This window comes from Pseudonocardia sp. ICBG162, from assembly GCF_020496225.1.
Lineage (GTDB): Bacteria > Actinomycetota > Actinomycetes > Mycobacteriales > Pseudonocardiaceae > Pseudonocardia > Pseudonocardia alni.
The window spans coordinates 625281-681289 of record NZ_JAHLJD010000031.1 but is presented as its reverse complement, the minus strand read 5'-3'; the positions used below and the strand labels follow the sequence as shown (position 1 = coordinate 681289).

Sequence of the window (56009 nt, the reverse complement as noted above, 5' to 3'; positions counted from 1 at the left end):
ACCGTCCTCGACGACGACGGCGGCGGCATCTTCCACCTGCTCGAACAGGGCGGTCCGGCGCACGCCCACGCCTTCGAGCGCGTCTTCGGCACGCCGACCGGCGTCGATCTCGTCGCCCTGGCCCGGGCTGCGGGCTGGCGGGCGGCCGACTGGGGCGGCGACGTGGGCGAGCTCGCGGCCCGCCCCGGCTCGGGACGGCGGCTGGTCCGGGTCGCGGCGCACCGCGCCGGGCTGCGCGACGCGCACGCCGAGCTCCGCCGGGTGGTCGCCGCGGCGCTGGACTGAGCCGGTCCCGACAGTGTCCGGGGCACGCCGCCGGGTCCGGCCGGACGGGGCACCGGACCGGGCCGGGCCGGGCTCAGCCCTCCAGGGACTCGCGGACCGCGCGCATCTTGGCGGCGGCCTCGCGCACCTCGCCGTCGGGCTCGGAGTCGGCGACGATCCCGCACCCGGCGAACAGCCGCGCCGTGCGTCCCTGCAGCTCGGCGCAGCGCAGCGCGATGCCCATCTCGCCCGCGCCCTCGGCGTCGACCCAGCCGACCGGGCCCGCGTAGCGGCCGCGGTCGAGACCCTCGATCTCGGAGATCAGCGCCGTCGCGTCCGGGGTCGGGGTGCCGCCGACGGCGGCGGTCGGGTGCACCGCGCCGATCAGCGTCAGCAGCGACGCGGGCCGGGCCGGGTCGAGGCGGGCGTGCACGTCGCTGGACAGGTGCGACACGTTCGGCAGGGTCAGCACCGACGGCGCGTCCGGCACGTGCAGCTCGGCCACCAGCGGGCGCAGCGACGCGGCGAGGGAGTCCACGGCGTAGGCGTGCTCGCGGCGGTCCTTCGACGAGCCGATCAGCGCGCCCGCGGTGTCGGCGTCCGGTCCGGAGCCGGGCCACATCGTGCCCGCCAGCACCCGCGACTCCACGGTCCGCCCGCGCAGCCGCAGCAGCAGCTCGGGGGTGGCGCCGACCAGGCCGTCGACGGCGTAGCTCCAGCACGTCGGGTAGCGCCGGGCGAGGCCGCGGAGCAGGAACCGGGGGTCCAGCGGGCGGTCGGCGACGGCGAGCAGGTCGTGCGCGAGCACCACCTTCTCCAGCTCCCCGTCGCGCATCCGCCCGACCGCCGCGGCGACGGCGGCCCGGTACCGGTGCGCGGAGACCTGGCCGTCGGCGTAGCGCAGCCGTCCGCTGGGGCGCACCGGCGACGGGACCGGCAGCCTGCCCGGGGTCTCCGGTGCGTCGGCGGGGGTGATCTCGGTGATCCAGGCGCGGTGCCCGCGCCGCCCGACGATCACCCGCGGCACGACGAGCACCGAGCCCGGGCAGCCGTCGGCGAAGGTGAACGAGGCGAACGCGAGGGCGCCGGTGCCGGGGAGACGGACGTCGTCGTAGCCGGCGCCGGCGTCGAGCCGGTCGACCACGCGGCGCCACCAGCGGTCGGCCTCGGCGAAGCGCTCGGGTCCCGACGCGGTGAACCGCGCGACCTCGCCCCAGCCGACCACGCCCTCGCCGTCGCGCACCCAGGACAGCGCCCCGGCGTCGGCGGGCAGCACGTCCAGCAGCCGCCCGTCGAGCCGCAGCGGGCGTGTCCGGACGCGCAACGCGGTGCTGGCCGGTGCGACGGTCACCCTTCGAGAGTAGGCAACTTCCTCCGCGGGGGCGGGCGCCAGGGTGGGAGGCACCGGACACACCCGGGTGCCGGAGCGCTCCTAGAATCGGGTCCCGTGACCAGTCCGAGCGGCCGTCCCACCGGCGATGTGCTGACCGAGACCTCGGCCGTCGCGGCCCGGCTCATCGGCCGGACGCGGTACCACCTGCCCGAGATCGTCCTGGCCGTCGCGCTGGCGTGGACGCTGGTGGCGCTGGTGGCGCTGGGGGGTGCGTTCCTGGAGGACGCGGCGATCGACGGCAACCGCGGCACCACCGCCGCGACCGTCCTCGACGGCTCGGACTACTGGCGGACCCTGGTCAGCTTCGTCGACGACGAGGGCCGGCTGCAGACCCCGGCGGCGGGCATCTCCTACCCGGTCGGGCTCACCCCGGGCGAGAACATCTACGTCGAGTACGACACCGCCGACCCGACGCACGTGCGCGTCGCGGGCCGCACCGCCGTCGACGGGATCCTCCCGGTCGCCGGGCTGATCGCGGGCGGCTGGGTGCTCCTCGGGCCGCTGTACGTGTGGCTGCGCCGCCGCCGGGCCCGCACCGGCACCGTCTGACCGCCCCCGCACCGGACCGCCCCGCACCGGGCTCAGCCCTGCCAGAGCGCCCCGACCTCGGCGGCGACCTGCGGTGCGGCGACGAGCAGCCCGCCCTCGGGCAGCGGCGTCGACCGGCCGTCGCGGCCCAGCACCAGCGCGCCGGCCTCGGTGGCCAGGCAGAGCGCCCCGGCGACGTCCCACTCGTGGTAGCGGGTCAGCACCGCGGCGACGGCGTTGCCCAGCGCGACCTGGGTGATCGCCAGCGCGGCCGAGCCGAGCACCCGCACGCCGACGTGCGCTGCGCGGGCGCGTTCGACGAACCCGGGGTCGGGGTCCTCGGCGCAGATCAGCGACCCGGCGACCCGGGCGGTGCGCCGCGACGGCACCGGCACGCCGTTGGCCCGGAAGCCGCGTCCGCGGGCGGCGGCGTAGATCTGCCCGCGGCCCGGGTCGGCGACGACGCCCACGGCCGGGCCGTCGCCGTCGACCAGGGCCAGGCTGTAGGCACACCAGGGCAGGCCCGCGACGTAGTTCGCGGTGCCGTCGACCGGGTCGACGACCCAGCGCAGCGGTGCGGTGTCGGCACCGGCGTCGGCGCCGAACTCCTCGCCGACGACCGGGCAGCCGGGGAACTCCGCGGCCAGCACCCGGCGGGTGTGCCGCTCCAGGGTGCGGTCGGTGTCGGTGACCCAGTCGAACGGGTTGGCCTTGGCCGACGCGTCGAGCGATCCGGTGTGGTCGCGACCCAGCGTCGCGGTGATCACCTCGGCGGCGTCGTTGGCCAGCCGGCCCGCGGTCTCGAGCGCGCGGGAGAGCAGTGCCGGGTCCACCGGCCGGGGGGACGGCACCGGGGGCGGCGCCGCGTGTGGCGGGGTGTGGGGCACGGCCGTCATGCGACCCGAGTGTCCGGGCGGGTGATGTCCCGGCGACGACGCGCGGGTGTCCACCTTGTGCCGGACGTGCCAACTCGTGACCCGCCCACCCGATGTTCGCCCAGGGTTGGGTGGTTGATCACGCCAGGGACCCGGCCCGCTGTCCCGCCCCCGTCACCGTTCCGGCCGTGCGCGTCGCAATCGTCTCGGAATGCTTCCTGCCGGTGGTCAACGGCGTCACCAACTCGGTGCTGCGGGTGTGCGAGCACCTGCGGGCAGGGGGTCACGACGTCGTGGTGATCGCGCCGGGCACCGGGGAGCCGGACTCCCACGAGGGGATCCCGGTCGTCCGGATCCCGGCCGTCGAGCTGCCGGTGGTGAACTCGATGCCGGTCGGGGTGCCCAGCAGGCGGATCCTGACCGCACTGCGCCGGTTCCGGCCGGACGTGGTGCACCTGGCGGCGCCGTTCGTCGTCGGGGCGCGGGGGCTGGCGGGGGCGCGGCGCCTCGGCGTGCCGACGGTCGCGATCTACCAGACCGACGTCGCCGGGTTCGCCTCCGCGTACGGGCTCGGGCTGACCGCACGGGCCGCGTGGCGCTGGACCTGCCGGCTGCACGGCATGGCCGACCGGACCCTCGCGCCGTCGAGCTGGGCGACCGGGGCCCTGCGCGAGCGCGGCGTCCCGCGGGTGCACCAGTGGGCGCGCGGCGTCGACACCCGCCGGTTCACCCCGTCCAAGCGCAGCGACGCACTGCGACGACAGCTCGCCCCGAACGGCGAGCGGCTCGTCGGCTTCGTCGGCCGCCTCGCCCCGGAGAAGCAGGTCGAGCGGCTCGCCGTGCTGGGGGAGCTGCCCGGGACGCGGCTGGTCGTCGTCGGCGACGGCCCCAGCGCCGACGGGCTGCGCGAGCGGCTGCCCTCGGCGGCGTTCCTCGGGCACCGCGGCGGCGACGAGCTCGCGCAGATCTACGCCAGCCTCGACGTGTTCGTCCACACCGGGCAGGCCGAGACGTTCTGCCAGGCCGTGCAGGAGGCACTCGCCTCGGGCGTCCCGGTGGTCGCGCCCGACGCGGGCGGCCCGCGCGACCTCGTGCTGCCCGACCGCACCGGCTACCTCGTGGCGCCCCGCCCCGACGGCGGGGAGCCCGGCGACCCGGCCACCGATGCCGCCGACCGCGAGCTGGTCGGGGCGGTCGCCGCGCTGTGCGAGCCGCAGCGCAACCGGGAGTTCGGCCTGGCCGCCCGCCAGTCGGTGCTGCGCCGCACCTGGACCGCGGTCGGCGACGAGCTGCTCGCCCACTACGGCGACGTGCTCCGCGCCGCGGCCCCGGAGCGCGTCGCGGCCTGACCCGAGGCCGGGCGGGCTCCGTAGTCGTGCGGATCCATGACCGCGGCCCGGCGGCGACGGTGGACCCATGAGTCGCACCGTCGTCGTCGCGCCCCGTGGTGAGCTCGCCACGGTCGACACCTCCGCCACCGTCCGCCTGATGTCCCGGCTGCTCGACCCCGCGCCCGCGGTCCGTGCCGCCGCCCGCGCCGAGGTCCTCGACGCCCCGCACCGGCAGATGCCGCCGGTGCTGTTCGCGCTGTCGGAGAACCTCGTCGCCGACGGCGCGATGCCCGAGGCCGCCCGCTGGTTCTACGCGGGCCAGCTGCGGGCCCGCTACGACGCCTGCCGCTGCACCGACACCACCGCCGCCCAGGCGCTGGCCGTGCTGCGCGACCGGTTCGGTGAGCCGGTGAACCGCTGGGCCTTCGCCGACCCGGCCCGGGTCCGCCGGGCCGCGATCCGCGCCGTCGCCTGGGACCGGGCGGCGCCGCACGACTACGACCACCGCTGGATCGCCCTGCACGGCATGGGCGCCTTCACCGGTGACGGCAACGGCGTCAGCACGCCGTCGGCCGAGTGGGCGGGCGTCGCCGCCCGGGTCCGCGCCGACTACCTGAGCGGCCTGCGTGAGGTGCTGCGCGAGCAGTTCGGGCAGCAGTTCGGGCAGCGGTGAGGCGGCGGCCGGGTCGGTAGGCTGTGCCCGTGTCCCGCGCCGAGCTCGACAAGAACCCGACCGACGTCGCCCGCATGTTCGACGGCGTCGCCCGGCGCTACGACCTGACCAACACCGCGCTGTCGGGCGGCCAGGACCGCTACTGGCGGATCCAGACCCGCCGGGCCCTCGGCCTGCGCCCCGGCGAGAAGGTCCTCGACCTCGCCGCGGGCACCGCGGTCTCGACCGTCGAGCTGGCGAAGGACGGCGCCTGGTGCGTCGCCGCGGACTTCTCCCTCGGCATGCTGCGTGCGGGCGCCCGCCGCGACGTCCCGAAGGCCGCCGCCGACGCGCTGCACCTGCCCTTCGCCGACGGCAGCTTCGACGCCGTCACCATCTCCTTCGGCCTGCGCAACGTGAACGACACCGTCGCCGGCCTGCGCGAGATGGCCCGCGTGACCCGCCCCGGCGGCCGCCTGGTCGTCTGCGAGTTCTCGACGCCGACCTGGGCTCCCTTCCGCGTGCTCTACCAGAACGCGGTGCTCGGCCACGCCCTCCCGGCGATCGCCCGGACGGTCTCCTCGAACCCCGAGGCCTACCTGTACCTGGCCGAGTCGATCCGGGACTGGCCCGACCAGCCCGCACTCGCCGGGAAGATCGCCGACGCCGGCTGGGAGCGCCCCGCCTGGCGGAACCTGACCTTCGGCGCCGTCGCGCTGCACCGGGCGTACAAGCCGGCCTGAGCCCCGCCGCCCTGCCCTGCCCGGCCCCGTTCCTCGTGGACGGGCCCTGCGGAGGGGCCTGCGGCACAGGGGGCCGACGTCGTGACGGAGCCGGGCGCGCTGTGCACGGGTGGTCGCGGTGGCGGCCGGGCGGTTGTCCGTGCACCGGCTCGCGCCCCCACAGCGGGCCCACTCCGCTGCAGAACCCTTCACACGGTGAAGGGTCTCCGCGCGGTCAGGGCCCCGGTCGGGCGAATCCGCTTACCGGGTAAGCGAGTTCAGAGCAGGGAGGGCCCGGGATGGCGTCCCCCTGCCACGCGGCGAGGCGCGCGGCGATCAGCGGCGCAGCGGTCGGCCCGGTGCGGCCCCGCCGGCCCGCGGATCGCGCACCGGCCGTCACCACCCACTGACCCCGCGTCGAAGGGCGTTGCGCCGCAAGGAGTCCCGCGCCATCGCCCGATCCGCCCACGCGATCACGGCGGTGTCGTCCTACACTGCTCGCGCAGTTCGTGAACTTTTTCACAAGGGTGGTGGGAGACGCGCGACCCGGAGCGCGCCGACCTGCGCGGATGCGGATCACATGTGACCCGTACCCCGTCACAGGTAAGGCTCGCCTGGGTTCTTGGTCACAGGGGACCGGACATAGGGTCGCCGCGACCGGCTCGTCGATCACCACCAACGACGGTGGCGCCGCGACAACGAAGGTGTAGGAATGCTCGATCCCTATCTCCCGCTCGTCCTGCTGTTCGTGTTGGCGGCGGGCTTCGCGGTGTTCTCGGTCGCCTCCGCGCCGTTGATCGGTCCGCGCCGGTTCAACCGGGCCAAGCTGGACTCCTACGAGTGCGGTATCGAGCCCTCGCCGCAGCCGGTCGTCGGCGGCGGTCGCGTGCCGGTCGCCTACTACCTCACGGCGATGCTGTTCATCCTGTTCGACATCGAGCTGGTGTTCATGTACCCGTACGCCGTCGTCGCCGATGCGGTCGGCGTCTTCGGGTTCGTGGCCATCACGCTCTACATCGCCACGATCGCCTTCGCGTACGCCTATGAATGGCGTCGCGGCGGGCTCGAGTGGAGCTGAGGCCGTCATGGGACTCGAGGAGAACCTGCCCAGCGGCGTCCTGCTGACCAACGTCGAGAAACTGGTCAACTGGACCCGGAAGTCGTCGCTCTGGCCTGCCACGTTCGGCCTGGCCTGCTGCGCCATCGAGATGATGACCACCGGCGCCCCGCGCTACGACCTCGCCCGGTTCGGCATGGAGGTCTTCCGGGCCTCGCCGCGCCAGGCGGACCTGATGATCGTCGCGGGCCGCGTGAGCAACAAGATGGCGCCGGTCCTGCGCCAGATCTACGACCAGATGCCCGAGCCGCGCTGGGTGCTCGCCATGGGCGTGTGCGCCAGCTCCGGCGGCATGTTCAACAACTACGCGATCGTCCAGGGCGTGGACCACGTCGTCCCGGTCGACATGTACCTGCCCGGCTGCCCGCCGCGGCCGGAGATGCTGATCGACGCGATCCTCAAGATCCACGCCAAGATCATGGACGAGCCGCTCGGCCCGAAGCGGGCCGCCGAGCTCGCCGAGTCCGGGTACCGGACGCCGATGGTGCCCTCGTCGGTCAAGTACGCGCCGAAGCACAAGCAGCTCGGGGCGCTGAAGACCACGCACACCCCCGACGTCCCGAACTACCTGGAGCCGGGCTCGCAGCCCAAGCCGGCCCCGAACGCGCTCGCGCCGGGGGAGACCCTGGAGCTGCCGTCGCTGGCCGACGCCGCCCGCGGAGGTGACGCGAAGTGACCGAGCCGACCGGCACCTCCAAGGACGGGGCCGAGCCCACCGGCGGCGCGCACTCGTCGTCGCAGGAGAGCGGCGCCGCGGCCGAGGAGCAGCGGGCGGCGGGCGGCGAGGCCCCCGGCGACCTGGCCGCTCCCGAGGACGCGGCCACCCCCTCCGACGCGCTGGGCGGCGCCCGCCCCGCGCAGAAGATGACCGAGACCCGTACGCGCTCGGGCATGTTCGGCGTCCGCGGCTCCGGCGACACCTCCGGCTACGGCGGCCTGCGCCTGCAGGGCTGGGCCCCGGCCCCGGCCGAGCGGCCCTTCGGCGGCTGGTTCGACGAGTTCGCCGACGAGCTCGGCGCGGCCCTCGACGAGCGCGGCGTCCCGCGCGCTGCGATCGAGCAGGTCACGATCGACCGCGACGAGATGACCCTCTACGTCGAGCCCGCCCGGCTGCACGAGGTCGCCCGCACCCTGCGCGACGACCCGGGCCTGCGCTTCGAGTTCTGCTCCGGCGTGTCCGGTGTGGACTACTCGGCGCCGGACGGCGCTCCGGTCGACCGGCCGCTGCACGTCGTCTACCACCTGCTGTCGATGACCTACCGGCGCCGGGTGCGCCTGGAGGTCGCGCTCGACATCGAGAACCCGCACGTCATGAGCGTCGTCGACGTCTACCCGACGGCCGACTGGCACGAGCGCGAGACCTGGGACATGTACGGCGTCGTCTTCGACGGCCACCCGGCGCTGACCCGGATCCTCATGCCGGACGACTGGGACGGCCACCCCCAGCGCAAGAGCTACCCGCTGGGCGGCATCCCCGTGGAGTACAAGGGCGCGGAGATCCCCCCGCCCGATGAGCGGAGGGCCTACTCGTGACGACTGACGCCGACCCCACCACCGCCGACGCCACCACCGACCCGTACGCCGCGCCCGGCCGGGAGACCACCGAGGGCACGGTCTACACCGTCACCGGCGGCGACTGGGACGACCTGCTCGAGGCCGAGCACGACGACCGCATCGTCATCAACATGGGCCCGCAGCACCCGTCGACGCACGGGGTGCTGCGCCTGGTCCTGGAGCTGGAGGGCGAGACCGTCACCCAGGGCCGCGCGGTCATCGGCTACCTGCACACCGGTATCGAGAAGAACTGCGAGTACCGGACCTGGACCCAGGGTGTCACCTTCGTGACCCGCGCGGACTACCTGTCCCCGCTGTTCAACGAGGGCGCCTACTGCATGGCCGTCGAGAAGCTGCTGGGCGTCGAGGTCCCGCAGCGGGCCGAGCACCTGCGGGTGCTGCTCTGGGAGCTGAACCGGATCGGCTCGCACCTGGTCGCGCTGGCGACCGGCGGCATGGAGCTGGGCGCGCTGACCGGTATGACCTCCGGCTTCCGCGAGCGCGAGGAGGTGCTCCACCTGCTGGAGTTCCTCACCGGCCTGCGGATGAACCACGCGTTCATCCGGCCCGGCGGCCTCGCCCAGGACATGCCCGAGGGCTGGCAGGAGAAGGTCCGCGACTTCCTCAAGGTCATGAACTCCCGGCTGCCGGACTACGACCGGCTGCTCACCGGGCAGCCGATCTGGAAGCAGCGCCTGGAGGGCGTCGGCTACCTGCCCGTCGACGGCTGCCTGGCCCTCGGCGCGTCCGGCCCGATCCTGCGCTCGGCGGGGCTGGCCTGGGACCTGCGCAAGCACATGCCGTACTCGGTCTACGACCAGTACGACTTCGAGGTCCCGACGGCCACCGAGGCCGACTGCTTCGCCCGCTACCGGATGCGCGTCGCCGAGATCCACGAGTCGCTCAAGATCATGGAGCAGGCGGTGACGAAGCTCGACGAGCTCGGCCCGGGCCGCGTCATGGTCGACGACCCGAAGGTCGCCTGGCCGGCGCAGCTGTCGGTCGGCAGCGACGGCATGGGCAACACCCTCGAGCACGTCCGCAAGATCATGGGCCAGTCGATGGAGTCGCTGATCCACCACTTCAAGCTGGTCACCGAGGGCTTCCACGTCCCGCCGGGGCAGGCCTACGCGGCCGTCGAGTCCCCGCGCGGGGAGCTCGCGGTGCACGCCGTGTCCGACGGCGGCACCCGCCCGGTCCGCATCCACGTCCGGGACCCCAGCTTCGTGAACCTGCAGACGATGCCCGCGATGAGCGAGGGCGGCCAGGTCGCCGACGTCATCGCGGCCGTCGCCTCGATCGATCCCGTGATGGGAGGTTGCGACCGATGACGGTCCCCCCGCAGGAGAAGAGCCCCGTCTCGCCGGTGTTCGACGAGCTGACCCGGCAGCGCACGACGGAGATCATCTCCCTCTACCCGGAGTCCCGGTCGGCGCTGCTGCCGCTGCTGCACCTGGTCCAGTCGGTCGAGGGGTACGTCAGCCCCGACGGCATCCGCTACTGCGCGGAGGCGCTGGAGCTGACCACCGCCGAGGTGTCGGCGGTCGCGACGTTCTACACGATGTACAAGCGCACCCCGTGCGGTGAGCACCTCGTCAGCGTGTGCACCAACACGCTCTGCGCGGCGCTGGGCGGCGACGACATCTACGCCCGCCTGCGCACGCAGCTGGGCACCGAGGACCGTCCGCTGGGCCACGAGGAGACGGCGGGGGAGCCCGGCGGCACCGGCTCGGTCACCCTCGAGCACGCCGAGTGCCTCGCGGCCTGCGACCTCGCCCCGGTGCTGCAGGTCAACTACGAGTACTTCGACAACCAGACCGTCGAGTCCGCGGTGGAGCTCGTCGACGCCCTGCGTCGCGGTGAGCGCCCGCAGCCGACCCGCGGGGCGCCGCTGACCGACCTGCGGACCGTCGAGCTGGAGCTGGCCGGGTTCACCGACGACGCCGCGACCGTCGACACGACGGCCCGTGTCGAGGGCCCGTCCGGTGCGATCGAGTCGGTGCGCGGGGCCCGGATGGCCGAGGAGAACGGCTGGACCGCCCCGGCGCTGCCCGACGAGCCGCCGGCGATGCCCGCGCTACCGGAGAAGAAGTGATCGCATGAGCACCACAGAGCCTGTGCGCAAGCCGGACCCGATCACGCCCGTCCTGACCAAGCGCTGGCTGTCGCCGCGGTCCTGGTCGATCGACACCTACGAGCAGCTGGAGGGCTACACCTCCCTGCGTACCGCGTTCGCCGCCCACCCCGACCAGCTCATCCAGCTGGTGAAGGACTCCGGGCTGCGCGGCCGCGGCGGTGCCGGGTTCCCCACCGGCATGAAGTGGGGGTTCATCCCGCAGGACGACGGCAGCGGCACGGGCCCCGGCGCCAAGCCGAAGTACCTGGTCATCAACGCCGACGAGGGCGAGCCGGGTACCTGCAAGGACATCCCGACGATGATGGCCGACCCGCACTCGCTCATCGAGGGCTGCATCGTCACCAGCTACGCGATCCGCGCGAATTTCTGCGCGATCTACGTCCGCGGTGAGGCGCTGCACTGCATCCGCAGGCTGCGCGCCGCCGTCCGCGAGGCGAAGGCGAAGGGCTACCTCGGCCGCGACATCCTCGGCTCCGGGTTCGACCTGGAGATCGTGGTGCACGCCGGTGCGGGCGCCTACATCTGCGGCGAGGAGACGGCGCTGCTCGACTCGCTCGAGGGCCGTCGCGGTCAGCCCCGGCTCAAGCCGCCGTTCCCGGCGACCGCCGGGCTCTACGCCTGCCCGACCGTCGTCAACAACGTCGAGACCATCGCCAGCGTCCCCGCCATCGTCAACGGCGGGGCGGCCTGGTTCCGCTCGATGGGTCGCGAGAAGTCGCCCGGCCCGAAGATCTACTCGGTCTCCGGGCACGTCGAGCGTCCCGGCCAGTACGAGGCCCCGCTGGGCATCACGCTGCGGGAGCTCCTGGAGCTCGCCGGCGGGATGAAGGACGGGATCCCGCTGAAGTTCTGGACCCCGGGCGGCTCGTCGACGCCGCTGTTCACCGCCGAGCACCTCGACGTCCCGCTGGACTTCGAGGGCGCCGCCGAGGCCGGCTCCATGCTGGGGACGACCGCGGTGCAGGTCTTCAACGAGACCGTCTCGGTGCCGTGGGCGGTCATGAAGTGGACCGAGTTCTACAAGCACGAGAGCTGCGGCAAGTGCACCCCGTGCCGCGAGGGCACGTACTGGCTGGTCCAGGTGCTGCAGCGGATGGTGCGCGGCGAGGGCACCTCGACCGACATCGACACCCTGCTCGACGTCTGCGACAACATCCTCGGCCGCTCCTTCTGCGCCCTCGGCGACGGCGCGACGAGCCCCATCACCAGCGCCATCAAGTACTTCCGCCAGGAGTTCCTGGACCTCATCGCGGAGCAGCCCGATGTGGACCGCCCGGAGCAGCTGGCCGCACTGACCGGAGCGAGCGCATGACCCTCACACCGGAGCGGAACGCCACCGAGGAGACACCCGTCCCCGAGGGCCACGTCCGCCTCACCATCGACGGCCAGGTCGTCGACGCCCCCAAGGGCGAGCTGCTGATCCGCACCTGCGAGCGCCTCGGCATCGTGATCCCGCGGTTCTGCGACCACCCGCTCCTCGACCCGGCCGGCGCCTGCCGCCAGTGCCTGGTCGAGGTGGAGATGGGCGGCCGGCCGATGCCGAAGCCGCAGGCCAGCTGCACCATGACCGTCGCCGACGGGATGGTGGTGAAGACCCAGCACACCTCCGAGCGGGCCGACAAGGCGCAGCAGGGTGTGATGGAGCTGCTGCTCATCAACCACCCGCTGGACTGCCCGATCTGCGACAAGGGCGGCGAGTGCCCGCTGCAGAACCAGGCGATGGCGCACGGCCGGTCGGACTCCCGCTTCGTCGAGACCAAGCGGACCTTCCCGAAGCCGCTGCCGATCTCCAGCCAGGTGCTGCTCGACCGCGAGCGCTGCGTCCTCTGCCAGCGCTGCACCCGGTTCTCCGAGGAGATCGCCGGCGACCCGTTCATCGACCTGCTCGAGCGCGGGGCGAAGCAGCAGATCGGCATCGCCGAGGACCAGCCGTTCCAGTCCTACTTCTCCGGCAACACGATCCAGATCTGCCCGGTCGGGGCGCTGACCAGCGCCGCGTACCGGTTCCGGTCGCGCCCGTTCGACCTGCGCTCGACCCCGGGCGTGTGCGAGCACTGCAGCTCCGGCTGCGCCTCGCGCACCGACTCCCGTCGCGGGACCGTGCTGCGCCGGCTGGCGGGCAACGACCCGGAGGTCAACGAGGAGTGGCTCTGCGACAAGGGCCGGTTCGCCTTCCGCTACACCGGTAGCCAGGGCCGCATCACCCGGCCGCTGGTCCGGCGCGCGGACGGCACGCTGGAGGAGGCCTCCTGGACCGAGGCGCTCGCCGTCGCCGCGGAGGGGCTGCTCGCGGCCCGCGCGGCCGGCGGCATCGGCGTCCTGCCCGGGGGACGGCTGACCGTCGAGGACGCCTACGCCTACGCCAAGTTCGCCCGCGTCGTCGCCGGCACCAACGACATCGACTTCCGCGCCCGCCCGCACTCGGGCGAGGAGCTGGAGTTCCTCGCCGCACACGTCGCCGGCGGAACGCCTCAGGACTCGGTGACCTTCACGGCGGTCGAGAACGCCCCCGCGGTGCTCACCGTCGGCACCGACCCCGAGGAGGAGTCGGGCATCGTCTTCCTGCGCCTGCGCAAGGCGTACCGCAAGCGCGGGCTGCGCCATTTCCAGGTCGGCCCGTTCACCAGCTACGGCGCCGAGAAGACCGGCGCCACCGTGCTGCACGCGGTGCCCGGCGCGGAGGCCGCGGTCGTCGCCGACCCGGGCGCCGACGTCGTCGCCGCGCTGGAGCAGCCGGGCGCGGTGATCCTGGTCGGGGACCGGGCCGCGGAGTCGCCGGGCCTGTACTCGGCGGTGTCCGCGCTCGCCGCCCGCACCGGTGCGGCGATCGGCTGGCTGCCGCGCCGGGCCGGGGACCGCGGTGCGGTCGAGGCGGGCGCGCTGCCCACCCTGCTGCCCGGCGGCCGGCTCGTCACCGACGCCGCCGCCCGCGCCGAGCTGGAGCAGGTCTGGGGCGCCCCCGTCCCGTCCGCCCCGGGCCGCGACGGCGACGCGATCCTCGCCGCCGCCGCGTCCGGTGAGCTGGCCGCGCTCGTGGTCGGCGGGGTCGACCCGCAGGACATGGCCGACCCGACGGCCGCGATCACCGCGCTGCGCGAGGTCGGCTTCCTGGTCAGCCTGGAGATCCACACCTCGGCGGTCACCGAGCTCGCCGACGTCGTCCTCCCGGTCGCCCCGGACGCCCAGCGCTCCGGTGCCTACGTCAACTGGGAGGGCCGCCGCCGCGAGTTCGGCGTCGCACTCGACGCGACCGGCGTGCTCCCGGACTGCCGGGTGCTCGACACCCTCGGCGTCGAGATGGACGCGGACCTGTTCACCCAGACCCCGGCCGCCGCGGCCGGGGAGCTGGAGCGGCTCGGCTCGCGCCGCGCCGGCGGCGTCGCACCGGACCACACGGCGGGCCAGGCCCGGCGTCCCGGCTACGGCCAGGCGGTCCTCGCCACCTCGCGCCAGATGATCGACGACGGCAGCCTCCAGATCGACGAGCCCGCGCTCGCCGGCACGGCACGGCGGCCCTACGTCAAGGTCAACGCGGCCACCGCGGAGCGGCTCGCGCTGGTCGAGGGCGCCGAGGCGACGGTCCGCACCGACCGCGGGGCGATCACCCTGCCGGTCGCGCTGACCGACCTGCCCGACGGCGTCGTCTGGCTGCCGACCTGCTCGCCCGGCTCGCACGTCCGCCCCACGCTCGGGGTGGGCCACGGTGACCTCGTGACGGTCGGTCCGGCCGGGAACGGAAGCGCGTCGTGAACCTGTCCCAGGTCCCGCCCACCCCGGTGGACCAGCTGACGCACACCCAGGCGCTGCTCGCCGACGACCCGATCTGGCTGATCCTGATCAAGGTCGTCGGGCTGTTCGCGCTCGGTGTCGTGCTGACCCTGTTCATGATCAACTGGGAGCGCAAGGTCGTCGGCCGGATGCAGCACCGTCCGGGCCCGAACCGGACCGGCCCCGGCGGCTGGCTGCAGAGCCTCGCCGATGGTCTGAAGCTGGCGTTCAAGGAAGACATCATGCCGGCGATGGCCGACAAGAAGGTCTACTTCATCGCCCCGGTCATCTCGACGATCCCGGCGTTCGTCGCCTTCTCCGTCATCCCGTTCGGCGGCGAGGTCACGATCTTCGGCGAGCAGACGGTGCTCCAGCTCGTCGACGTCCCGGTCGGCGTGCTCGTCGTGCTGGCCTGCTCCTCGATCGGCGTCTACGGCATCGTGCTCGGCGGCTGGGCCTCGGGCTCGCCGTACTCGCTGCTCGGTGCGCTGCGCTCGGCCGCCCAGGTCATCTCCTACGAGATCGCGCTGGGCCTGGCCGTCGTCGGCGTCGTCCTCTACTCCGGCTCGCTGTCCACCGCGACGATCGTCGGGGCGCAGGCGTCGGGCTGGTACTTCTGGCTCCTGCTGCCGAGCTTCGTGGTCTTCGTGATCGCGATGGTCGGCGAGACCAACCGGGCCCCGTTCGACCTCCCCGAGGCCGAGTCGGAGCTGGTCGGCGGGTTCCACACCGAGTACTCGTCGCTGAAGTTCGCGCTGTTCTTCCTCGCCGAGTACGTGAACATGGTCACCGTCTCGGCGATGGCGGTGACGCTGTTCCTCGGCGGCGGCATGTGGCCGTGGCCGCTGAGCTTCCTCAACGAGTACGGCTGGATGCAGTTCCTCGCCTTCATCATCAAGGTGCTGCTGTTCCTGTTCGTGTTCATCTGGCTGCGCGGGACGCTGCCGCGGTTCCGCTACGACCAGTTCATGAAGCTGGGCTGGAAGGTCCTGGTCCCGGTCATGCTGGTCTGGATCGTCGCGATCTTCGGCATCCGGGCCTTCGTCAACACCGGCTCGGACAACTACGTGCTGCTGCTGTCGCTGATCGGGTTCGCGCTCGCCGTCGTCCTGGCGGTGGCGTTCCTGCTGCCCGACCGGCAGACCGAGGCGCCACCGGTCGAACCGGCGTCGGACTACCCCGTCCCGCCGCTGGACCTGGTGGTCCCCGACTCACCCCCGAAGCGTCGGAAGGCCGTCACGGCCGGAAAGGACGCGCGCTAGATGTTCGACTTCTTCAAGGGATTCGGCGTCACCTTCTCGACGATGTTCAAGAAGGTCGTCACCGAGGAGTACCCCGAGGACTTCCCGCCCGCCGCGCCGCGCTACCACGGGCGCCACCAGCTCAACCGGCACCCGGACGGGCTGGAGAAGTGCGTCGGCTGCGAGCTGTGCGCCTGGGCCTGCCCGGCCGACGCCATCTACGTCGAGGGCGGGGACAACACCGAGGAGGCGCGGTACTCGCCCGGTGAGCGCTACGGCGCGATCTACCAGATCAACTACCTGCGGTGCATCGGCTGCGGCCTGTGCATCGAGGCCTGCCCGACGCGCTCGCTCACGATGACGAACTTCTACGAGCTGGCCGACGACAACCGGCAGGACCTCATCTACACCAAGGAGCAGCTGATGGCCCCGCTGCTGCCGGGCATGGAGCAGCCGCCGCACCCGATGCGCCTCGGGGAGGACGAGCAGGACTACTACGTCTCCGGCCCGACGCTCGCGAAGGTCAGCGCGCAGGACCAGACCAAGGAGCAGGCGCGATGAGCACCACCGCGGTGCTCGCCCAGGCCGCGGGCGAGGTGAGCACCGGCGAGGCGGTCGCGTTCTGGATCCTCGGACCGGTGGCGCTGGCCGGCGCGCTCGGCCTGGTCTTCGCCCGGCACGCGGTGCACGCCGCGCTGCTGCTGGTCCTGACGATGTTCTCGATCGCGGTGCTGTACATCGTGCAGTCCGCCCCGTTCCTCGGGTTCGTGCAGATCATCGTCTACACCGGCGCCGTGATGATGCTGTTCCTGTTCGTCCTCATGCTGGTCGGACGGGACTCCAAGGACTCGGTGATCGAGGTGCTGCGCGGGCAGCGGGCCGCGGCGCTGGTGTTCGGCGTCGCGCTGGCCGCGCTGCTGGTCGGCGGGCTCGCCCGCGGCCTGACCAGCGTCACCCCCGCGGGGCTGGCGCAGGGCGGGCTCGGGTGGAACGGCAACGTCCCCGGCCTCGGCCGGCTGATCTTCACCGACTACCTGCTCGCGTTCGAGCTGACCGCGGCCCTGCTGATGGTCGCCGCGCTCGGCGCGATGGTGCTGTCCGGTTCGCAGAGCAGCCAGCACACCAAGATCGGCCAGCGCGCGACGGTGCTGAAGCGGCTGCGCGGCGAGCACGCCCGCATCTCCCCGCTGCCCGGCCCCGGCGTCTACGCGACGGCGAACTCGGTCGCGGTCCCGGCGATCCTGCCCGACGGCTCGATCGCCCCGGAGTCGCTGTCGGAGATCATCGAGTCGGTCGCGGTCGACGTGCCGGACACGACGACGCCGGACGCGCACGCGCTGACCGGCCGCCCCGCACCCGACCGGACCGCCGCCTCCGGTGAGGCCGCCGACACCGGGGAGCACCGATGAGGCCCGAGTACTACCTGCTGCTCTCGGCGCTGCTGTTCACCATCGGCGCCGTCGGCGTCCTGGTGCGGCGCAACGCCGTGGTCGTGTTCATGTGCATCGAGCTCATGCTGAACGCGGTGAACCTGACCCTGGTCACGTTCTCGCGCATCAACGGCAACCTCGACGGCCAGGTGATGGCCCTGTTCGTGATGGTCGTCGCGGCCTGCGAGGTCGTCGTCGGGCTCGCGATCATCACGGCCATCTTCCGCACCCGCCAGTCGTCGTCGGTGGACGACGCGAACCTCTTGAAGTACTAGGAGCGCGCTGGTGACCGTCCTTCTCGCACAGGCCGCCCCGCAGGCGACCGGCGCCGCCTCGCTGGCCTGGTTGCTGATCGCGCTCCCCGCGGCCGGTGCACTCGTGCTCTTCCTCGCCGGCCGGCGGGCCGACGCCTGGGGCCACTGGCTCGGCGTCGCGACCGTCGTCGGCGCGTTCGTCGTCGGTGTGACGATATTCCTGCAGACCCTCGGCCTGCCCGCCGACGAGCGGCTGCGCGAGCAGTCGCTGTGGTCCTGGATGTCCTCTGGCGCGCTGGAGGTCGACTTCGGGCTCCGGATCGACACGCTGTCGCTGACGTTCGTCCTGCTGATCACCGGGGTCGGGGCGCTCATCCACCTCTACTCGGTGGGCTACATGAGCCACGACCCGAACCGGCGGCGGTTCTTCGCGCAGCTGAACCTGTTCGTCGCCGCGATGCTGGTGCTGGTCCTCGGCAACAACTTCGTGATGCTCTACCTCGGCTGGGAGGGCGTCGGTCTGGCGTCGTACCTGCTGATCGGCTTCTACCAGGACCGGCCCTCCGCGGCGACGGCGGCGAAGAAGGCGTTCCTGATGAACCGGGTCGGCGACGTCGGCCTGGCGATCGCGATCTTCCTGCTCTGGCTGGAGCTCGGGACCCTGCAGTACACCGAGGTCTTCGCCCGCATCGGCGAGGTCGGCGGCGGCACGGTCCTCGCGATCACGCTGCTGCTCCTGCTCGGTGCCTGCGGCAAGTCCGGCCAGTTCCCGCTGCAGTCCTGGCTCCCGGACGCGATGGAGGGCCCGACCCCGGTCTCGGCCCTGATCCACGCGGCCACGATGGTCACCGCGGGCGTCTACCTCATCGCCCGGGCCTCGCCGATCTACAACCTGTCCGAGACCGGACGGCTGGTCGTCGCGCTCATCGGTGTCATCACGCTGATGATCGGCGCGATCATCGGCTGCGCCTACGACGACATCAAGAAGGTCCTGGCCTACTCGACGGTCAGCCAGATCGGCTACATGATCCTCGCCGTCGGGCTCGGGCCGGCCGGCTACGCGCTGGGCATCCTGCACCTGCTGACGCACGGCTTCTTCAAGGCCGGGCTCTTCCTCGGCGCCGGTTCGGTCATGCACGCCATGAACGACGACGTCGACATGCGCCGCTTCGGCGGCCTGTGGCGGAAGATGCCGGTCACCTTCGTGACCTTCGGCCTCGGCTACCTCGCGCTGATCGGCTTCCCGTTCCTGTCCGGCTACTTCTCCAAGGACGCGATCATCGAGGCCGCGTTCGCCCAGGAGGGCTGGCAGGGCTGGGTGTTCGGCGGGCTCGCGACGCTCGCGGCCGGTCTCACCGCCTTCTACATGACCCGCCTGATGATCATGACGTTCTTCGGCGCGGAGCGCTGGCGCACGGTGCAGTCCACCGACGGCCGCGACTACCACCCGCACGAGTCCCCGGCGACGATGACCGTCCCGATGATCGTGCTGGCGGTCGGCTCCGTCTTCGGCGGCGGCGTGCTCTACGGGATGATCCCGGAGTGGCTCGCCCCGGTCGTGGGGGAGCGCCTCGAGCTCGAGGGCGGCGCCCTGCCGCACGCGGTGATCCCGTGGCTGGTGGTCGGGGTCTCGCTGCTCGGCGTGCTGGCGGGCTACCTGTTCGTCGGCCGCTCCCCGGTGCCGGTGGAGCGCCCGCAGCGGGTGTCGCCGGTCGTCGCCGCGGCCCGTGCCGACCTCGGCGCGAACGCCTTCAACGAGGCGTTCATCGAGCGGCCCGGCATCGTCCTCACGCGGGCGCTCGCCTGGTTCGACGACCGCGGGATCGACGGGGCCGTCAACGGCACCGCGTCGGCGTTCGGCGGCGGTTCCAGCCGCCTACGCCGGCTCCAGACCGGCTTCGTCCGGTCCTACGCACTCTCGATGCTCGGCGGGGCGGTCATCGTCGTCGCCGCGATGCTGGCGGTGAGGTTCGTCTCATGACCCCCCTGGACACGGCTCCCATCGTCCCCGGCTCCGGGGGCAACCCGTTCCTGATCGTCCTGCTGCTGGTGCCGGTCGTCGGCGCGCTGGTCATGTACCCGCTGCGCGCCAACACCGGGCTCGCGAAGGCGGTCGCGATGGCGACGGCGCTGCTGGAGCTGGTGCTCGTCGTCGTCGCGTGGGCGCTCTACTCCATCCCCGCGGCGCAGGCCGGCGCCCGGTTCCAGCTCGAGTTCTCGATGTCCTGGATCCCCGCGTTCGGCACGCACATCGCGTTCGGCGTCGACGGCATCGCGCTGGCGCTGATCGGGCTCACCGCGTTCCTGGTACCCGGCCTGATGCTGTTCGCGTGGGCGGAGAAGCTGCCCGAGGGCCGCTCGGCCGCCGGGTACTTCGCGCTGCTGCTGGCGACCCAGGCGACGCTGGTCGGCGTCTTCGCCGCCACCGACGTCTTCCTGTTCTACGTGTTCTTCGAGGCCATGCTGGTCCCGATGTACTTCCTGATCGGCCGCTTCGGCGGGCCGCGCCGGCAGTACGCGGCGGTCAAGTTCTTCCTGTACTCGCTGCTCGGCGGCCTCATCATGCTGGCGTCGCTGATCGGGCTGTTCGTGGTCAGCGAGCAGCAGCTGGGCCAGGGCACGTTCACCTGGGCCGACCTGCAGGCGATGGCGTCGAGCGTGCCGGAGTCGACCCAGATCTGGCTGTTCCTCGGCTTCTTCGTCGCGTTCGCGATCAAGGCGCCGCTGGTGCCGTTCCACACCTGGCTGCCCGACGCCGGTGCCGAGGCCCCGATCGTCGGCGCGGTGCTGCTGGTCGGCGTGCTGGACAAGGTCGGCACCTACGGCTTCCTGCGGTACCTGCTGCCGCTGTTCCCGCAGGCGTCGCAGACCCTGGCGCCGCTGGTGCTGGTGCTCGCCGTCGCCGGGATCGTCTACGCCGCGCTGCTCGCGGTCGCCCAGACCGACATGGGCCGGTTCGTCGCCTACACCTCGGTGGCGCACTTCGGCTTCATCGCGCTCGGGGTGTTCGCGTTCTCCTCGCAGGCCTTCGCCGGCGCGACGCTCTACATGGTCAACCACGGTCTCTCGACCGGCATGCTGTTCGTCATGGTCGGCGTGCTGATCAGCCGCGGCGGCTCGCGCCGGATCGCCGACTACGGCGGCGTCGCGAAGCTCGCCCCGGTGATGGCGGGCTGCCTGCTGCTGGCCGGGATGAGCTCGCTGGCGCTGCCCGGCACGAACTCGTTCGTCTCGGAGTTCCTGGTGCTGGTCGGCTCGTTCCCGAACCGGCCGGTGTTCACCGTGATCGCGACGATCGGCATCATCTTCGCCGCGCTCTACGTGCTGTGGTTCTACCAGCGCACGATGCAGGGCCCGGTGCGCGGCACCGCGGTCATGGCGGCGCTGGAGCGCGGTGGCGCGGGCGGCCCGGGGTCGATGATCGACCCGGCGGTCGCCGCGCAGCGCAAGGGCTCCGGCTTCCCCGACCTCACGGGTCGTGAGATCGGCGTGCTCGTGCCGCTGATCGTCGCGATCGTGGTGCTCGGCTTCTACCCGGGCCCGGTGCTCGACCTGATCAACCCGTCGGTGACGGCGACGATGACCGAGCTCGGCCTGCCCGACCCGGTCGTCGCTGGAGGGATCGCTCGATGAGCTCGTTGGTTCTCCCCGCCCAGGTGGCTCCGATCGAGATGCCCGCGGTCGACTGGGCGGCCACCGCGCCGCTGTGGATCGTGTTCGCGGGTGCCTGCGTGTCGGTGCTGCTGGAGGCGTTCCTCCCGCGGCACCAGCGCTGGCCCGTCCAGGTCGTGCTGACCGGGCTGACCCTGGTCGCGGCGCTCGTCGCGCTGGCCGGGTACGCGCTCGGGTCCCCGGCGGCGGTGCTGACCTTCGGCACTGCGCTGTCGGTGGACGCGCCCTCGCTGTTCCTGTGGGGCACGCTGATCGTCCTCGCGATCCCCAGCCTGCTGCTGATCGCGGACCGGTCGGTGGAGCCGGGCGGGGTGTTCGTCGCCTCGGCCGCCGAGCGGGCCGCGGTCCGCTCCGGCGGCGGCCCGGCCACCCCAGCCGGCGGCGAGCACGTCGACCGCTCCTACGGGGCGCCCGACGAGACGCCGACGATGCAGACCGAGCCGTTCCCGTTCGTGCTGTTCGCGCTCGGCGGCATGATGGCGTTCGTCGCGGCGAACGACCTGCTGACGATGTTCATCGCGCTCGAGGTCCTGTCGCTGCCGCTGTACCTGATGTGCGGGCTGGCGCGGCGCCGTCGGCTGCTGTCGCAGGAGTCCGCGGTCAAGTACTTCCTGCTCGGCGCGTTCGGCTCGGCGTTCTTCCTCTACGGCATCGCGCTGCTCTACGGCTACGCGGGCTCGGTGCGGCTCTCGGCGATCTCCCAGGCCGCCGCGGGCACCCTGGCGTCGGACACGCTGCTGTTCGCGGGCTTGGCGCTGCTGCTGGTGGGGCTGCTGTTCAAGGGCTCGGTCGCCCCGTTCCACACCTGGACCCCGGACGTCTACCAGGGCGCCCCGACGCCGGTCACGGCGTTCATGGCGGCCTGCACGAAGGTCGCCGCGTTCGGCGCGATCGCCCGGGTGCTCTACGTCGGCTTCGGCAGCACCGTCTGGGAGTGGCGCGGCGTGCTGTGGGTCGTCGCGGTCGTCTCGATGGTCGTCGGCGCGGTGCTGGGGCTCACCCAGACCGACGTGAAGCGCATGATCGCCTACTCCTCGATCGCCCACGCCGGGTTCATCCTGCTCGGCGCGATGGCGCTGACCCCGCAGGGCACGTCCGGGCTGCTGTTCTACCTGCTGGCCTACGGCTTCACGACGGTCGCGGTCTTCGGGATCATCTCGCTGGTCCGCACCGGCGACGGCGAGGCCTCGGACCTGGCGGCCTGGGCGGGCCTGGCGAAGCGGTCGCCGCTCGTCGCCGGGATCATGACGTTCCTGCTGCTCGCGCTCGCCGGCATCCCGCTGACCAGCGGGTTCACCGCCAAGTTCGCGGTGTTCTCGGCGGCGTCGGCGGACGGCATGGTGCCGCTGGTGGTGATCGCGCTGGTCGCGTCCGCGGTGGCCGCGTTCTTCTACCTGCGCATCGTGGTGCTCATGTACTTCCGGGAGCCCGCCGAGGACGGTCCGGCCGTCGTCGTGCCCGGGGCGTTCACCACCGTGGCCATCACTCTGGGCACGCTGGCGACCCTCGTTCTCGGGATTCTTCCCACACCCGTCCTCGAATGGGCCGCCAGCGGCGCGTTCTCGGGCTGACGTTCGTAGGCTGTGGGGGTGGAGACACAGAGTGTGGCCGGGATCCGGATGGCCGATCCGGTCCTGGCCGAGGCCACCGCTGACGGGCTCAAGCGGGTCGAGGACCTGCTGCACCGCGAGGTGCACAGCGACTACGAGTTCGTCACCGAGACCTCGTTGCACCTGATCGACGCGGGGGGCAAGCGGTTCCGTCCGCTGTTCACGCTGCTCGCGGCGCAGGTGGGACCGCATCCCGAACGCGACGAGGTGATCACGGCGGCCGCCGTGGTGGAGCTGATCCACCTGGCGACGCTGTACCACGACGACGTGATGGACGAGGCGTCCATGCGGCGGGGCGCGGAGTCCGCGAACTCGCGCTGGGACAACTCGATCGCGATCCTGACCGGGGACTTCCTGTTCGCGCACGCGTCGCGGCTGGTCGCCGACCTGGGCCCGGACGCGGTGCGGATCATCGCCGAGACGTTCGCGCTGCTCGTGACCGGTCAGATGCGCGAGACCCGCGGCCCCAAGGCGTCCGACGACTCGGTGCAGCACTACCTGCGGGTGGTCGCGGAGAAGACCGGGTCGCTCATCGCGACCTCGGGCCGCTACGGCGGCATGTTCTCCGGCGCGCCGGCCGAGCACGTCGAGGCGCTGCGGACCTTCGGCGAGGTCATCGGGGCGGCGTTCCAGATCTCCGACGACATCATCGACATCGCGTCGCCGTCGGACGACTCGGGCAAGACGCCCGGCACCGACCTGCGCGAGGGCGTGCACACCCTGCCGATGCTCTACGCCCTGCGCGACGGCGACGACTCCGCCGACGCGCGCAGGCTGCGTCAGCTGCTGGCCGCCCCGATCAGCGACGACGACGAGGTGGCCGAGGCGCTGGAGCTGCTCCGCTCCGGTGACGCGCTGGTCAAGGCCCGGGAGACCGTCGCCGGGTACGCCGACCGGGCGCGCGCCGAGCTGGCAGTGCTGCCGCCGTGCCCGGCGATCGAGGCGCTGCGGACGCTGACCGACTACACGGTGGAGCGGGTGGGCTGAGGCGCCGGTGGGCGTCGCCGTCGCAGCAGGTCGACGGTGAACACCACCAGCGCCAGCCAGACGAGGGCGAACCCGGCCCAGCGGGCCGGGGACATCGTCTGCCCGACCACCAGCACGCCCCACACTAACTGCAGCGTGGGGTTGATGTAGAGCAGCACCCCGAGGGTCGTGAGCGGCAGCCGTCGCGCCGCGGAGCCGTAGAGCAGCAGCGGCAGCGCCGTCGCCGGGCCCGCGGACAGCATGAGCAGCAGGTGCCACGGGCCGTGCCCGGTGAACGTGCCGCCGCCGGAGAGCTGCAGGACGACCAGGAACACCGCGGCCGGCACGACGAGCACGAGGCCCTCCGCGGTCAGCCCGGCCGCGGCGGGCAGCGGCGCGGTCGCCTTGAACAGCCCGTAGATCCCGAACGTGCAGGCCAGCGCCATCGACAGCCACGGCACCGTGCCGTTGCCGACGGCGATGACGACGACGGCCGTCGCCGCCAGCCCCAGCGCCACCCACTGCGCGGGCCGCAGCCGCTCCCGCAGGACGAGGACGCCGAACAGCACCCCGACCAGCGGGGTCATGTAGTAGCCGAGCGCGGACTCGACGACCAGCCCCACCGACACGCCCCAGATGAACAGGCCCCAGTTCACCGCGATGAACACCGCGGCGGCGGCCGTCGCGAGCCACCCGCGGACACCCAGCCCGCGCACGTCGCCCCAGCCGCGCAGCACGGTCAGCACCAGCGACATCAGCACCGCGGTCCACAGCACGCGGTGGGCGAGCACCTCCAGCGGCGCCGCGGGGTCCAGCAGCGGCCAGAACGCCGGGAACAGGCCCCACAGGACGTACGCGCCGACGCCCGCGGTGAGCCCGGCGGGGTTCCGCTCACTCCGTTCGGGTGTGGTTCGTTCGGGGGAACGGGCGGTGGTCATGGTCGCTTCGGGTGGTCGGTCACGGGCACGATGATCCGGTACGGGTGTGCTCCCGCGCGAGACGACGGCGGGGCGGGCACGATCCGTGATACCAAGCACGGCGACAGCGGTCCGGGACGGTCCCGGGCGGACGGAGGTCCGGCATGGGCTGGATGTGGGTACTGCTGGCGGTGCTCGTGGTTCTGGTGGCGGCGGGGGTACTGGTGTCCCGTCGCCGCGGGGGGACCGTCGAGGGCGGTCCGGAGGCCACGGGGACGCCCGACACGGCTGAGGTGCCCGACGGGCCGGGCCCGGGGCGCGACCCCGGGACCGTGGGGCTGTTCGACACCGCCGGGGTGGTCGACCCCTCCGCCGCGGCGGCCGGGGCGCACACGCCGTCGCCGGACGTCGCAGCGCCGCCCTCCCCGGCGGACGGTGCGGGGGAGTGGTCCGGCCCCGGGGCGACCGCGGGCGGGCCCACCGGGACCGGCGATGCACCGGGCGGGCACGGGCCGGCCGGCGGGACGGGGGCCGACCCGGCGCCCGGGACCCGGCCGGCGGACGTCGCGCCCGGAGCCACGGCGACGGCCCCGGACGGGTCCGGTCCGGAGGTGTCGGGTCGCGGTGCCGACGGAGACGGAGCCGACGGGGACGGCGTCACCGCGGGCGGGACCGGTCCGGGCGGCGCCGACAGGCCCACGACCGGCGGTGCCGTTGCCCTGTCCCAGGACGGTGCGGCTCACGACGGCGCGGCCCCGGACGGTGCGGTCCACGACGGCACAGCCTCGGACGGTGCGGTCCACGACGGCACAGCCTCGGACGGTGCGGTCCACGACGGCACAGCTCCGGACGGCACAGCCTCGGACGGCACAGCCTCGGACGGCGCAGCCCCGGACGGTGCGGCCCACGACAGCGCGGCCCACGACGGCGTGGCCCAGGTCGGCGCGGCCCACGACGCTCCGGCTGATGAGGGCGCGGCCGACCCCGTCCCGGCTCCGGGCGGGCCGGGCGGCGCCGCCGCGACCGCGGACGGCGCCACGGCCCCCGCGGTCCCCCTCCCGCGCCCCGAGAGCGACCCCGCGCCGCAGGACGGACCGGCCGAGGACGGCGAGCCGGCCGGTCGCCACGCCCTGCGCGACGATGTCGAACCGGCCCCGCTGCCCGAGCCGGGCCCCGCGCCGGCCGACGACGGCCCGCCCGCACCGCTGCCGATCCCGTCGCGGCCGCGACAGGGCGCCGGTGGCTCGGCGCTGGCGGCGCTCGACTCCCGGATCATCGGCCCGTCCGCGGCGTCCGCGCCGCTGCCCCCGGGCGTGCGTCCCGGCCCGTACCCGGACTCGGTGCTCGCACCCACCGACGGCGGCGACCCGCCGGAGACGCACCGGGTGAAGGTGCACAGCGGGTCGCGGCGGTTCCACCCGCCCGAGTCGCCGTACTACGTCCGCACCCGCGCGGACCTGTACTTCACCGCGGAGGGCGCCGCACGGGCGGCCGGGTTCATCGCGTGGCACGAACGCCCCGGAGCCCGCTGAGGCCGCCACCTCCGGACACACACGACGGCCCCGGTACTCCGAGGAGTACCGGGGCCGTCGTCCGTCGCGGGCCGGATCTAGACGATGGTCCAGGTGTCGCGGCCGTTGAGCAGGGCCTGCAGGTCCGCGTCGGGCTTGGCGTCCTTGGCCGCTTGGACCTGGGCGCGGGCGGCGTCGTCGTAGGTGGGGCGGTCGGTGTTGCGGAAGACGCCGGTGACGGTGTGGGTGAGGTCCTGGTCCGAGAGCCGGGACAGGGCGAAGGCGAGCTCGTGGTCGGCCTGGTCGTGGACCACGATCTGTCCCGGGTCGACCGAGGCGGTCTCGACGACCGTGAGCTTGAACCCGTCCTGGACGACGGCGTGGGAGCCGCGGCCGTCCTCGCCCGGGGTGCCGAAGGTGATCGGCTCGCCGTGGACGACGGGGATCAGCCGGTTCTCGGTGTCGCCCTTACGCAGGACGTCGAAGCTGCCGTCGTTGAAGATGGGGCAGTCCTGGAAGATCTCGACCAGGGCCGAGCCGCGGTGCTCGGCGGCAGCCTGGAGCACGGCGGTGAGGCTCTTGCGGTCGGAGTCCAGCGCCCGCCCGACGAAGCTCGCCTCGGCGCCCAGGGCCAGGGAGATCGGGTTGAACGGGTGGTCCAGTGATCCCATGGGGGTGGACTTGGTGACCTTCCCGACCTCGGAGGTGGGGGAGTACTGGCCCTTGGTCAGCCCGTAGATGCGGTTGTTGAACAGCAGGATCTTGATGTTGACGTTGCGGCGCAGCGCGTGGATCAGGTGGTTGCCACCGATCGAGAGGGCGTCGCCGTCACCGGTGACGACCCAGACCGACAGGTCCTCGCGGCTGGTGGCGAGGCCGGTGGCGATGGTGGGGGCGCGGCCGTGGATGGAGTGCATCCCGTAGGTGTTGAGGTAGTACGGGAAGCGGCTCGAGCAGCCGATGCCGGAGACGAAGACGGTGTTCTCGCGGCGGATGCCCAGGGTGGGGAGGAACTGGCGGACGGCGGCGAGGACGGCGTAGTCGCCGCAGCCGGGGCACCAGCGGACCTCCTGGTCGGAGGTGTAGTCCTTCGCGGTCTGCTTCGCGTCCGTCGTCGGGACGCCGTCGAGGCCGCCGATGGACGGCAGGCCCAGGTCGGTGGCGGTCATGCCTGCGCTCCAGTGGTCTCGTTGGCGATGTCGGACGCCGACTCCGGGTGCTTGCCGGTGAGGTAGTCCAGGAACACGTCCTGGAGCTCCTCGGCGCCGAACGGGAGCCCGGCGACCTTGGTGTAGCTCTTGACGTCGACCAGGTGCTCGGCGCGCAGCAGCATGGCGAGCTGGCCGAGGTTCATCTCGGGGCAGAGCACCGTGCGGTAGCCGCCCAGGATCTCGCCGAGGTTGGCCGGCATCGGGTTGAGGTTGCGCAGGTGCACCGTGGCGACCGAGTGGCCCAGCTTGCGCACGCGCCGCGCCGCGGCGTTGATCGGGCCGTAGGTCGAGCCCCAGCCGATGACGAGGAAGTCCGCGTCGCCGTCGGGGTCGTCGACGACCAGGTCGGGGACGGTGATGCCGTCGATCTTGGCCTGGCGCAGGCGGACCATGCGGTCGTGGTTGTCGGGGTCGTAGGAGATCGAGCCGCGTCCGTCGGCCTTCTCCAGCCCACCGACCCGGTGCTCCAACCCGGCGGTGCCCGGGATCGCCCACGGCCGCGCCAGGGTCTCGGGGTCACGCAGGTAGGGCCAGAACTCGCCCGACCCGTCGGGGGCGTTGGGTTCGGTCGCGAACCCCGGATCCACCGTCGGCAGGGTCTCGACGTCGGGGATCTTCCACGGCTCGGAACCGTTGGCCAGCGCCCCGTCCGAGAGCAGCATGACCGGGGTCCGGTACTTCACCGCGATCGCGGCGGCCTCGACCGCGGCGAGGAAACAGTCCCCCGGGGTGCAGGGGGCGATCACCGGCAGCGGCGCCTCCCCGTTGCGCCCGTGCAGGGCCTGGAGCAGGTCGGCCTGCTCGGTCTTGGTCGGCAACCCCGTCGAGGGCCCACCGCGCTGGACGTCGATGACCAGCAGCGGCAGCTCCAGGGCCACGGCCAGGCCGACGGTCTCAGCCTTGAGCGCGATCCCCGGACCGCTTGTGGTGGTGACACCGAGTGCGCCGCCGAACGCTGCGCCGAGGGCGGCGCCGACTCCGGAGATCTCGTCCTCGGCCTGGAAGGTGGTCACGCCGAAGGCCTTGTGCTTGGACAACTCGTGGAGGATGTCCGAGGCCGGCGTGATCGGGTAGGTGCCCAGGAACACGGGCAGGCTCGTCGTCCGCCCCGCGGCGATCAATCCGTAGGCCAGGGCGACGTTCCCGGTGATCTGCCGGTAGGTCCCCGGGGCGAGGCGGGCGGGGGCGACCTCGTAGGTGACCGCGAACGCCTCGGTGGTCTCGCCGTAGGCGTGTCCGGCGCGGAAGGCCAGGATGTTGGCCTCGGCGATGTCGGGCTTCTTCGCGAACTTCTCCCGCAGGAACCGCTCGGTCGACTCCGAGGGGCGGTGATACATCCAGGACAGCAGACCCAGGGCGAACATGTTCTTCGCCCGCTCGGCGTCCTTCTTCGACAGCCCCGTCTCCTCCAGGGCACCGCGGGTCAGGGTCGCCATCGCGACCCCGTGCACCGCATAGGGCTCCAGGGAGCCGTCCTCCAGGGGGTTCGCCGCGTAGCCGACCTTGGTCAGGTTCCGCTTGGTGAACTCGTCGGTGTTCACGATCAACACCCCGCCCTGGGGCAGGTCGGCGATGTTCGCCTTGAGCGCGGCCGGGTTCATCGCGACCAGCACGTCCGGACGGTCACCGGGGGTCAGGATGTCGTAGTTCGCGAAATGCAGCTGGAACGACGACACCCCCGGCAACGTCCCGGCAGGAGCCCGGATCTCAGCGGGGAAGTTCGGCAACGTCGACAGGTCGTTGCCGAAGTTCGCGGTCTCGGAGGTGAAACGGTCACCCGTCAGCTGCATACCGTCACCGGAGTCGCCGGCGAACCGGATGACCACCCGGTCGCGCTGCACGACCTCGGAGTCGCGTGCCTCGACGGGAGTGTCGCTGGTCGTCATGGGCTGATGGTCCCCAGTTCGGCGTCGAATTGTCCCTCGATACATCGAGGTTAACTCCCGGTTCGGCCCCCTGTCCGGAGACCCGGGATCACGTCACATAACCCGGATTACGTTCGTGACAACAGTCACTTCTTGCTGATCTTCTTCTGCAGCGCCGCGACGCGCTCCGCGAACGCCTCGGAGTGCACCGTCTCGGCCTGCGCGCGGACCTCGACGTCGGTGGCGTCGGCGTGCGCGGCGAGCCGGGAGGTGATCCGCATCGTCGCCTTGGTGTTGACGATCAGGTCCCGCGGTGCGGCGGCCGCCCGGCCCGCGAGCTCGCGGGCGCCGGCCATCAGGTCCTCGTCGCTGTCGTAGGCGCGCCAGGCCAGGCCGACGCGCTCGGCCTCGCGGGCGTCGAGGACGTCGCCGAACAGGGTCATCGCCGCGGTGCCCTGGGCGCCGAGGGCGCGCTGGGCCATCCACGTGTAGCCGCCGCCGGGGTGCAGGCCCAGCTGCATGAAGCGGACGTCGAACCTCGCGGTCGGGCCGGCCAGCCGGACGTCGCAGGCCAGGGCCAGGTTGATCCCGGCGCCGACGGCGGCGCCGTTGACCGCGGCCAGGGTCGGCAGCGGGGACGAGGCGATGGCGAGGAATCCGGAGTAGACGCGCTTGAGCGTCGCCGGGTCGGCCTCCTGCAGCTCCGCGAGGTCACCGCCCGCGCAGAAGGCGGGTGCCTGCCCGGTGACGACGATCGCGCCGACCGAGTCGTCGGCGTTCGCGGCCTCGACGGCGGCGACGAGCTTCTGCGAGAGGTCCAGGTTCAGCGCGTTGCGTCGTGCCGGGTTGGACACGGTGAGCACCGCGACACCGTCGGTGACCTCGGTGCGGACCTCTGTCGTGACATCGCCGTCGCTCATGGGCCCGACTCTTCCACGCCGGGTTAGCCTCCCGCACGTGACGGGTGCACAGGTGACCGGGCGGGCCGAGCTGCCCCGCCACCACGCCGGCTGCTTCGCCTGCGGTGACGGTCCCGGCGGGCTGCGGATGCGCTTCACCGATCCGGGCCCCGACTCCGACGGGCGGGCCCGGGTGACGGGGGCGGTCGTCGTCGCCGACGCGCACGAGGGCGCGCCCGGCCTGGTGCACGGCGGCGTGCTGGCCACGGCGATGGACGAGCTGTTCGGCGCGCTCCAGCACCATCTCGACGGCTACTACGTGACCGCGGAGCTGACCACCCGCTACCGGGCCCCGGTGCCGCTCGGCACGACGCTGCACCTCGACGCGGTGATCGAGTCGGTCGACGGGCGCAAGCTGCGGGTCCGCGGTATGGGCAGGCTCGACGCCCCGGACGGCACCGTCGCGGTGTCGGCGACGGCACTCTTCCTCGGCGTCACGCTCGACCACTTCCGCCGGTACGCCCCCGAGGGCACCCGCTTCCGGGAGCGACACGCGCGCTGAGCCGCGGTCGGGGCGGGTCACACCCGGGAACGCACCGCCCGGTTCGTCCGTTGACCCGGGTGACCCCCGCAGGACCGCACGGAAAGGTGACCCCGGCGTGCACAGCCACATGAACGGTCTGAAGACGGCCGTCCTCCTCGGCGCGATGAGCGCCCTGATCCTCGCGATCGGCGGGGTCCTGGGCGGGCGCGGCGGACTGGTCATCGCGCTCGTCATCGCGTTCGCGGTGAACGGGTGGGCCTACTTCAACTCGGCTAAGACGGCGCTGCGGTCGATGCACGCCCAGCCGATCACCGAGGCCGAGTACCCGCAGCTGTTCCGGATCGTCCGCGAGCTGAGCCAGCGGGCCCGCCAGCCCATGCCGTCGCTGCACATCAGCCCGACCGACGCGCCGAACGCGTTCGCCACGGGCCGCAACCCGCGGCACGCCGCGGTCTGCGTGACCACCGGTCTGCTGCACCTGCTCGACGAGCGCGAGCTGCGCGCCGTCATCGGCCACGAGCTCAGCCACGTCTACAACCGCGACATCCTGATCTCCTCGATCGCCGGTGCGCTCGCCTCGGCGGTGTCGTTCCTCGCGAACTTCGCGATGTTCGCCTCGATCTTCGGCGGCGGCGACGAGGACCGCCCGAACCCGATCGCGATCATCCTGGTCGCGATGCTGGGGCCGATCGCGGCCGGCGTCGTGCAGATGGCCGTCAGCCGGTCCCGTGAGTACCAGGCCGACGCGTCGGGCGCCGAGCTCACCGGGGACCCGCTGGGCCTGGCCTCGGCGCTGCACAAGCTCAAGTACGGCACCGCGGCCGCCCCGCTGCCCCCGGACCCGCGTCTCACCGCGCAGTCGCACCTGATGATCGCCAACCCGTTCCGGCCCGGCGAGAAGATGGCGAAGTGGTTCTCCACGCACCCGCCGATCGAGGACCGGATCGCGCGGCTCCAGCAGATGGCCCGCCGCTGACGGGACCGTTCGGGGTGGTTGCGTGTCCCCAGGTCGCTGTTCCGTAACGGTTCGGGGTACCGCGAGCGATGGAACTCTCAGAGCAGAGCTCCCCCTGCGGAAGAGGACCCATGAGCGAGACCCCGTCCCAGAAGCCCCGCCACGCGCTCACCGACACCGGTGGGACGCCGTCGGTGCCGCTCCAGGGCGGCCCGGTCGAGGTGCCGTCACCGGCTCGCCCGGGGGACGACGTGGTCACCGGGACCGGCCCGGGGGAGCAGGTCGCGCTGCCGTCGGCCCGGTCGTCCTCGGACGCCGACGCGCCGGTCGCCGCCGACGTCTCGGCCTCCTCCGCCCCGGACACCGACACGGACACCGCGGCCGCGCCCACCCCGGACGCGGAGCCGGAGACGCCGGAGCCCCGTGCCCCCCGTGCGGCCGCGCCGGACACGGCGCCCGGCGGCGGGTCCTCCGACGACGCACCCACCACCGCACTGCCCGTCGTCCCGCGTCCCCGCGACGCGGCCGGTCCCGGCCGGCAGCGGCCGGTCGGCGTCCCGCCCCGGCAGGCCCCGGGCGCCTACGTCCCCGGGCAGTACGCCGCGGCGGCCCCGCGACACCCGTCCCGGCCGACGGCGCCCCGGCACCCCGTGGCGGGCCGGCCCCCGGCGATGCAGCGCCCGCCCGCGAGGTTCCCGTCGGGCCCCGCAGCGCAGGCCCCGGCCGTCCAGCGGCTCCCCGAGCCGTTCCGCGCGGCGCCGCTGCCCGAGGGCGGCGGCACCCGGACCTCCGGTGGCTTCCGGCTGCCCGACTTCCCGGCCCGCACCCGACCGGTGCTGCCCGCCGTCCTGGGCGCGGCGGCCGCGGTCGTCCTGGCCCTCGGTGTCGTCGCCGGGGTCACCGGTACGTCCGACGCGTCGCCGGCGCCCGCGCCCGCCCCGGTGTCCACTCCCTGACCGATCTGCTTGTATCCCCGCCGTGGGGATCTCCTGGGACGACTACCGCAGCCACGACGCCGTCGGGCTGGCCGCACTCGTCGCCGCGGGTGAGGTGAGCGCGGCCGACCTGCTGGAGGCCGCCGTCGCCCGCGCCGACGCCGTCGAGCCGGGCCTCAACGCCATCCGGCTGCGGCTCGACGACGCCGCCCGCTCCCGCGCACGCGGCCCGCTGACCGGGCCGTTCGCGGGCGTCCCGTTCCTGGTGAAGGACCTCGCCCAGCACATCGCCGGGGTCCCGACGGCGTCCGGCTCCCGTCCGCTCGCCGACCACCCGCGCCCCGAGACGTCGACGGTGGTCCGGCGCTGGATCGAGGCCGGTCTCGTCGTGTTCGGACGGACCGCCACCCCCGAGTTCGGTGCCCGCGCCGTCACCGAGCCCGCGCTCGGCGGCCCGACCCGCAACCCGTGGGACCCCGGCCGCACCCCCGGCGGCAGCTCCGGCGGGTCCGCCGCGGCCGTCGCCGCCGGGATCGTCCCCGCGGCCGGTGCGAGCGACGGCGGCGGCTCCATCCGCATCCCGGCCGCCGCCTGCGGGCTGTTCGGACTCAAGCCCGGCCGTGGCGTGACGCCGTCCGGTCCGGACGTCGCCGAGGGCTTCCACGGCGCGGCGGTGCAGGGCGTGCTTTCGCGGACCGTGCGGGACTCGGCGGCCCTGCTCGACGTGACGGCCGGGCCGGAACCGGAGGGCCCCTACGTCGTGCGTCCGCCGGAGCGCCCCTACGCCGACGCCGTCCGGGACGACCCGGCGCCGCTGCGGATCGGGCTGGCCACCGCGTCGCCGCTGGGCACCGACGTCGACCCCGAGGCGGTCGCCGCGGCCACCGACGCCGCCGAGCTGCTGACCTCGCTCGGGCACGTCGTGGAGGAGTCCGCCCCCGCCCTCGACGGCCGGGCGCTGGCCACCGACTTCCTCACCACCTGGTTCTCCACGATCTCGGCCCAGGTGGCCTCGGCGCGGGCACTGACCGGCTGCGGCGACGACGCCTTCGAGATCGAGACCCGGGTCATGGCCGCGATCGGCCGCGCCACCCCCGCGCCGGACTACCTCGCCGCGCTCGCCCGCCGCCAGGACCACACCCGAGCGCTGGCCGCGTTCCACGAGCGCTACGACCTGCTCCTCACCCCGACCCTGGCCCGGCCGCCGTGGCCGATCGGGGAGCTGGCGCTGCCCGCCCCGGCCCGGATCGGCGCGCAGGCGCTGCTGCGGGCCGGCGCGTCCGGCCTGTTCGGACGGCTCGGCCTGGTCGAGAGCCTGGTCGACGACAACTTCGCCCCGGTGCCCTACACCCAGCTGGCGAACCTGACCGGGCGGCCCGCGTCGTCGGTGCCGCTGTACCGGACGGCGTCCGGGCTGCCGCTGGGCGTGCAGTTCGTCGGGCGGCCGGGGTCCGAGCCGCTGCTGCTCGCCCTGGCGGCGCAGCTGGAGCGGGCGCGGCCGTGGGCGCACCTGCGGCCCGCGGTCTAGGGGCCGACGAGCCGCGCGAGCTCCCGCACCCGTTCCCGCTGCACCCCGGCCGCGGCCGGGGCGTGGTGCAGCAGACCGTCGACGGCGTGCACCAGGGTGCGCGCGAGCCCGTCCGGGTCCGCCGTGCCGGGCCGCCTCGACAGGTGGAACGCGACCTCCCGGACGCAGTCCTCCCGCAGCGCCTCGACGGCCGCGACGCCGTGCGGGGTGCGGGTCGCGAACGCGGCGAACAGTGCGTGCAGACGCGGGTGGTCGGAGTGCAGGGCCACCGCGGTGTCGGCGATCCGCAGCAGCGCGGTGCGCGGCTCCGGCAGGTCCGCCCGCAGCTCGGCGCAGACCGCGTCCAGAGTGGACCGGGCCTCCCGGACGTGCCGGGCGACCAGCTCGTCGAGCAGGGCCTGCTTGTCCGGGAAGTACTGGTACAGCGACCCGACGGCGACGCCGGCCCGCGCCGCGATGCGGTTGGTCGTCGCGGCGAGCCCCTCCCGCGCGAAAACCTGAGCAGCGGCGGTCAGGACGAACTCCACGGTCGCCCGCGACCGCTCCTGACCTGGTGTTCTCCGCACGTCCCGCCCCCTGTGTGCCGCCCGCGAACGCGAGTTGTCGCGGCCCATCGCAGCACGAACGCTGGAGCGGTGACCAGCACCTTCCTCGTGGACTACCCGCTGCGGCTGCTGCCCGGCCTGATCGTGGTCGGGGCGACCTTCGTCCTGATCGGACGGTCGTCCCCGCTGCTGCGGATCGTCCTGCTCGTGACCGGGTTCGTGCTGGTGCGGGACGCGATGACACCGCTCGGCCTGTGGTCGATCGGCCCGGCGCCCCACGGCCTCCTGTGGCTGCGGCTGTCCCCGGACCCGGTGGTGCTGCTCGGCATGGGGACGGTGGGGGTCGCGGCGTCGCTCGCCGTCGCCTACGGCCCCCGCGACCTGCGCGGGCTGGTCGTGTGGGGCCGGCTCGGGCCGCGGTCGCTGCTCGCCGCGCTCGGTGGCGCCGTGGTTCTGCTGGTGCCGCTGACCGCCGTGCTGTGGACGGTCCCCGTCGAGCAGCGCGGAGGCGCGGTGGCGGTCGGGCTGCTGCCGGCGCTGGCCGTGCTCGCGTTCGGGGGCAACCTCCTGGAGGAGGTCCTCTTCCGCGGGCTCCTGCAGGGACACCTCGCGGGGCCACTGGCGTTCGGCGCGGTGCGCGCCGTCGTCGCGTCGGGGCTGCTCTTCGCGGTGGGGCACGTCGTACTCGCCACGACCGTGACCGACCTCGGATGGCCGATCCTGGTGTTCACCGCCGCGGAGGGACTGGTGTGCGCGTGGGTGCGCCACGGGCACGGAGTGCTGGCCGCGACCCTCACGCACGGGACGGTGATCCTGGGCCTCGCCTCGGGGCTGTGAACGGCCCCGGTGACAGCTGACACAACGGGCGCCGAGGATCCCGCACCAGGCCCGCTCCGGCCCGTCCGCCCGCCCGCGACCCGACCACCACGATCGGCGACAGTCCGTCGATCGTGGGCGTGTGGCGGGGCGGGCGGGAGGTGTCCGGCAGTGCCGGGGCCGGCCCGGCTACCGGTAGTTCGTGAACTGCAACGCGATGCCGAAGTCCTTGGACTTGAGCAGCGCGATGACGGCCTGCAGGTCGTCCTTCTTCTTGCCCGAGACGCGCAGCTGGTCGCCCTGGATCTGGGCCTGGACGCCCTTGAGCTTCTCGTCGCGGATGGCCTTGCTGATCTCCTTGGCCTTGTCCTGCGCGATGCCCTGCAGGATCTTGCCGCCGGCCTTGTAGGCCTTGCCCGACAGCTGGGGCTCGTCCACCTCGAGGGCCTTCAGGCTGATCGAGCGCTTGATCAGCTTCTCCTTGAACACCTCGATCCCGGCGAGCAGCCGCTCCTCGGTGTCGGACTCGAAGGCCACGGCCTCCTCGCCGGCCCACGCGACCGTCGTGTTGGTGCCGCGGAAGTCGAAGCGCTGCGACAGCTCCTTGGCGGCCTGGTTCAGGGCGTTGTCCACCTCCTGGCGCTCCACCTTGCTCACGACGTCGAACGACGGGTCGGCCATCGGTCACTCCCTCGGGGTCGGTCGGGGCCCCCTCGTCGGGGGCCGTCGGTCGTGTCGTATCCTCGTTCACGCACTCAGCGAGAGCGACGTGCACCCCGGCTGGTTGCCCGAGCGGCCAAAGGGAGCGGACTGTAAATCCGTCGGCGTAGCCTTCCCAGGTTCGAATCCTGGACCAGCCACAGCAGGTGAAAGAGACCCCCGACCAGCGGAAACGCTGGAACCGGGGGTCTCTTTCGTTGCCCGGGTCCGTCCGGCTGTGACCGGGCTTCCACGGGTGTTCACGGACGCATCATGAACGGCCGTCGCGGAGAGCCTGCTCGACCCTCCGGCGCAGGGCGTCGTTCTGACCGGCGATGCACGTCGCGTAGACCCGCAGCAGGACGTCGACGCTGTGCCCGGCCCACTGGGCGACCTGGGTGGCCGGGACGCCCCCGTTGAGCCATGTCGACACCGCGGCGTGCCGGAGGTCGTAGGGGCGGCGGGCGAGCGGCGAGGTGGCCTCCTCCGGCGAGAGCGCGGTCAGCCGGGCAGCGGCCCACAGACGCCCGTAGTGCCTCTCGAACAGGGCACCGCCACGTGTTCCGCGGAACGGACGACCGTCCGATGTGGTGGCGTGCTCGGTCAGATGCCCGCGCAGGATCGCGGTCAGCTCCGGTGGGCTCGGTACCACTCGCACCTCGTCGACGCTGCGGTGCTTGAGCCGGCGCGGCTCCCGGCGGGTGCCGGACTCGCTCCACGACCGACCGGCGGCCGGAGCCGACGTGCTCAGATACAGGGTGCGTGCCTCGACGTCGTCCCGGTGCCCTGTGGGTCGCTCGCCCGCTACACCTCCGGCCCGTTCGCGGCGCCGTGGCTCGGCTACCCGGCCCCACAGCCCGTCGCGCCACCAGATCATCAGGATATGGACGCGATGCATGCCGCGGGGCTAACGATCTCCGTCGTACCGACGAGCTTCCGATCATGTCTGCGCGATCAGCCGCTCCTCGAACCGCGGTAGCCGTCGTACTCGCTGCTCTTGTCGCGACCGCAACTGTCGGATGCGGCGCCTCTGGCGCGGCGACCGCTCCCTCGACCACAGCTGTGCCTTCGGCGTCTCCGGCGGCCACCAGCACACCCTCGACGGCCGACGCAACAGCCGATCCGGCGGGCGTCGAGGCACCGCCGGCTCAGGCGACCGTCGACCCCGGCGAAGGGGCCGTCGCCGGCCCGGACGTGGCTCGATCGGTTTCGGCGGAGCTGACGAGAATCGTTGGTCGATCCCCGGATTCCGTGACCTGCCCCGATCTGCCTGCGAAGGTCGGTTCAGCGGTCCGGTGCACACTCGTTGACGGAGCCGACTCCTACGGCGTGGCAGTCACCACGACCTCAGTGCAGGTGAGCGATGTCAACTTCGCCATCAAGGTCGACGACCAGCCGTCCTAAACAGTCGGAGTTTCGACCACCTGTCTGCGTGGCCGTGCCAGTCGCTCGGATTCGGGACAGCCGAGTCGGAGAGTCCCCCTCGGCCGTCCATCGTCCACGCCGAGGCGTCGGCCGCAAGGGCGCCTACGGCGTCGCTACGCGATGGCTACGTCACCCTTGCCCCGTCACCATGACGAGGGGAGCGGCCAGTACGAAGGGGACGGGGGAGGAGCGGGCACAACCCCGGAAGCGCGGTCCACGGACGATGCGCGGACGCGGGCGGGTGGTCCGTATTCCCGCCGCAGGTCAGAGCCGGTATGGCAGCTCTCTGTGAGTCCGCCGGCGTAGCCTTCGCAGGTTCGTTGTCCGGGTCCGGCTACCCGGCCCCGGAGTCTCGGGGCACCGCACCGACCTCGGAGGCGATCGGTCGGAGGCCGATCAGCGCGACTCGACAGCGAGCCGCCCGGCGAGCAGGACGTAGGTCGTGGCGAACGTGCGGCGCAGCCACGCCATGACCTTCGGGCGAGTGATGACCTGGTTGCGCATCGCGGTCGCGAAGATCCCGTAGGCGGCGAACACCACGAAGGTCACGGCCATGAACACCAGGCTCAGCCAGGTCATGTGCCAGGTGCCGTCGACCTCCCCGGCGGGGACGAACTGGGGCAGGAACGCGAAGAAGAAGATGGTCAGCTTCGGGTTGAGCAGGTTGATCAGCACAGCGGTGCGGATGATCCGCCACGACGAGACCGGGGCTGCATCGTCCTCGACCTGGGCCGTGGATGTGTCGCGCAGCGTCTGCCAGGCCAGGAACAGCAGGTAGACCACGCCCACCCACTTGATGGTCTGGAAGGCGACCGCGGAGGCGTTGAGGACGGCGGCCAGGCCGGTGATCGCGGCGACCATGTGCGGGACCACGCCGAGTGTGCAGCCGAACGCGGCGACGATGCTGGCGCGCGCACCACGGGCGAGGCCGGTGGCGATCGAGTACACGGCCCCGGTGCCGGGCGTGGCGACCACGACGAGGGTGGTCAGGAGGAACGCGATGCCCATGGCCTGCCTTCGGGGAGTCGTCGAGCGAACAGTACGACGCCCTTCCCGGCCGGTCACGACCGTCGATCGACCTGTCGCCCGTCCCGCTCCGTGGAGAGCGCTCGCCCGGAGGACGTCGAACGCCTACACCGACGTGGCGATCACCTCGTCCGCCGGCGCCAGGAGACATTCCGAGGCGGTCCGCCCGGTCGCGGCGAGGTATGCGTCCACGAGTCGGTTCCCGGCCGCGTACCCGGCACCCGTCGGGAGACCGACCGGCTCACCGCCGAACCTCGCGGCGTGCGCGTCCCCGAGCACCCAGGCGGTGAAGTTCTGCATCCCGGTCACGTCGAGCCCGGTGAGGACCCGGGCGAACGCCTCGTCGTCGCCCACCGCGCCGGCGCCGATCCGGGCACGCCCGCGTTCCTCGCCGTACAGCTCGCGGGCGAAGGCATCGGCCAACCCTTCGGAGACCACGTACTCGCCGACGGTGACGGTGGCCGGGTCCCACAGGACATTGCCGGGCGCGTACCGGACGTTGTGGTGCAGTTCGTGCACCGCGGTCGCCTCCAGCCGGTCCAGGTTCTCCGGTGACGGCCAGATGGTGAGAGAGATGTACCCGGGCACCGAGCCGTTGGCGTTCATCCCGAAGCCGGTGTCCTGGAAGAACCCGTCGGTCGGATCGCCCAGGACCAGGAGCACCGTGGCGTCGGGTACCCGCAGGCCGGGGTGGACCCGCTCCAGGTGCTCGGCCGCCCCGTGCAGGGCTCTGCCGATCCGCTCCCACGCGTGGGCGTCCTCCAGGCGCCGGAGACCGTCCGTCGACAGCTCGAGGTCACGGTCGAGGGGGAAACCCGAGGCCAGCTCGTGCATGTGGACCAGGTCCGGCTCGCCGGGGAAAAAGCGGTACATGCCGCTCGCCGGTTCCAGCATCGTCCGCAGCAGCTCGGCCCGGTTCTGTTCGGCCGCATGCAGGACGTGTCGCATCGCGGGCCCGGTGTCCAGCACGGTGAAGGTCATGGCCGCGATCGTCACGCTTCCAGCGGGTGGAGGCGCAAGCCGGAGTCGGCACGGGCCGATGATCTCCTCGCGGCGCACCCGTCGGACCGCGAGGTACTCCGGACCGTCAGCGGCAGCAGCCGTCGGCGCACGCGTCGGACGTCGCGGCGGCGCCGGGCCGCGGAGCGCAGCAGCTCTCTCCCCGCCACGCGTTCCTGCCCTCGCGCACGGCCAGGACCGCCAGCACCAGCGCGGCGACGGGGTCGGCCCACCACCAGCCGAGGGTGGCGTGGAGAACGAGCCCGACGAGCACCGCGGCCGACAGGTAGGTGCAGAGCAGCGTCTGGCGGGAGTCGGCCACGGCGCTCGCCGAGCCGAGCTCACGCCCCGCGCGTCGCTGCGCCCATGACAGGAACGGCATGATCGCGACACTGGCCGCGACCAGCACGATGCCCACCGTCGAACGGTCCGCCTCCGCCGCCCCGGACAGGCCCCGCAGTGCCTCGACGGTCACGTAGAGGGCGAGGGCGAAGAACGAGCACGCGATGACCCGCAGGGCGATGTGCTCGCGGCGGGCCGGGTCGCGGCCGGCGAACTGCCACGCCACGGCGGCGGCCGAGCTGACCTCGATGACCGAGTCCAGTCCGAACCCGATCAGGGCGATCGAGGACGCGGCACGACCTGCGGCGATGGCGACCACGGCCTCGACGACGTTGTAGCCGATGGTGATCGCGACGAGCAGGCGGATGCGGCGGACGAGGACGGCGCGACGGTCCTCGGAGAGGGACAGGGTCACGACGCCTGTTCCCCGGTGTGTCCCGGTGCGCCGTAGGTCGGGCACAGCGCGACCGCGTCGCCGGTCTCGGCCAGCACCGTCTCGGCGCTGCGCAGGAGGTCGAGCAGCTCCGGGCGCACGAGGCGGTAGTAGGACTGGCGTCCCTCGGCCCGGGAGTCGACCAGACGGCAGTCCCGCAGACAGGCCAGGTGTTTCGACACCGTCGACTGGGCGAGACCCAGGTGGCGGGTCAGGTCGACCACGCGGGCCTCGCCCCGGCCGAGTCGCAGCACGATGGCCAGCCGTGCCGGGTCGGCCAGCGACCGGAACAGCGCCACCGCCGGGCCGACGTCAGGGCAACAACTCATCGCCATGGAGCGATGTTAGTCAGAACGTGCGATGAAAGAACACCGCGAACCCGTCGCGGCGGGCGGGCCCCGGTGTCCTGTCCGTCGTCCGTCACCGGCGGTGTGCCGCCACGGCCCGGGCTCCCGCGTGGTCCCCGGCGGCCTCGAGCCCGTCCACCACGCCGTCGACGTCGGCGGCCGGCCGGTTCTGGCTCAGCTTGAGCTTCGCCTCGATGCTCTCGATCCGCAGCTCGACGCCCACGATCGCGCGCAGCTGCCCCCGCACGAACGCCTCCGGGGCGTCGTCGACGCTCCAGGGCGCGGGCCGGCCGGCCTCGTGCAGATCGGTCAGGCGCCGCACGACGTCGTCGAGCCAGTCGACGTCGTCGTGGACGACCACGGTGCCGCGGACGTGGGCGGTCACGTAGTTCCAGGTGGGCACGACCCGGCCGTGCTCGGCCTTCGACGCGTACCAGGACGGGCTGACGTAGGAGTCCGGCCCGCGGACGATGACGAGCCCCTGCCTGCCGTCGGCGCGGGTCCAGTGGTCGTTGTTCCGGGCGAGGTGGCCGAGCAGCGCGCCGCGGTCGGGGTCGTGGACGAACGGCAGCAGCGTCGCGTCGAGTCCCTCCGGGCCAGCTGTCACCAGGTCCGCGGCGCCGGGGCGGGCGAGGAGCTGCCGGACGTCCTCGTCGGTGGGGGCGAAGTGGGCGGGGACGTACACGGCGGGTCCTCTCCTCCGGGCGCGGTCGGGCTCCCTGCAGGGTGCCCGGCGCAACGGCTTTCCCGGACGGCCGTTCCCGGGCCGTTCTCAGGGGCCACTCGTCGTCGCCGGCCGCAGCATCGACCAGGTGCTGGGCCCGCCGTGCGGCAGGTCGACCTCGGCGGTGACCCGGAAGCCGAGGCGGGTGTAGAGCCGCACGTTCGCCGCGAGCGAGGTCTCCAGGTGGGCCGGCCGTCCGTCGCGGTCCACCCGGTCCAGCCCGGCCGTGAGCACCGTCGTGCCGAGACCCTGTCCCTGCAGACCGGGGCGTACGGCGACGGTGGCCAGGAACCACGCCGGACCGGCGGGCCGGTGCGGGGCGAGGGCCGTGTCGGCGTCGGCGGCGGCACCGGCGCGGTCCCCGGCGAGCTCGGCCAGCCGCGGCGCGACGCGGGCGAACGCGTCGTCGAGACCGGTGGCCTCCGGCGGCATCCACACGGCGACGGCGTCGAGCCCGCTCCCGGCCGCGTCGACGACGTGCACCAGGCCGTGCGGGATGCCGACCTCGCGCAGCAGCAGCGCCTGGCTCGCGCCCAGGCGGCGCGGGTGCTCGTCCGCATCGATCGTGTGACGGGTGAACGGGTAGTCGAGGAACGCCGCGGTGAGCAGTTCCGCGGCCGCGGGGACGTCGGAGGTCGTGGCGGTCCGGGCGGTGCGTGTCATCGGCGTCGAAAGTAGACGGCGGCACGCCGTCGCTCGAGCCGGTTCCGGCCCACTCTTCCGGGGTGGATCCGTCCGTCGGAGGGTGCGATCCGGTGTCGCGAGACCCCCGAGGTCAATACGACAGGGTGACGCGCTGACACGGCCGTGCGGAGGGTGCATCACGGAGCGTGTTCCGAAAAAAGGGTACGCGTCCGTTCGGGTCCACTGTGGTGACGATCCGTCGCGGACGGCGTCCGGAAGCGACGTCCACACGGATTCCCGGCTGCCGGAAGAGAGCAATAACCTCGCGGTCAGTAATGCCCATCGTCCGATAGTGGTAGAAAATTCGTTGGATCGGGGATGGACCGGATAGCGTTCTGTGCATCGGCGGGGCTCCCGAACCCACGCCGAACACGCCGGTCCGACATCGGACCCCGTACACAACGGAGAAATAACTGTGCTGAAGAAGGCTGGAATCCTGACCGCCGGCGTCACCGCTGGTCTGCTCGCCATCTCCCCGCTCGCCTTCGCGGGTGACGGCGGCTGGGACAAGGGCCACCACGGGCACGGCCACGGCGGCGACCGCATCAACGCCGACCAGATCAACAACCTGGAGAAGGACCGCAACAGCGTCCAGTCCGGCCTGGTCAACGTGGGCGACATCAACGCCCTCAACAACGCCAATGTGCTCAGCTGCTCGCTGAACAGCGCCGACGTCGCCGCCAGCGTCCTCGGCATCCTGGGTGGCCAGGCCACCAACGGTGAGGACGCCCCGAGCTTCAGCGACTGCTCGCAGGGTGACAACCAGACCAACGTCCAGGACTGAGTGCACCTGCACCACCGGGCACGATGACGGGACCGTCTTCCCGTCATCCGTGACCCTGCACTTCCGGAGATCCCCCGCTCTTCCGACCGGAGCGGGGGATATCCGCATTTCCGGGGACGGCCGGAAAGGTGAACGGTGGACCCGGAATTCAGGGGTGGTGCGGCAACACCACGTGCGAGGGGTGCTCGGAATCGTGCAGGATCTCGTAGGAGATCCGTTCCCCGTCGACCGCGGTCGCCGTCCGCTCACCGGTTCCCGGGTTGCGGGCGAAGCGCGGGAACGCCGCGCCGGCGACCTGCACCCGGAGCCGGTGCCCGGCCCGCACGCGGTACCCGGTCGGGCTCAGCGTCATCCGGACGACCGTCGTGCCGTCCGGGGCGGTGGCCTCGCGGTCGGGCACCAGCCGGTGCATCGCGTCGGTGATGTTCATCGAGGTCCCGTCGGGGCCGACGTCGCACAGGCGTACGAACACGTCGCCGATCCCCGTCCCGGTCCGCACGTAGACCACGGCCGACACCGGACCGAGCAGGTCCAGGTCGGACTCCAGCGGCGGGCCGGTCCAGACGCGCACGTCGTCGCGGGCCTCGACGGCGCGGTTGTCCAGCTGCTTGGACGGTGGCTGGAGCATCGGGCCCCCGACCGTCGGTGTCGGGTCGGCGGGGTCGTAGACGAACCGTGACGGCGGGGGTGTCCCGGCCGGCCGGTCCGGGCCCAGCCCGCCGTCGGCGTCGAGGTACCACTCGGTCGGGCGGGCCTCCGGCGGCGGCCAGCACGGCAGGTCGGTCCAGCGGTCGGCGTGCTGCACGTACACCCGGACCGGCGCGCGCTCGTCGTGCTCGCCGCCGTGCAGGTGCACGCCCAGCCAGTGGACCATCTCGTGGGCGATGGTCGACAGCGAGCCGCGGTCGCCGTGGGTCCACGGGCCGATCGTGATCCGTGCCGTCGCCCCGCCGCGCTGCAGCGCGGTGAAGTCCACCAGCTGACGGTCCAGGAACAGGTCCCACCAGCCGGTCACCATGCAGACCGGCGGCATCGCGGCGGCGTCGAAACCGTCGTGCTCGGCGGGCGCCCAGAACTCGCGCGGCTGCTCGGCGTGCTCGACGAAGTCCCGCCAGAACACCACCGGCGCCCCGGTCAGCGCGACGTCCGCGGCCTGCAGCGGCTGGGAGGTCACCGCGCGGCGCTTGCGACGGCTGAACACCGGCGTCGCGAGGAAGCCGGTGACCGCGCCGATGCGCTCCTGGCGGCCGATCTGGTTCACCCAGGTCGCGAGGTTGAGCAGGCCGGGCGCGCCGCCCGGGTAGAAGGTGCTGGTGAACTCCGACGCGGTGATGTCGGCGTTCATCGAGCACAGACCCGGGTCGGCGTAGGGGGCGACCGCCCACTGGGTGTGCCCGACGTAGCTGGGGCCGACCATCGAGACGCGGCCGTCGCACCAGGTCTGCCCGCGCACCCAGGCGAGCGTGTCCAGACCGTCGGAGCTCTCGTGCAGGAACGGGCGGAACTGCCCGCCCGAGCCGAAGGTGCCCCGGGTGGACTGCACCAGCACCTGGAACCCGCGGCGCGCCAGCAGCGAACCGATGATCGACCCGAGGCCGTCGCGGCCGTAGGGGGTGCGCATCATCACCGTCGGACGCGGCCGGAGCGGGCCGGGGGCCCGGTAGAGGTCGGCGAGCAGGACGACACCGTCGGAGAGCGGGACCCGCAGGTCACGCTCGCGCACGTACGGCTCGTCGGCACCGAAGCCCAGCCTGCGGTCGACCAGTCGCTCCGTGAGCGCGGCCATGACACCTCCCCCTCGCCCGCCCCCTGCGGACAGGTCCGATCGTAGGAGAACCCGGTTGCCCCGACCGGGCGTGGCCGGTGACGGTGTCGCCGTGACCGTCCCTCCCGTACTCACCGACGGGGTCGTGACCCTGCGCGCGCACACCGGATCCGACGTCCCCGGGATGCTCGAGGTGTACCGCGATCCCGTCGTGCACCGCTGGACATCGCTCGACCCGACCTCCGGGGAAGGCCGGGCCCGGGAGTGGATCGACCTCGCCCGGCGTCGGTGGGCCACCGGCCGTCAGTACGTGTGGGCGGTGGAGGCCGCGTGCGACGGCCGCCCGCGCTACGCGGGCTCGATCGACCTGCGCCGCGACCCGCTGCCGTCGGCCGGCTACCTGCTCGCGCCGTGGGCGCGCGGACGGGGGTTCGCGAGCCGTGCGCTGCGGCTGGCCGCCGACTGGGGCTTCGACGTCGCCGGGTTCGCCGCGCTGCACTGGGACTGCCGTGCCGGGCACGTCGCGTCCTGGCGGGTGGCACACGCCTGCGGGTTCCGGTTCGAGGGTGTCCGCACCCGCGCGCTGCGGGCCGGTGACGACCTCGTCGACGCCTGGACCGCCGTGCTGCTGCCCGGCACACCCGTCGCCGACCGGCCCCCGGCGACGACGTGGTGGCCGCACCCGGTGCTCGACGGCGACGGCGTCCGGCTCCGCCCGCCCACCGGGGCCGACCTCGCCCGGCACGTCGAGGCGTGCAACGACCCCCTCGCCCGCTGGTGGAGCGCCACCCTCCCGGTGCCCTACACCGATGACGACGCCCGGCGCTGGCTGCGCGACCACCCGCTGGAGTGCTCCCTGGGCTCCGGCGTCGGCTGGGTGATCGCCGACCCGGACGACGACCGCTACCTCGGCACCGTCTCGGTGTTCGGCACCGACCGCCCCTACACCCCGACCGGTGGCGAGGTCGGCTACCGCGCCCACCCCGACGCCCGCGGCCGCGGCGCGGTGTCCGCCGCGGTCCGCCGGGTCGTGCGGCACGCGTTCACCCCGGTCGCCGACGGCGGCATGGGCCGGCACCGGCTGCAGCTCGGGGCGTCGGTGGACAACACCGCCAGCCGCCGGGTCGCCGAGCGCGCCGGGTTCCGGCTCTGGGGCCGCGCGCGGGCCGACGGCGTGCACGGCACGGAGAACGAGATCGTCGACGACGGCGTCTGGTACGACCTGCTCGCCACCGACCCGCTCCCGGCTCCCATCGGAACTGTCGGGGGTGCCCCGTAGCCTGCCCGCCGTGCGGATCATGCGGATGTCCTGTTGCGGTCTCGAGTGGGTGGGACCGGACCGGGCGCACTGCTGCCGCCGGTTCGGGGGCTGCGGGGCCGTCTTCGACGACGCGCAGCTGTGGGACACCCACCGCCCCCGTGGGGTGTGCGTGACCGACCCGCGCGAGCTCGGTCTCGTCGCCACGCGCAACGGGATCTGGCAGCGGGCGCTCGACGCGGCGGGCTGACCCGACGCACCGGGCGCTCGACGCGGCGGACCGGCTCGACGCGGCCGACCGGCTCGACACGGCGGGCCGGGGAGGGACCGGGGATCAGGGCGGCCCGCGGGTGATGCCGCGGAACACCGCCTCGTCCCGGCCGGGGTTGCGGACCCGGACCAGGTTCAGCCCGGTGAACCACAGCACCGACCCGGTACCGAAGGTCCGGCTCCCGCCCGCGGCGCAGCACAGCTCGATCTGCCCGGCGTCGACCACGACGACGGCGCCCCGCCACTCGTCCTCGACGTGCGGGCGGACCTCGCCGGGGGCGAGCACGACGGTGCGGGTCCGCGCCCGCGACGGCGCGTCGTCGCGCATGGGCCACCCCCCGGGTCCGGTGCGGGGCACGGTGCCCACACCAGCTCCGACCGCCCGGGCGCGCCGAAGTCATCGGCGCACGCGTGGGAGAGGGCTCAGGCCGCGGCGGCCGGGGCCGTCGCGGACAGCACCGTCTCGTAGCCGATCCGGGCCGCGGCGGCGACCCGCCCGGGGTCGGTGGACAGGCCGTGGACGCCGGCGGGGGAGTGCGGGCTCAGCGTCAGCAGGTGCGCCCCGGCCCGGTCCGGGTGCGCGGCGTCGGCGAGCAGCGGCAGGCACTCGCCGTGTCGGGCGGCGTCCTGCGCCATCCGGCCCAGGCCCGGTGCGAGCCGGTCCAGCGAGCGGGCCCACAGCGGGGTGCGGGCGTCCGGCGGGGTGCCGGTGAGGTCGTCGGCGGTGCGCGTGAGCAGGGCCAGGACGTGCGTGGCGCCGTCGCGCAGGGCCCGTGCCACCGGGAGCGGGTCGCCGACCGAGCCGTCGATGAAGTCCTCGGCGTCCTCGCCCGTGCCGACCCGTACCGGGGGGCCCGCCAGCAGCGGGATCGCCGCCGTCGCCCGCATCGCGGCCCTCCACGTGGCGCCGTCGGGCAGCGCGGTCAGCACCCGCGGGCGCAGGTCGGCCGCCCCGGTGACCACGACGTTCAGCGGGACCGGCGGGTCCACCAGCCGCGACCAGTCGGTGGGGAGGGAGTCGACGAGGATCCGGTCGAACAGGTGGTCCAGCGACACCATCGGGCGACGGGTGCCGAACCGGCGCGGGTCGATGAACTCGCGGCAGGCCATGTCCCGTACGAACACCCGGGACACCTCGGCTCCGTGCCCCATGACCAATGCCGTCCCGACGAAGGCCCCGGCCGAGCTGCCCCACACCTCGTCGACGCCGGCGGCGAGCCCGAGGTCGGACAGCGCGTGCACCATCCCGGCCGCGTAGGAGCCGCGCATCCCGCCCCCGCCGACGACCAGCGCGATCCGTGCCCCGTCGGCGTGCCGGCCGGGGCGGCGCCCGGTGTCGCGGCGGCGCTCGAGCAGGCGCAGGACCTCGGCGTCGCCGTGCGCGGCGGAGGTGAGGAGGGCGGGGGGCACGCCCCCATCATGGAGGTCCGCGCCGCCGCGGCGGCGACGCCCCGGTGTCCGGGGACCGCTCACGAGCCACCGACCGCGGGCCGTCCACCGCCCGGCGCCTCCCGGCTCGGGTACCTCGCCGCGCAACTAGTACGTTCGCGCGACCAGCGCCGACGCCCTCGCGGAGGCCCGCTGGAGGGGGGAAGGACACCGTGACGCAACGACGCCGTCCGCGGTTGCAGGCGCTCGAGGCGACGTCACTGCCCGCGGCACACGCCAGGGCCCGCGACGCCCGTCGCCGCCATCCGGTGGTCGGGGACCACGCCGCCGCCGTCGTCGCGGACGACCTCGACCTGGGCTCGGCGCCCGGGCGGGCCGACACGCTCTCCACGCTGCTGCGGGTCGCCGTCCTCGACGAGTGGGTGCGCGGGTTCGCACGGCGGCACCCGGGCGGGACCGTCGTCGAGCTGGGGCCGGGGCTGGGCGACCGCGCGGGACGGCTCGGCGACGACGGCCCGGCGCACTGGGTCGACGTCGAGCTGCCCGGGGTGGCCGAGCTGCGCCGCGAGCTGCTGGCGGGCCCGGCGCACCTGGTGGCCGGGTCCGCGCTCGACGAGGACTGGCTGGAGCTGGCCCGCGACCTGCCCGGCCCGCACCTGGTCGTCTCCGACCGGGTGCTGACGCTGCTGCCCGAGCAGGGCGTACAGCGGATCGTGTTCACCGCCGCGCGGATGCTCCCGGGCGCCGAGCTCGTCACCGACCTGCTGTCCCGGGGCGCGGCCGGTCGGCTCGCCGCGGGCCCGCTGCGCGAGCTGGAGGTCGACTGGACCTGCGAGGACCCGCGCGAGCTGGAGCCGTGGGGGCTGCGCCTGGCCGCCTCCTGCGACGCCGCGTCCCCACCCGCCGAGGTCGCGGCCCGGCTGCCGCGGGCGTCGCGGGCACTGGCGGCGGCGCTGCGGGCGACCGCGCTGCGCGGCGAGCGCCTGGCCCGCTACGAGATCGTGCCGGTCTGAGCCGGGCCGCTCCGGTCCGGCCGCGCCGTGGCCCGCCCGGGCTCCCCGTTCGGACCGGCCACGACGCGTGGGCGGGCACCGGCCCCCGCCGGCGTCCGCGTGCCCCGCGGGGCACTCCCGGTAGTACGAGCGGGCGCCCGCCGCGTGACGCGCCGGGCCGCAGGATCGTCAGAACTGTGGACGCGGCCCGCGGGTAGGGTCGTGATCGTGACCTCCCCGACCTTCGGCACGCTCGAGGCGGACCCGGCGGAGGTCGGCCTCGACCCCGCCCGGCTGGCCCGGATCGACAGCCACTTCCGCCGCTACGTCGACGACGGCCGCCTCGCCGGCGCGACGATCGCCGTCGCCCGGCACGACCGGCTCGCGCACCTGACCCACCTCGGCGTCCGCGACCTCGACTCCGCCGCCCCCGTGACCGACGACACGCTCTGGCGCATCTACTCGATGACCAAGCCGATCACCTCGGTCGCGGTCCTGATGCTCGCCGAGCGGGGCGCCCTGGAGCTCACCGACCCGGTGTCGCGCTACATCCCGGCGTTCGCCGAGCAGCGCGTCTACCGCGGCGGCTCGGCGCTCAACCCGGGGACCGACGCGGCCGTCGAGCCGATGCGGGTGCACCACCTGCTGACCCACACCGCGGGCCTGACCTACGGCTTCCACCACGCCCACCCCGTCGACGAGATGTACCGCTCCAAGGGCTTCGAGTTCGGCGCTCCGTCCGGGATGGACCTCGCGGCGGCGAGCGAGCACTTCGCGTCGTTCCCGCTGCTGTTCCAGCCGGGCACGGAGTGGAACTACTCGGTGGCCACCGACGTGCTCGGCCGGGTCGTCGAGGTCGCGTCCGGGCGCCGGCTCGACGAGTTCCTCCGCGAGGAGATCACCGGCCCGCTCGGGATGACCGACACCGCGTTCTGGGTGCCGGAGGGGTCCGCGCAGGCCGGCAGGCTCGCGACGCTCTACAACGCCCGCCCCGGCGGCGGTCTGGTCGAGAACAAGGCGCTCGCCCGGTCCGCGACCCGCGAGCCCACTTTCCTCTCCGGCGGCGGCGGACTGCTGTCCACCACCGGCGACTACCTGCGGTTCGCCCGGATGCTCGCCCGCGGCGGCGAGCTCGACGGCGCCCGCATCCTCGGCTCGCGCACCCTGGCCCGGGCCACCCGCAACCACCTCCCCGGCGGCGCCGACCTCGACACCGTCGGCCGGCCCATCTTCTCCGAGTCGGCGTTCGCCGGTGTCGGGTTCGGCCTCGGCTTCTCCGTCGTCGTCGACGGTGCGGCGACGAAGGGCTTCGCCAACGAGGGCACCTTCGCCTGGGGTGGGCTGGCCTCCACCGCGTTCTGGGTGGACCCCGTCGACGACCTGGTGGTCGTCTTCATGACCCAGCTCGTCCCCTCCAGCACCTACCCGATCCGATCCCAGCTCCAGACGCTGGTCCAGCAGGCGGTGACCGACCGATGACTCCACCGAGCCCCGTGCTCACCTTCACCATCCGCACGCTCGTCGTCGCCGCCTCGCTGTGGGTGGCGACGGTGCTGGTCGGCGGCATCCGACTGGAGAGCGCAGGCACCTCCACCTCGATCCTCACGCTGATCGGCGTGGCCCTGGTGTTCGGCCTGGTCAACGCCGTGGTCAAGCCGATCGTGGCGACGCTGGGCTGCCCGCTCTACATCCTCACGCTGGGCCTGTTCGCGCTCGTGGTGAACGCGCTCATGTTCCTGCTGACGGGCTGGCTGTCGTCGGTGCTGAACCTGCCGTTCACCGTCGACGGGTTCTGGGCGGCGTTCTGGGGCGCGATCGTCGTCGGGATCGTGTCGTTCTTCCTGCACCTGGTGATCCCGGACCGGTTCGACAACCGCTGAGGCGACCCGGCCGGGCTCAGACCGGCCAGGTCTCCCGGCGGTACGCGCCGTCCCAGAACATCCACTCGTAGCGCGAGGTCGTCGTGAAGTGCTCGCGCATGCGGGCGAGCTCCGCCGGCGACGCGGCGGCGCCGACCCGGTCGGTCGCGTCCAGCACGGCCTCGACGACGGCGTGGTACTCCTCGCCCGCGTACATGTCGATCCAGCGCTGGTAGACCGGGTCGGGGGAGCCGGCGCCGACCAGGTGCTCGCCGACCCGGCCGTAGATCCAGTAGCAGGGCAGCACCGCGGCGACGCCCTCGGCGTAGGACCCGCCGTAGGCGGCCGCGAGCAGGTAGCTGACGTAGGCGCGGGTGGCCGGGGCGACCGGCAGCTCGCGGGCCTGCTCCGAGGTGAGGCCGAGCGCGCCGAGCAGGTCGGCGTGCAGCTCCCGCTCGGCGGCGATCGCGCCGGCGGCGTGCTCGGCGAACATGAGGGTGTCGTCGTCGGTCGGGGCCTTCGCCGCGCACACGGCGAGCGCCGTGGCGTAGCCGCGCAGGTAGTGCGCGTCCTGGACGATGTAGTGCCGGAACGTCTCGTGCGGCAGCGAGCCGTCGGTCAGCCCGGTGACGAACGGGTGGGCGAGGATCGCCCCGTACAGGGTGTCGACGTCGGACCAGAGCAGGTCCCGGGTGCGGTCGGCCATGCGGCCACGGTATCCACCGGGGCCCGGCCGGTCGTGTGATCGACCGCGCAACGCCGGTGTGACCGGCGGGGAACACCCCGGTGACACGGCGCCTGAGATCCTGCGCACGTCGTCTGGTGCTCCGGCGTGGGGGTGTCACCATGGAACGCAGGCGAGCCACTCAGTGTGGAGGACGCGCCACGTCCAGTCCCCCTGACGTGGAGGTGAGGGTATGACCGACCCGCAACCCATGGATCACCACGAGAAGATGCGGATCCGTGCGGCCGCGTTCCGCGCGACCCGGATCTACCCCGGCCCGGTCGGCGAGCTGATCTCGCGCGAGCTGCTCGGCTGGGAGGACTTCGGGTACCGCCTCGGCGGGAACCGGATGGTCCTGGACCTGGTCGACCACGTCATGAAGGCGGTGCCGCCGGACCGGGCGGCGCGCTCCGACGCGGCCTGACCCCGCTCAGCGCAGGGTCGTCACGGCGACCTCGGCGGCCGCTCCGCTCGGCGGGGTGCCGTCGGCGAGCCCGGCCAGCGCGGCGGACAGGACCAGCATGGCCGCGATCGTGGTGATGCTGCCGACCCGGCCCAGGACGTCCAGGGTGCGTGCGACGGCCGACGGCCCGCCGGTGCGCCCGGCGCCGTCCCGGCCCGCGCCGACGGCGTGCGGCCGCGGCTGCGCGGAGTCCGGCCGGACCCCGTGGGGGACCGTGCCGGTGGGCGCCGGGGTGCCGGTGGTGCGTCGCCGCGCCCCGGCGGCGGCCGCGGGCTGCGCGACACCGGCCGGGCCCGCCTGGGCCGGGACGGCGACGGGACCCCGCGCCGGGGTGTCGCCGAGCGGCCGGGCAGTGGTGCCGGTGCGGCGGGGCGCCGGGACGGAGCCCCCGGCCGGACGCGGTGCGGGGACGGCGGGGTGCTGCGGCGCCGGACCCGGACGGCCCGCCGACGAACCCGGCGACGCCGGCCGCGGTGCGGGGATGCCCGGTGCCTGCGGCGAGGTCGACCGCGGACGCTCCCGGCGCGGCGCCGGCAGGTCGACGTGGTCCTCGCGACGGCGGTGCCGCCCCTCGACCCGGTCCGCACGCCCGGTCCCACCGGCCCGCGGTGCGGGGACCGACGGGGTGGCGGGGACGGCGCCCAGGGGGCGGCGCGGGCTGGGGATGTGGACGGCGGGCGCGGACATGACGATCACCACGATCTCGGGGGAGTCGATACGGGGTTCTTCGGGATCCGGTGCGCGCCGCCGGCTCCTGCTTCCACCCGTCTGTCGTGTCGTACGACCAGCCTGTTATCCGGTCATCCCCTACGCCAACCGTCGGAGTGACTACTCCACCCATCGGACGTACCGGCCCACCCGCGCAGCGCCCGTTCCCTCACGCAGGGTGGCTGTCCGTCACTCCTTCGCCACGTCCGGGGACAGGGCCGGCAGCTGCTCGCGGAGGTCCCGCTTGAGCACCTTCCCCGCCGCCGAGACCGGGATCGCCCCGACCAGATGCACCTCCCGCAGCCGCTGGTAGGGCAGCAGGCGCTCGTTCAGCCCGTCGACGGCGGCGCGGACCGCGGCCCCGTCGGCGCCGGGCGCGGTGGTCAGGAACGCGACCGGGTGCTCGCCGTCGACCCCCACCGGGCGCCCGACGACGGCCGCACCGGTCACGCCCGGCAGCGCCAGCAGCCGCTCCTCCAGGTCGCGCGGGTACACGTTGTAGCCCTTGTGGAGCAGCATGTCCTTGAGCCGGTCCACGATGCGCAGGTAGCCGTCGCCGTCGAGGACGCCGACGTCGCCGGTGTGCAGCCACCCGTCGCCGTCGAAAGCGGCCGCGGTCTCGGCCGGGCGCCGGTGGTAGCCGCCGGTGACCTGCGGCCCGCGGATCCACACCTCGCCCTCGGCGCCGGCGTCGAGCTCCTCGCCGTCCGGTCCCGAGATGCGGATCTCGGTGCCCGCGATCGGCTGCCCGACGGTGCCCGGGCGCCGGTCCGCGGACCGGGCGGCGGGGCCGAGGGTGGCGGCCATCGTGACCTCGGTCAGGCCGTAGCCCTCGGAGATGACCAGGTCCTCGCCGAACCAGTCGCGCAGCGCCCGGATGATCTCGACCGGCAGCGGTGCCGCGCCCGAGGTCAGCGACCGCACCGAGGACAGGTCCCCGGCGGCCTCGCGGTGGGCGAGCAGCGCCGCGTACACCGGCGGCGCGCCGGACAGCGAGGTGACGGCGAACCGGGTGGCGTCGGCCAGGTAGGCGCGCGGGTCGAAGCGGGCGTGCACGATCGTCGTCGTCCCGGTGAGCAGCGGGACGTTGAGCCCGCCGATCGTGCCCATCGCGTGGAACCAGGGGGCGATCCCGATCGCCCGCCCCGTGCCGAGCGGGGTCGGGAACTCCGACGCCGGGCCGGGGTCGGCCAGGACGACGCCGGGCCCGTGCGCGGTGGCGGTCACGTCCGGCCGGGCGCCGGTGCCCCAGCAGGCGGCCTGCAGCGCGTTGGTGAGCACGTGCCGGTGGGTGACCCGCACACCCTTGGACCGGCCGGTGGTGCCACCGGTGTAGGCCAGGTGGGCGAGGTCGCGGTCCGGGTCCACCTCCAGGTCGGTGCCCGGCGGTGTGACCGGCCTGCCGTCGAGGTGCGCGGAGAGCCCGGTCACCTCCGGGGGCAGCTGTTCCGGGTCGCCGTGGGCACCGGTGACGAGCACGCGCTTCAGCGACGTCGCCGGCCGCGCGGCGAGCACCGCGGGCAGCGCCGCCTCCCAGCTGACGACGACGGCCGCCCCCGCGTCGGCGAGCTGCGCGCCCAGGTCCTCCGGGGCGAGCAGCGGGTTCGCCGGGGTGACGGTCGCCCCGGCCAGCAGCGTCCCCCAGTAGCCGATCGCGTACTGCGGGCAGTTCGGCAGGTGCAGCGCGACGACGTCGCCGCGGCCGACCCCGTCGGCGTGCAGCGCGTGCGCGAACGCCGAGGCGCGGGCCAGCAGCCCGCGGAAGGAGACCTCGTGCCCGGCCTGGTGCAGGACCGTCGCGTCGCCGAACCGGTCGGCCGCGCCGCGGAGCGTCGCGGAGGCGGGCAGGGCGGGCACGTCGAGGGCCGGGGCGGGCGAGCGGGCGATCATGCGGTCACCCCCGCCCCGCTACCGGTCCGGGACGGCGGGACGACCCCGTGGACGACCATGCGACCTCCATCGGTCTGCCGGTGACGTGCGGCACGACCGACCCTAGGCACGGCGGGTGGCACACGTCACGGCCCGCACGGGCCCGGTCCGGTCCGGAGGGGACAGACCGGCGGGGCCCGGACCTCAGTCGCGGGGGGTGAGCAGACCCCGGGAGTGCGCGAGGGCGACCGCCTCGGCGCGGCCGGAGGCGCCGAGCTTCGCCATCGCCCGGGACAGGTGCACGCTCACGGTCTTCTCGGAGATGAACAGCCGCTCGCCGACGGCCCGGTTGGTCAGCCCGTGCGCGACCAGCTCCAGCACCGCGTGCTCGCGCGGGGTGAGCGGGGAACCGCCGTCACCGGACGGCGGTGCGGGCCGGGGACCGCCGTCGCCGGCCCGCAGCCGCAGCGCGGCGACGGCCTCGGCGAGCGGGCGCGCCCCGAGCCGGTCGGCCCCGGTCGCGGCGACGGCCAGGTCCTCGGCGGCGGCGCGGCGGTCGGCCTCGCCGTCGGTGCCGGGGCCACCGCGGTGCGCCCGTCCGAGCAGGGCCTCGGCCCGCCGCCACCGGGCCTCCGCGGCGCGGTAGCCGTCGCCGTACCCGGCGAAGGTCTCCACGACGGCGTCCCAGACCTGCGGTGCCGCCCCGCCGTGGGCCCGGGCGGCCTCGGCGCGGGCCCGGGCCAGCCACGCCCGGCCCTCCGGCCCGACCGCGGTCCCGCGGGGCAGGCCGCGCTCGGCGGTGCGCGCGGCCTCGTCGGCGAGGACGGCCGCCGCCCCGGCGTGCGCCTGCGCCCCCGCCGGGTCGCCCGCGGTGCGGGCGGCCTCCGCGAGATCGGCACGGGCCGCCGCGCCCAGTGCGCACAGCGCCAGCTCGCCGAGGTGGTGCGGGTACTCCGCCCGCAGCACCCCGAGCGCGGTGGCGACCCGGTCCACGGCCAGGGCCGGGTCGCCGCGCCAGCGCGCCGACTCGGCCCCGACGACGCCCTGCAGCAGCGCGGCCTGGTCGTGCACCGGTGGCTCGGTGGCCAGCGCGGAGAGCAGCTCCTCGGCGCCGTCGAGGTCGCCGCGGGCCACGCCGACCAGCGCCCCCGCCACCGCCAGCAGGCCGGTGACGCGCAGCGGCAGCGTGGGGTCGACGTCCGCGGCGGTCCGGACGGCGGCGTCCCACTCCCCGCGCTGGACGTCGACGCGGACCTGCGCGATCCGGAACTCCAGGCCGTACCCGCCCCAGACCAGGCCGTACGCGGCGGCCCGGCGGGCCCCCTCGGCGAGCTCGTCCGCGGCGGCGTCGAGCAGGCCGTCCTCGATGAACGACACCCCGCGGTTCCACACCGTCCGCAGCTCGACGACCCGGTTCCCGGACGCGGCGGCCAGCGAGGCCGCCCCGGCGAGCCGGTCCCGGGCCGCCTGCGGGTCCCCCTCCATCCGGGCGCAGAAGGCCAGGGTGATGAGGGCGTCCGCGCAGACCGCGCTGAGGTCGCGGTACGCGGCCGACCCCTCCGCGGGCGGCGCGGTGTCGTGGACGGCACGGGCCACCGCCAGCGACGCGCGGGCGTGCGACCAGGCGGGCTCGGCGTGGTCGGCGCTGAGGTGTGTCCGCGCGAGCACGGCGTGCGCCCAGGCCAGCTCCGTGCCGGGTGGGCCTCCGGCCTGCAGCTCGACGGCCTCGGTGGCCGCGGCCACCGCCGCGTCCAGCCGGGCCCCGCTGTCGAGCAGCCGCATCGCGTAGTGCCGGCGCGCCACGGCCCTGGCGTGCGGATCCTCGCCGAGGTCGGCGACCCGGACCGCACGGGCCCCGAGGGCGATGCCCCGTTCCGGGTCGCCCGAGGCGCTCGCCGCCCAGGCCGCCTCCCGGGTCAGCGCGCTCTCGGTGACACCGGTGAGCCGCTCGGGGTCCTCGACGGCCGACCACAGCTCCAGTGCCCGCTCGGCGTGGGCCAGCATCTCGG

General features: G+C 73.9%; 56 protein-coding genes and 1 tRNA gene (2 of these 57 cut by a window edge). 35 read left to right on the top strand and 22 right to left on the bottom strand.

Annotation, left to right across the window (positions count from 1 at the left end):
* On the top strand, positions 1 to 285 hold the end of the coding sequence (menD, locus tag KPL60_RS28045) for a 2-succinyl-5-enolpyruvyl-6-hydroxy-3-cyclohexene-1-carboxylic-acid synthase (protein ID WP_226367680.1). Its footprint begins 1404 nt before the window's first position; the window shows 285 of its 1689 coding nt (coding positions 1405-1689); the start codon falls outside the window, past its left edge; it ends in the stop codon at positions 283 to 285.
* A gap of 73 nt (positions 286 to 358) precedes the next feature.
* Here the strand turns inward: menD and KPL60_RS28040 are convergent, their stop codons facing one another.
* Complete coding sequence (locus KPL60_RS28040) at positions 359 to 1615, bottom strand: isochorismate synthase MenF (RefSeq protein ID WP_226367679.1); 1257 nt, start codon at positions 1613 to 1615, stop codon at positions 359 to 361.
* Between the two features lie 96 nt (positions 1616 to 1711).
* On the opposite strand from KPL60_RS28040, the gene KPL60_RS28035 reads away from it, so the two are divergent.
* The gene (locus tag KPL60_RS28035) at positions 1712 to 2206 is read left to right on the top strand and encodes a DUF3592 domain-containing protein (RefSeq protein ID WP_208818959.1); all 495 of its coding nucleotides are present in this window, start codon (positions 1712 to 1714) and stop codon (positions 2204 to 2206) included.
* Positions 2207 to 2238: 32 nt separating this feature from the next.
* On the opposite strand, the gene KPL60_RS28030 is transcribed toward KPL60_RS28035, so the two are convergent.
* Entirely contained in the window at positions 2239 to 3081 is an 843-nt protein-coding gene (locus tag KPL60_RS28030) for an inositol monophosphatase (protein ID WP_226367678.1), read from the bottom strand.
* Between the two features lie 167 nt (positions 3082 to 3248).
* Between KPL60_RS28030 and KPL60_RS28025 the strand changes: the two genes are divergently transcribed.
* The 18 genes from KPL60_RS28025 (at position 3249) to KPL60_RS27940 (ending at position 23535) form a co-directional block, all read left to right on the top strand.
* Positions 3249 to 4409 (top strand): glycosyltransferase family 1 protein, encoded by a 1161-nt coding sequence (locus KPL60_RS28025; protein WP_226367677.1) that lies wholly within the window; start codon positions 3249 to 3251, stop codon positions 4407 to 4409.
* Between the two features lie 67 nt (positions 4410 to 4476).
* Entirely contained in the window at positions 4477 to 5064 is a 588-nt protein-coding gene (locus KPL60_RS28020; RefSeq protein WP_226353907.1) for a hypothetical protein, read from the top strand.
* Between the two features lie 29 nt (positions 5065 to 5093).
* A complete protein-coding gene (locus KPL60_RS28015; RefSeq protein WP_062403809.1) occupies positions 5094 to 5786 on the top strand; it encodes a demethylmenaquinone methyltransferase in 693 nt (230 codons plus the stop codon).
* Positions 5787 to 6477: 691 nt separating this feature from the next.
* On the top strand, positions 6478 to 6843 hold the full coding sequence (locus tag KPL60_RS28010) for an NADH-quinone oxidoreductase subunit A (protein ID WP_062397987.1): 366 nt from the start codon (positions 6478 to 6480) through the stop codon (positions 6841 to 6843).
* A 7-nt stretch (positions 6844 to 6850) separates the two neighbouring features.
* Positions 6851 to 7558, top strand: a complete 708-nt coding sequence (locus KPL60_RS28005; RefSeq protein WP_308016847.1) for an NADH-quinone oxidoreductase subunit B family protein — start codon at positions 6851 to 6853, stop codon at positions 7556 to 7558.
* A gap of 122 nt (positions 7559 to 7680) precedes the next feature.
* Complete coding sequence (locus tag KPL60_RS28000; RefSeq protein WP_374203807.1) at positions 7681 to 8415, top strand: NADH-quinone oxidoreductase subunit C; 735 nt, start codon at positions 7681 to 7683, stop codon at positions 8413 to 8415.
* Positions 8412 to 9767, top strand: coding sequence for an NADH-quinone oxidoreductase subunit D (locus KPL60_RS27995; protein ID WP_226353906.1), 1356 nt, complete (start codon positions 8412 to 8414; stop codon positions 9765 to 9767). The genes KPL60_RS28000 and KPL60_RS27995 overlap by 4 nt, the downstream gene beginning before the upstream one ends.
* On the top strand, positions 9764 to 10531 hold the full coding sequence (gene nuoE, locus KPL60_RS27990; protein ID WP_226367676.1) for an NADH-quinone oxidoreductase subunit NuoE: 768 nt from the start codon (positions 9764 to 9766) through the stop codon (positions 10529 to 10531). The genes KPL60_RS27995 and nuoE overlap by 4 nt, the downstream gene beginning before the upstream one ends.
* A 4-nt stretch (positions 10532 to 10535) precedes the next feature.
* Entirely contained in the window at positions 10536 to 11885 is a 1350-nt protein-coding gene (gene nuoF / locus KPL60_RS27985) for an NADH-quinone oxidoreductase subunit NuoF (RefSeq protein WP_226367675.1), read from the top strand.
* On the top strand, positions 11882 to 14323 hold the full coding sequence (locus tag KPL60_RS27980) for an NADH-quinone oxidoreductase subunit G (RefSeq protein WP_208818966.1): 2442 nt from the start codon (positions 11882 to 11884) through the stop codon (positions 14321 to 14323). Before nuoF ends, KPL60_RS27980 begins: the two co-directional genes overlap by 4 nt.
* A 35-nt stretch (positions 14324 to 14358) precedes the next feature.
* On the top strand, positions 14359 to 15603 hold the full coding sequence (gene nuoH / locus KPL60_RS27975) for an NADH-quinone oxidoreductase subunit NuoH (RefSeq protein ID WP_226353903.1): 1245 nt from the start codon (positions 14359 to 14361) through the stop codon (positions 15601 to 15603).
* The gene (gene nuoI, locus KPL60_RS27970) at positions 15604 to 16143 is read left to right on the top strand and encodes an NADH-quinone oxidoreductase subunit NuoI (RefSeq protein WP_020623091.1); all 540 of its coding nucleotides are present in this window, start codon (positions 15604 to 15606) and stop codon (positions 16141 to 16143) included.
* Positions 16140 to 16991, top strand: a complete 852-nt coding sequence (locus tag KPL60_RS27965; RefSeq protein ID WP_226353896.1) for an NADH-quinone oxidoreductase subunit J — start codon at positions 16140 to 16142, stop codon at positions 16989 to 16991. The genes nuoI and KPL60_RS27965 overlap by 4 nt, the downstream gene beginning before the upstream one ends.
* A complete protein-coding gene (gene nuoK / locus KPL60_RS27960; RefSeq protein WP_060710483.1) occupies positions 16988 to 17287 on the top strand; it encodes an NADH-quinone oxidoreductase subunit NuoK in 300 nt (99 codons plus the stop codon). The genes KPL60_RS27965 and nuoK overlap by 4 nt, the downstream gene beginning before the upstream one ends.
* A 7-nt stretch (positions 17288 to 17294) precedes the next feature.
* On the top strand, positions 17295 to 19247 hold the full coding sequence (nuoL, locus tag KPL60_RS27955) for an NADH-quinone oxidoreductase subunit L (RefSeq protein WP_374203806.1): 1953 nt from the start codon (positions 17295 to 17297) through the stop codon (positions 19245 to 19247).
* Positions 19244 to 20899 carry an NADH-quinone oxidoreductase subunit M gene (locus tag KPL60_RS27950; protein ID WP_226353894.1) on the top strand — a complete coding sequence of 552 codons (1656 nt, stop codon included), beginning with the start codon at positions 19244 to 19246 and terminating at the stop codon, positions 20897 to 20899. The genes nuoL and KPL60_RS27950 overlap by 4 nt, the downstream gene beginning before the upstream one ends.
* The gene (nuoN, locus tag KPL60_RS27945) at positions 20896 to 22509 is read left to right on the top strand and encodes an NADH-quinone oxidoreductase subunit NuoN (RefSeq protein ID WP_226353893.1); all 1614 of its coding nucleotides are present in this window, start codon (positions 20896 to 20898) and stop codon (positions 22507 to 22509) included. The genes KPL60_RS27950 and nuoN overlap by 4 nt, the downstream gene beginning before the upstream one ends.
* A 48-nt stretch (positions 22510 to 22557) precedes the next feature.
* The gene (locus KPL60_RS27940) at positions 22558 to 23535 is read left to right on the top strand and encodes a polyprenyl synthetase family protein (protein WP_226368252.1); all 978 of its coding nucleotides are present in this window, start codon (positions 22558 to 22560) and stop codon (positions 23533 to 23535) included.
* Here KPL60_RS27940 and rarD read toward each other — a convergent pair.
* On the bottom strand, positions 23511 to 24452 hold the full coding sequence (gene rarD, locus KPL60_RS27935; protein WP_226367674.1) for an EamA family transporter RarD: 942 nt from the start codon (positions 24450 to 24452) through the stop codon (positions 23511 to 23513). The two genes, KPL60_RS27940 and rarD, sit on opposite strands and share 25 nt — an antisense overlap.
* A 143-nt stretch (positions 24453 to 24595) precedes the next feature.
* Here rarD and KPL60_RS27930 point away from each other — a divergent pair, with 143 nt between their 5' ends.
* Positions 24596 to 25963, top strand: coding sequence for a hypothetical protein (locus tag KPL60_RS27930; protein WP_226367673.1), 1368 nt, complete (start codon positions 24596 to 24598; stop codon positions 25961 to 25963).
* A gap of 77 nt (positions 25964 to 26040) precedes the next feature.
* Here KPL60_RS27930 and KPL60_RS27925 read toward each other — a convergent pair whose 3' ends face one another.
* The 3 genes from KPL60_RS27925 to KPL60_RS27915 all read right to left on the bottom strand — a co-directional run bounded on the left by KPL60_RS27925 (position 26041) and on the right by KPL60_RS27915 (position 29938).
* Entirely contained in the window at positions 26041 to 27111 is a 1071-nt protein-coding gene (locus tag KPL60_RS27925; protein ID WP_226367672.1) for a 2-oxoacid:ferredoxin oxidoreductase subunit beta, read from the bottom strand.
* Positions 27108 to 29039, bottom strand: a complete 1932-nt coding sequence (locus tag KPL60_RS27920) for a 2-oxoacid:acceptor oxidoreductase subunit alpha (RefSeq protein WP_226367671.1) — start codon at positions 29037 to 29039, stop codon at positions 27108 to 27110. Before KPL60_RS27920 ends, KPL60_RS27925 begins: the two co-directional genes overlap by 4 nt.
* Positions 29040 to 29164: 125 nt before the next feature.
* Positions 29165 to 29938, bottom strand: a complete 774-nt coding sequence (locus tag KPL60_RS27915) for an enoyl-CoA hydratase (RefSeq protein ID WP_226367670.1) — start codon at positions 29936 to 29938, stop codon at positions 29165 to 29167.
* 37 nt (positions 29939 to 29975) lie between these two features.
* On the opposite strand from KPL60_RS27915, the gene KPL60_RS27910 reads away from it, so the two are divergent.
* The 4 genes from KPL60_RS27910 to KPL60_RS27895 all read left to right on the top strand — a co-directional run bounded on the left by KPL60_RS27910 (position 29976) and on the right by KPL60_RS27895 (position 33879).
* Positions 29976 to 30479 (top strand): PaaI family thioesterase, encoded by a 504-nt coding sequence (locus tag KPL60_RS27910; protein WP_226367669.1) that lies wholly within the window; start codon positions 29976 to 29978, stop codon positions 30477 to 30479.
* Positions 30480 to 30576: 97 nt separating this feature from the next.
* Positions 30577 to 31437 (top strand): zinc metalloprotease HtpX, encoded by an 861-nt coding sequence (gene htpX, locus KPL60_RS27905; RefSeq protein ID WP_226353886.1) that lies wholly within the window; start codon positions 30577 to 30579, stop codon positions 31435 to 31437.
* 110 nt (positions 31438 to 31547) lie between these two features.
* Positions 31548 to 32372: a hypothetical protein gene (locus KPL60_RS27900; protein ID WP_226353885.1), complete on the top strand. Its 825-nt coding sequence runs from the start codon at positions 31548 to 31550 to the stop codon at positions 32370 to 32372.
* Between the two features lie 28 nt (positions 32373 to 32400).
* Positions 32401 to 33879: an amidase gene (locus KPL60_RS27895; RefSeq protein WP_226368251.1), complete on the top strand. Its 1479-nt coding sequence runs from the start codon at positions 32401 to 32403 to the stop codon at positions 33877 to 33879.
* On the opposite strand, the gene KPL60_RS27890 is transcribed toward KPL60_RS27895, so the two are convergent.
* Positions 33876 to 34445 carry a TetR/AcrR family transcriptional regulator gene (locus KPL60_RS27890; protein WP_226367668.1) on the bottom strand — a complete coding sequence of 190 codons (570 nt, stop codon included), beginning with the start codon at positions 34443 to 34445 and terminating at the stop codon, positions 33876 to 33878. The two genes, KPL60_RS27895 and KPL60_RS27890, sit on opposite strands and share 4 nt — an antisense overlap.
* Before the next feature lie 69 nt (positions 34446 to 34514).
* On the opposite strand from KPL60_RS27890, the gene KPL60_RS27885 reads away from it, so the two are divergent.
* Positions 34515 to 35261: a CPBP family intramembrane glutamic endopeptidase gene (locus KPL60_RS27885; RefSeq protein ID WP_226367667.1), complete on the top strand. Its 747-nt coding sequence runs from the start codon at positions 34515 to 34517 to the stop codon at positions 35259 to 35261.
* Positions 35262 to 35429: 168 nt separating this feature from the next.
* Here the strand turns inward: KPL60_RS27885 and KPL60_RS27880 are convergent, their stop codons facing one another.
* Entirely contained in the window at positions 35430 to 35921 is a 492-nt protein-coding gene (locus KPL60_RS27880; protein ID WP_226353882.1) for a YajQ family cyclic di-GMP-binding protein, read from the bottom strand.
* Between the two features lie 97 nt (positions 35922 to 36018).
* Here KPL60_RS27880 and KPL60_RS27875 point away from each other — a divergent pair.
* Positions 36019 to 36100, top strand: a tRNA-Tyr gene (locus tag KPL60_RS27875).
* A 110-nt stretch (positions 36101 to 36210) separates the two neighbouring features.
* On the opposite strand, the gene KPL60_RS27870 is transcribed toward KPL60_RS27875, so the two are convergent.
* Positions 36211 to 36837, bottom strand: a complete 627-nt coding sequence (locus tag KPL60_RS27870; protein ID WP_226367666.1) for a hypothetical protein — start codon at positions 36835 to 36837, stop codon at positions 36211 to 36213.
* A 44-nt stretch (positions 36838 to 36881) separates the two neighbouring features.
* On the opposite strand from KPL60_RS27870, the gene KPL60_RS35250 reads away from it, so the two are divergent.
* The gene (locus KPL60_RS35250; RefSeq protein WP_226367665.1) at positions 36882 to 37343 is read left to right on the top strand and encodes a DUF4333 domain-containing protein; all 462 of its coding nucleotides are present in this window, start codon (positions 36882 to 36884) and stop codon (positions 37341 to 37343) included.
* Positions 37344 to 37760: 417 nt separating this feature from the next.
* Here KPL60_RS35250 and KPL60_RS27860 read toward each other — a convergent pair whose 3' ends face one another.
* From KPL60_RS27860 to KPL60_RS27835, 6 genes are all read right to left on the bottom strand, one after another.
* Positions 37761 to 38372: a LysE family translocator gene (locus tag KPL60_RS27860; RefSeq protein ID WP_226367664.1), complete on the bottom strand. Its 612-nt coding sequence runs from the start codon at positions 38370 to 38372 to the stop codon at positions 37761 to 37763.
* 123 nt (positions 38373 to 38495) lie between these two features.
* Positions 38496 to 39371: a DUF2268 domain-containing protein gene (locus KPL60_RS27855; protein ID WP_226367663.1), complete on the bottom strand. Its 876-nt coding sequence runs from the start codon at positions 39369 to 39371 to the stop codon at positions 38496 to 38498.
* A gap of 106 nt (positions 39372 to 39477) precedes the next feature.
* Positions 39478 to 40146, bottom strand: coding sequence for a cation transporter (locus tag KPL60_RS27850; protein ID WP_226353877.1), 669 nt, complete (start codon positions 40144 to 40146; stop codon positions 39478 to 39480).
* Positions 40143 to 40499, bottom strand: coding sequence for a metalloregulator ArsR/SmtB family transcription factor (locus KPL60_RS27845; RefSeq protein ID WP_226367662.1), 357 nt, complete (start codon positions 40497 to 40499; stop codon positions 40143 to 40145). Before KPL60_RS27845 ends, KPL60_RS27850 begins: the two co-directional genes overlap by 4 nt.
* An 85-nt stretch (positions 40500 to 40584) precedes the next feature.
* Complete coding sequence (locus tag KPL60_RS27840; RefSeq protein WP_226353875.1) at positions 40585 to 41196, bottom strand: FMN-binding negative transcriptional regulator; 612 nt, start codon at positions 41194 to 41196, stop codon at positions 40585 to 40587.
* A gap of 87 nt (positions 41197 to 41283) precedes the next feature.
* Positions 41284 to 41898, bottom strand: coding sequence for an N-acetyltransferase (locus KPL60_RS27835; protein ID WP_226367661.1), 615 nt, complete (start codon positions 41896 to 41898; stop codon positions 41284 to 41286).
* A gap of 436 nt (positions 41899 to 42334) precedes the next feature.
* Between KPL60_RS27835 and KPL60_RS27830 the strand changes: the two genes are divergently transcribed.
* Complete coding sequence (locus tag KPL60_RS27830) at positions 42335 to 42703, top strand: hypothetical protein (RefSeq protein WP_226353873.1); 369 nt, start codon at positions 42335 to 42337, stop codon at positions 42701 to 42703.
* A 148-nt stretch (positions 42704 to 42851) separates the two neighbouring features.
* On the opposite strand, the gene KPL60_RS27825 is transcribed toward KPL60_RS27830, so the two are convergent.
* Positions 42852 to 44489 (bottom strand): CocE/NonD family hydrolase, encoded by a 1638-nt coding sequence (locus KPL60_RS27825; RefSeq protein ID WP_226367660.1) that lies wholly within the window; start codon positions 44487 to 44489, stop codon positions 42852 to 42854.
* Positions 44490 to 44580: 91 nt separating this feature from the next.
* On the opposite strand from KPL60_RS27825, the gene KPL60_RS27820 reads away from it, so the two are divergent.
* The gene (locus KPL60_RS27820) at positions 44581 to 45747 is read left to right on the top strand and encodes a GNAT family N-acetyltransferase (RefSeq protein ID WP_226367659.1); all 1167 of its coding nucleotides are present in this window, start codon (positions 44581 to 44583) and stop codon (positions 45745 to 45747) included.
* 19 nt (positions 45748 to 45766) lie between these two features.
* Positions 45767 to 45976 (top strand): hypothetical protein, encoded by a 210-nt coding sequence (locus KPL60_RS27815; RefSeq protein ID WP_226353901.1) that lies wholly within the window; start codon positions 45767 to 45769, stop codon positions 45974 to 45976.
* Between the two features lie 84 nt (positions 45977 to 46060).
* On the opposite strand, the gene KPL60_RS27810 is transcribed toward KPL60_RS27815, so the two are convergent.
* A complete protein-coding gene (locus KPL60_RS27810; RefSeq protein WP_226353870.1) occupies positions 46061 to 46324 on the bottom strand; it encodes a hypothetical protein in 264 nt (87 codons plus the stop codon).
* Positions 46325 to 46419: 95 nt separating this feature from the next.
* Positions 46420 to 47406, bottom strand: coding sequence for a patatin-like phospholipase family protein (locus KPL60_RS27805; protein WP_226367658.1), 987 nt, complete (start codon positions 47404 to 47406; stop codon positions 46420 to 46422).
* Between the two features lie 191 nt (positions 47407 to 47597).
* Here KPL60_RS27805 and KPL60_RS27800 point away from each other — a divergent pair, with 191 nt between their 5' ends.
* The 3 genes from KPL60_RS27800 (at position 47598) to KPL60_RS27790 (ending at position 50257) form a co-directional block, all read left to right on the top strand.
* A complete protein-coding gene (locus tag KPL60_RS27800; RefSeq protein ID WP_179761784.1) occupies positions 47598 to 48398 on the top strand; it encodes a hypothetical protein in 801 nt (266 codons plus the stop codon).
* 207 nt (positions 48399 to 48605) lie between these two features.
* A complete protein-coding gene (locus KPL60_RS27795) occupies positions 48606 to 49856 on the top strand; it encodes a serine hydrolase (RefSeq protein WP_226367657.1) in 1251 nt (416 codons plus the stop codon).
* Positions 49853 to 50257, top strand: a complete 405-nt coding sequence (locus tag KPL60_RS27790) for a phage holin family protein (protein WP_226367656.1) — start codon at positions 49853 to 49855, stop codon at positions 50255 to 50257. The genes KPL60_RS27795 and KPL60_RS27790 overlap by 4 nt, the downstream gene beginning before the upstream one ends.
* Positions 50258 to 50273: 16 nt before the next feature.
* On the opposite strand, the gene tenA is transcribed toward KPL60_RS27790, so the two are convergent.
* The gene (gene tenA / locus KPL60_RS27785; RefSeq protein ID WP_226367655.1) at positions 50274 to 50942 is read right to left on the bottom strand and encodes a thiaminase II; all 669 of its coding nucleotides are present in this window, start codon (positions 50940 to 50942) and stop codon (positions 50274 to 50276) included.
* A gap of 211 nt (positions 50943 to 51153) precedes the next feature.
* On the opposite strand from tenA, the gene KPL60_RS27780 reads away from it, so the two are divergent.
* Positions 51154 to 51384 (top strand): hypothetical protein, encoded by a 231-nt coding sequence (locus KPL60_RS27780; RefSeq protein ID WP_224392286.1) that lies wholly within the window; start codon positions 51154 to 51156, stop codon positions 51382 to 51384.
* Between the two features lie 6 nt (positions 51385 to 51390).
* Here KPL60_RS27780 and KPL60_RS27775 read toward each other — a convergent pair whose 3' ends face one another.
* The 3 genes from KPL60_RS27775 to KPL60_RS27765 form a co-directional block, all read right to left on the bottom strand.
* Positions 51391 to 52110 (bottom strand): hypothetical protein, encoded by a 720-nt coding sequence (locus KPL60_RS27775; RefSeq protein ID WP_226367654.1) that lies wholly within the window; start codon positions 52108 to 52110, stop codon positions 51391 to 51393.
* Between the two features lie 210 nt (positions 52111 to 52320).
* Positions 52321 to 54021, bottom strand: coding sequence for a class I adenylate-forming enzyme family protein (locus tag KPL60_RS27770; RefSeq protein WP_226367653.1), 1701 nt, complete (start codon positions 54019 to 54021; stop codon positions 52321 to 52323).
* Between the two features lie 183 nt (positions 54022 to 54204).
* On the bottom strand, positions 54205 to 56009 hold the 3' portion of the coding sequence (locus tag KPL60_RS27765; protein WP_226367652.1) for a LuxR family transcriptional regulator. 1240 nt of this gene lie beyond the right edge of the window; 1805 of the gene's 3045 nt are visible here — the last part of the coding sequence; its start codon lies off the right edge, out of view; the stop codon is at positions 54205 to 54207.

Coding starts and splice junctions, on each gene's coding strand:
- KPL60_RS27845 (WP_226367662.1), bottom strand. CDS start 40,499: ATGGCGATGAGTTGTTGCCCTGACGTCGGCCCGGCGGTGGCGCTGTTC.
- KPL60_RS27940 (WP_226368252.1), top strand. CDS start 22,558: ATGGCCGATCCGGTCCTGGCCGAGGCCACCGCTGACGGGCTCAAGCGG.
- KPL60_RS28030 (WP_226367678.1), bottom strand. CDS start 3,081: ATGACGGCCGTGCCCCACACCCCGCCACACGCGGCGCCGCCCCCGGTG.
- KPL60_RS28010 (WP_062397987.1), top strand. CDS start 6,478: ATGCTCGATCCCTATCTCCCGCTCGTCCTGCTGTTCGTGTTGGCGGCG.
- KPL60_RS27920 (WP_226367671.1), bottom strand. CDS start 29,039: ATGACGACCAGCGACACTCCCGTCGAGGCACGCGACTCCGAGGTCGTG.
- nuoE (WP_226367676.1), top strand. CDS start 9,764: ATGACGGTCCCCCCGCAGGAGAAGAGCCCCGTCTCGCCGGTGTTCGAC.
- KPL60_RS27950 (WP_226353894.1), top strand. CDS start 19,244: ATGACCCCCCTGGACACGGCTCCCATCGTCCCCGGCTCCGGGGGCAAC.
- KPL60_RS27980 (WP_208818966.1), top strand. CDS start 11,882: ATGACCCTCACACCGGAGCGGAACGCCACCGAGGAGACACCCGTCCCC.
- nuoF (WP_226367675.1), top strand. CDS start 10,536: ATGAGCACCACAGAGCCTGTGCGCAAGCCGGACCCGATCACGCCCGTC.
- KPL60_RS27810 (WP_226353870.1), bottom strand. CDS start 46,324: ATGCGCGACGACGCGCCGTCGCGGGCGCGGACCCGCACCGTCGTGCTC.
- KPL60_RS27815 (WP_226353901.1), top strand. CDS start 45,767: ATGCGGATGTCCTGTTGCGGTCTCGAGTGGGTGGGACCGGACCGGGCG.
- KPL60_RS28005 (WP_308016847.1), top strand. CDS start 6,851: ATGGGACTCGAGGAGAACCTGCCCAGCGGCGTCCTGCTGACCAACGTC.
- nuoI (WP_020623091.1), top strand. CDS start 15,604: ATGTTCGACTTCTTCAAGGGATTCGGCGTCACCTTCTCGACGATGTTC.
- nuoK (WP_060710483.1), top strand. CDS start 16,988: ATGAGGCCCGAGTACTACCTGCTGCTCTCGGCGCTGCTGTTCACCATC.
- KPL60_RS27870 (WP_226367666.1), bottom strand. CDS start 36,837: ATGCATCGCGTCCATATCCTGATGATCTGGTGGCGCGACGGGCTGTGG.
- KPL60_RS27780 (WP_224392286.1), top strand. CDS start 51,154: ATGACCGACCCGCAACCCATGGATCACCACGAGAAGATGCGGATCCGT.
- KPL60_RS27775 (WP_226367654.1), bottom strand. CDS start 52,110: ATGTCCGCGCCCGCCGTCCACATCCCCAGCCCGCGCCGCCCCCTGGGC.
- KPL60_RS27880 (WP_226353882.1), bottom strand. CDS start 35,921: ATGGCCGACCCGTCGTTCGACGTCGTGAGCAAGGTGGAGCGCCAGGAG.
- KPL60_RS27900 (WP_226353885.1), top strand. CDS start 31,548: ATGAGCGAGACCCCGTCCCAGAAGCCCCGCCACGCGCTCACCGACACC.
- KPL60_RS27925 (WP_226367672.1), bottom strand. CDS start 27,111: ATGACCGCCACCGACCTGGGCCTGCCGTCCATCGGCGGCCTCGACGGC.
- KPL60_RS27930 (WP_226367673.1), top strand. CDS start 24,596: ATGGGCTGGATGTGGGTACTGCTGGCGGTGCTCGTGGTTCTGGTGGCG.
- KPL60_RS28020 (WP_226353907.1), top strand. CDS start 4,477: ATGAGTCGCACCGTCGTCGTCGCGCCCCGTGGTGAGCTCGCCACGGTC.
- KPL60_RS27790 (WP_226367656.1), top strand. CDS start 49,853: ATGACTCCACCGAGCCCCGTGCTCACCTTCACCATCCGCACGCTCGTC.
- KPL60_RS27965 (WP_226353896.1), top strand. CDS start 16,140: ATGAGCACCACCGCGGTGCTCGCCCAGGCCGCGGGCGAGGTGAGCACC.
- KPL60_RS27855 (WP_226367663.1), bottom strand. CDS start 39,371: ATGACCTTCACCGTGCTGGACACCGGGCCCGCGATGCGACACGTCCTG.
- KPL60_RS27770 (WP_226367653.1), bottom strand. CDS start 54,021: ATGATCGCCCGCTCGCCCGCCCCGGCCCTCGACGTGCCCGCCCTGCCC.
- KPL60_RS27915 (WP_226367670.1), bottom strand. CDS start 29,938: ATGAGCGACGGCGATGTCACGACAGAGGTCCGCACCGAGGTCACCGAC.
- KPL60_RS27825 (WP_226367660.1), bottom strand. CDS start 44,489: ATGGCCGCGCTCACGGAGCGACTGGTCGACCGCAGGCTGGGCTTCGGT.
- rarD (WP_226367674.1), bottom strand. CDS start 24,452: ATGACCACCGCCCGTTCCCCCGAACGAACCACACCCGAACGGAGTGAG.
- KPL60_RS35250 (WP_226367665.1), top strand. CDS start 36,882: ATGTCTGCGCGATCAGCCGCTCCTCGAACCGCGGTAGCCGTCGTACTC.
- KPL60_RS27860 (WP_226367664.1), bottom strand. CDS start 38,372: ATGGGCATCGCGTTCCTCCTGACCACCCTCGTCGTGGTCGCCACGCCC.
- nuoN (WP_226353893.1), top strand. CDS start 20,896: ATGAGCTCGTTGGTTCTCCCCGCCCAGGTGGCTCCGATCGAGATGCCC.
- KPL60_RS27835 (WP_226367661.1), bottom strand. CDS start 41,898: ATGACACGCACCGCCCGGACCGCCACGACCTCCGACGTCCCCGCGGCC.
- tenA (WP_226367655.1), bottom strand. CDS start 50,942: ATGGCCGACCGCACCCGGGACCTGCTCTGGTCCGACGTCGACACCCTG.